Origin of the sequence: Bacillus sp. BS3(2021), assembly GCF_021043345.1 — a bacterium.
Taxonomy (GTDB): domain Bacteria; phylum Bacillota; class Bacilli; order Bacillales; family Bacillaceae; genus Bacillus; species Bacillus paralicheniformis.
Genome location: NZ_JAJNDM010000008.1, coordinates 113211 through 169866 on the forward strand (window position 1 = coordinate 113211; position 56656 = coordinate 169866).

Sequence of the window (56656 nt, forward strand, 5' to 3'; positions counted from 1 at the left end):
CAAAGAGGAAGTCGAAGAGCATATTGTCCAGCTGCCGCATCGCATTGAACTCAGACAATCAACAAAATGATCATGATTAAATAAACGAGAAAGAAAGCAAGTGTTCACAGCTTTTTTCGTGAATTGCTTGCTTTCTTTTCCTTGAGCTGGAGAGATTATGAAAAAATGAAACGATTTGATTATCTGACACCGGTCGGTTTGATTTTGGGTATTTTCATTTTAGTAATCGGCGTTGTCTCTGGAGCGGGGCTTTCCGGTTTTTATTCGTTTATCGATTTGACGTCTTTCTTTATCGTGACGGGCGGATTGTGTGCAGCTGTTTTCATCAGCTTTTCCCCGAAAGATTTAAAAAGAGCGCCGGCTGTGCTGAAGCAGGTCTTTATTTCGGAAGAAGACGATGTACGCGACTTGGTCAAAACCTTTGTCAGCCTGTCTGAACAGGCGCGCAAACAAGGAATTTTATCATTGGACGCCAATATCAATGAAATGAAAGACCCGTTTTTGAAAAAAGGTCTGCTTCTTGCCATCGACGGATGGGACGAGGAGACGATCCGTAATGTGATGAACTCGGAAATCGCCGCGATGGAAGAAAGGCACAGAAAGGGAAGAAGAATCTTTGAAAAAGCGGGGGAATTTGCCCCTGCATGGGGAATGATCGGAACCCTTGTCGGACTCGTCATGATGCTCAAAAACCTGAACAAGCCGGAAACGCTCGGTCCGAATATGGCGATCGCCCTTTTGACGACGCTTTACGGATCCCTTTTAGCCAACATGCTGTTTATACCGATCGCCGCAAAGCTTGAAGAAAAGACTGAGAATGAAATCTTTAAGAAGCAGGTCATGATCGAAGGCATCATCGGCATCCAGTCGGGAAGAAATCCGCGAAATCTGGAAAGCCAGCTTGTCGTTTTCAGTTCAAAAGAAGAATGGGCAAAAAAGCGGGCGGATCATATAAAACAAAAGGACAGGGCTCATGAAGCTTAGACATGAACGAAGAAAGCGCGAGCAGGGTCGCAAATCGTCAAACTGGATCATCACGTTTTCGGATTTGATTACGCTCATCCTCGTGTTCTTTATTTTACTGTTTTCGATGTCGCAAATCGATTTAAACAAATTTAAAGCAGCAGTCGGTTCATTTCAAGACAGGGCCGACGGCAAATCCGCCGCAGAGCTGAAAAAAGAAAACGCGGACGATCAGAAGGCTGAAAAAACGGCTAAAAGCCAAGAAGATTTATTAAAGAAAATCAACGACTATATTGAAAAAAATGAACTGTCAAGTTTGATAGCGGCCAAGCGTGATGAACGGGGCATCATCCTCGTCCTTCAGGAAGCGGTTTTGTTTGATTCGGGAAAAGCGGATCTGAAAGACCAGGCTCACCCGCTTTTGCATAAAATCGCCGTCCTTCTCAAATCAGTGTCCAACCCGATCCGTGTGGAGGGGCATACGGACAGCCGCCCGATTTCGACTTACCGTTTTCCATCCAATTGGGAGCTTTCTGCGGCAAGGGCGAGCACTGTGATCGGCTACTTTACGTCGAAAGAAAAGCTCGACTCTTCACGTTTTCTTGCCATCGGTTATGCCGATACAAAACCGGTCAAGGACAACCGCACAGAGAGCCATATGAAGGAAAACAGGCGCGTCGAAATTGTCATCGCAAAAAAATAAATGAGAAGAAAGCAAGGTCTTGCATAAAAGCAAGGCCTTTTCTGTACGCCGGGATTTTTCGCATTAAGTGGCGCGCTTGGCAGAGCGAATCGGATAAAGAGCTTTGGCAACGGTTTGGGCGTTTTTTTCCGTTATTTCGGATTTTCTTGGAATCGGAGGATACAAATCTGCCGGGTCGGACCAGTTGGCAGGAAGTCGGACAGATGCCTGCTTCCCCCACTTTTTCAGCCATTTTTCAGGCATCTTATCCTCAGGTTTCATTCCTTTCATTTCAAGCCAGATTCTTGCCCATGCCCTCGGTACGACGCGCCAAATGTCGTACCCGCCTCCGCCGACAGCGATCCATCTTCCGTTGCAATAGGTGTGTGCAAGTTCGTGAGCGAGCTTTGGAATCTCTTCGTAAATCTTCATCGTCGTGCACAAGTGTGTCAGCGGATCGTAGTAATGCGCGTCAGCTCCGTTTTGCGACAAAATAACGTCCGGTTTGAAAAACTCGGCTATTTCAGAAACAGCCGTCCGGTAGGATTCAAGAAAAGACTCATCTTCTGTGAAGGCATCGAGCGGGATATTAAAAGCGTAGCCGTAGCCTTCGCCATGACCTCTTTCCTGTACTTGCCCCGTTCCCGGGAAAAGGTAGCGGCCGGTTTCATGAATCGAGACGGTACACACGGAAGGATCATCATAGAACGTAAACTGCACCCCGTCGCCGTGATGGGCGTCCGTATCAATATATAAAACCTTCGCATGATATTTTTTCTGCAAATATCGTATCACAACTGAACTGTCGTTATAGACGCAAAATCCTGAAGCTCTTCCTCTGAATCCGTGGTGAAGCCCGCCTCCGAGATTGAGGGCGTGTCTTGCTTTGCCCGTCATGACATAGTCTGCAGCTGTCAGTGTTCCGCCCACCAAAAGGGAGGCGGCTTCGTGCATCCCGGCAAAGACAGGGGTATCTTCTGTTCCAAGCCCGTAGTTTTCGCTTTCGGCTGCCGGGAGTTTTCCCGCCCCTGCAAGCTGGACAGCCTTGATATAATCGCCTGTGTGAACAAGGCCGAGCTCGGCTTCTGTCGCTATGCGCGGAGCAATCGTTTCTCCCGGTTCAAATGCGCCGACCGTATTCAAAAGATCGTATGTTACATAGACTCGCAGCTGATTAAACGGGTGATCTTGATGAAATTGATAGGTTTGGTAAGAGGGAGAAAAAATAAATACGCTGTCCTTCATGGCAAATCCCTTTGAACAGCCGGCCAAAGAACCTGATACCCTTTGGACTTCACGTCTTTGATGATAGAGGCGGGATTCATTGTTTGAACGCGAAACACGAGTATTTTCGAATCATCTTCATCACCGGGATATACGAGCACGCTCAATATGGCGATTTGGCGCCTGCTGAAAATGGCGCTGATATCAGCGAGGCTACGGGCGATATGATCGGTTTTGATTTCGATTTGGGAGCCTGGAAAATGGGCTCCTGTCAGCTGGACGAACGTATGCAGCAAATCGGATTTTGTCACAATGCCGACAAGCTTCCCGTTTTTTACGATCGGGAGGCAGCCGATTTCGTGTTCGAAAAAAATAGCTGATATTTCTTCGGCAAAATCAAGCGGGTGACCGGTGATCACTTCTTTTGACATAATCAGTTCCACCGGCTTTTTTAAATCTTCGTGAGATCTGTTTTGGGCAAAAATACTCGGACTTGCTGTTTTGACGTCCCTGTCCGTGACGATGCCTATGACCGTTCCCCGTTCATTGATGACGGGAAGGTGTTTAATATGAAATGTTCGCATGCGTTTGATCGCTTCTTCAATCGTATCCGTTCTGGAAAGTGTCACAACATCCCGTTTCATGATTTTTTCAACAATCATATTCAGGTCCCCTTTGCTCCCTTAATACATAAAACGATTGTGGAATCTGAGTCTGTCAAAACGCTCGATCGACTCCTGACTGACCTCTTTTCCGATGCGGGCCATTAAACAGTTGGCGGGATGGGAGCTGATTTCCGGATCGTCTGTCGCAAACCAGACAAGCCCTCCGGCATTCATCATTTTCTCCATCATCTTTCTGTATTCCCAAACATCTTTATTAGTCCCCTTTAGATCCCAATGCCAGTAATATTCAGTCGTGATGATGATATATTTTTCCATCTGTGGATCCATCATGCTGACCGCAAGCAGCGTCTTCCCGACAGAGTGACCCCTGAACGCCGGAATGACTTCGATGGCTCCAAGCTCAATTAAATTTTCCATGTTTCCTTCAGACCATCTTTCAAGCGGGTCTGGATAAACATATGTCACATAGCCGACAATGGTTTGCCGGAAACGGGCGATGATGATCCGTCCTTCGGGAAGCCCTGCGATTTCGATTAATGCTTCATGTTGTTTTTGAGATGGGCGAAAGGCTGTAAGCTCGTTGTGAAATTCATATTGTGCGAGTTTTTCGGGACTGATAGGGCCCTCTATCAGCACGGAGCCTTTCTCGGTCTGCAATTCTTTGGCATGATAAGTTTTGTGATGGTCCACGTATCCACCGCCTTACATCTTAGTTGAAGTCTTTTATACATAATATACCAAAATATTAAGCGTTTTCATAGGATGGAAGAGTATTTTTTAAAAATTGAGAAAATAAAAAATCTATACTATAATATATTTTGATGAGCGAACAAAGGGGGATGGGCATGGAATTGAAAGCGTTGCCAGCAGAAAAGGGAAACTACAACTTGAAAGACTATGATGAAGCATACCGGACATTTGACTGGAAGGATGCCGAAAAACATTTTTCATGGCACAAAACGGGAAAAATCAATGCAGCTTATGAAGCGATCGACCGCCACGCTGAGTCAAATTTGAAAAATAAAGTGGCATTTTACTACAAAGATCCGGTCCGCGAAGAAAAGTACACCTTCAGAGAGATGAAAAATGAAACGAATAAAGCCGGGAATGTCTTAAAGCAGCATGCCAATGTGGGAAAGGGAGACCGTGTGTTTGTTTTTATGCCGAGATCACCCGAGCTTTATTTTATTCTTCTCGGCGCTGTCAAATTGGGAGCGATCGTCGGGCCGTTGTTTGAAGCATTTATGGAAGGCGCTGTCAAAGACAGGCTTTTAAACAGCGGAGCGAAGGTTATCGTGACGACGCCGGAATTGCTTGAACGGGTGCCGGCCGGTGAACTTCCGGATCTTGAATCAATCATTGTCGTTGGAGAAGGCGTAAAGGAAGAAGGGTCTGTCATCGATTATTACGCGAAAGCGGCTGAAGCAGATACTGATCTTGAGATTGAATGGATGGATCAGGAAGACGGGATGCTGCTTCACTATACATCGGGTTCGACCGGCGCGCCAAAAGGGGTTCTCCACGTCCACAAAGCAATGATTCAGCATTATCAAACAGCCAAATGGGTTCTTGATCTGCACGACGATGACATTTATTGGTGCACGGCTGATCCAGGCTGGGTTACCGGAACGGTCTACGGGATCTTCGGTCCGTGGCTGAATGGAGCAACGAATGTTGTCGTAGGCGGCAGATTCAGTCCCGAAGCATGGTACGAAACGATTGAAAAAATGGAAGTGACGGTATGGTACAGCGCGCCAACGGCTTTTCGGATGCTGATGGGTGCTGGCGACGATCTCGTAAACAAATATAATCTGAGCTCATTACGGCATATTTTAAGCGTAGGGGAGCCGTTAAATCCTGAAGTCATCAGATGGGGGCATAAAGTCTTCAGCAACCGGATTCATGATACATGGTGGATGACCGAAACAGGAGCGCAGCTCATCTGCAATTACCCGTGCATGGAAATTAAACCGGGATCGATGGGCAAGCCGATTCCAGGCGTAGAGGCTGCAATCGTCGATCACCAGGGAAATGAACTGCCTCCTTACAGAATGGGGAATCTCGCCATTAAAAAAGGCTGGCCGTCGATGATGCATTCGATCTGGAACAATCCTGAAAAATACAGCTCCTATTTTATGCCGGGGGATTGGTATGTGTCAGGAGATTCCGCCTACATGGATGAAGACGGATACTTCTGGTTCCAGGGAAGGATCGACGATGTCATCATGACATCGGGCGAGCGCGTCGGCCCGTTTGAAGTCGAAAGCAAGCTTGTTGAGCATCAAGCTGTCGCTGAAGCAGGCGTCATCGGCAAACCGGATCCCGTCCGCGGTGAAATTATTAAAGCATTTATCGCCTTGAGGGACGGTTATGAACCGTCAGATTCGTTAAAAGAGGAAATCAGGCAGTTCGTGAAACAAGGTTTGGCCGCACACGCCGCGCCAAGGGAAATCGAATTCAAGGATAAACTGCCGAAAACAAGAAGCGGAAAGATCATGAGACGCGTCCTGAAAGCTTGGGAGCTGAACCTTCCGGCAGGCGATCTCTCATCGATGGAAGACTGATGTCTCATTGACAATGCAAAAATATTATGTTAAAAAAGATTTAGTCGAATATTCAAAAGGTGAAGACTGAGATCAGTAAAACGCATCCTTCCCTGTCTTAGAGAGCTGATGGCCGGTGAAAATCAGCACATATGGATGGTTTGAATTACACTCACGAACCGCTTTTGCGAAAAAAGCCTCCCGGGCTTTGTGTAGCAGAAGAACGGAAGCTTTTCCGTTATCATTGAGAGTGAAAAGAGCGCGGCCATGCGTTCTTTTAAGCAGGGTGGTACCGCGATTTTTATCGTCCCTTCGTTTTTGCGAAGGGGCGTTTTATTTTTGGAAAAAAGGAGCTAAATGATGATGACACACTTACTTGATGATTTGTCCTTCAGGGGACTGATTCAGCAGCAAACCGATGAAGCAGGCTTGAGAGAACTGCTGGATAAAGAAAAAATCAGCTTATACTCCGGATTTGATCCGACAGCTGATAGTCTGCATATCGGACACCTGTTGCCAATATTAATGCTTCGCCGCTTTCAGCTGGCCGGACATCGTCCGATTGCGCTCGTAGGCGGAGCGACGGGCCTGATCGGCGATCCGAGCGGAAAGAAAGCGGAGCGCACGCTGAACAATGAAGAAATCGTCCGCGAATGGTCGCAGAAAATCAAAAACCAGCTTTCGCGTTTCCTGGATTTTGAAGCTGAAAAAAATCCGGCGATTATGGCGAACAACTATGACTGGATCGGCAAAATGAACGTCATTGATTTCCTGCGCGATGTCGGCAAAAACTTTGGAATCAATTACATGCTTGCCAAAGATACGGTAAGTTCCAGAATCGAGACGGGCATATCTTATACTGAATTCAGCTACATGATCCTGCAGTCTCTCGATTTCTTGAATTTGTACAGAAACCAGGAATGCAAGCTGCAGATCGGCGGAAGCGACCAGTGGGGCAATATCACGTCAGGTCTCGAGCTTATCCGCAAATCTGAAGAGAATGCAAAAGCTTTCGGATTGACGATTCCGCTTGTGACAAAAGCAGACGGCACGAAGTTCGGAAAAACGGAAGGCGGCGCGATCTGGCTTGATAAAGAGAAGACATCGGCATATGAGTTTTATCAGTTCTGGATCAATACCGACGACAGGGATGTCGTGAAATACTTAAAATACTTCACTTTCTTGTCCAAAGAAGAAATTGAAGATCTCGCTGAAAAAGCAGAGACGGCGCCTGAAAAACGCGAAGCGCAAAAGCGCCTCGCCGAAGAAGTGACCGTTCTTGTACACGGCCGTGAAGCGTTTGAGCAGGCCGTCAACATCTCAAAAGCACTCTTCAGCGGAGATATTAAACAGCTGACTGCTGAAGAAGTGAAGGTCGGCTTTAAAGGGGTTCCTTCCATGGAACTTGAGAAAGCGGATGAACTGCCTCTTGTTGAGGTGCTCGTCCAATCCAAGCTGTCTCCGTCTAAACGCCAGGCGCGCGAAGATATCACAAACGGCGCGGTATACGTTAACGGCGAGCGCCGCACCGATGTTGCGGACGTCCTCACCGGCGACGACCGCATCGAAGGACAGTTTACCGTCATTCGCCGCGGTAAAAAGAAATACTTCCTGCTGACTTATAAATAATCAAAAAGCTCTTGCCAAACGGCAAGGGTTTTTTTGTGTCCGTATGTTTCATGTATGTTCATTCAGGAAATGTCAAAAATATAGATGTAATAGGTAGAGCATTTCCATCGTTGAAGAGGGAGGAATGTAGCATGAACCTGTTCATTGCAGCCAAAGAAAAGTTTATGGAAGATTACAACAAGCAGCTGGAAACGGAACAAAAACAAGAGGCGCAGCAGTCAGCTGACGGATACAATCAATTGAATCAGACGGAAAACGCAGCAAAGCGGCTGAAGTAGAGGGTCTTTAGGGCCCTCTTTTTTATGAAAAAAGCGGACGGCGGATTCTTCACACGCCCGTTTTATTAATAACGATCGACAGTTTATAATTTGCATGATGGTTTAAGTCTGTTAAAAATTGATCCAACAGTTGATTTGACGGAAACTTGCATTCGAGAAGATAACAGCCGTCCCCGCTGATTTTATAGTTTTGAATGATGTATTTCTGCTGTGCTTTGATAAATGAAAGATAAGGCTTATGATAAGTGCTTTTTGTATAGATATTGATAAAAGCGTGAATAAAACACCCGAGTTTGTCTTGATTCACTTTTATGGTATAACCTTCAATCACTCCTTGATCCTCTAATTTTGCAACCCTTGAGGAAGCCGCCTGCCCTGTCAAATGAACTTTCTCTCCTAATTCCTTCATGGTCATCCGGCTGTTTTTTGATAATTCCTCTATGATTTGCCTGTCTGTATGATCCAGCATTTCATCAAATCCTCTCAAAAGAACGTTTTTCAAAAATCAAGTCAAATGCTAAAAAGACTTGACTATATCTATTTAAATGATGATCGGTCATAGTATAAACTAATCGTAAATAAAAGGAAAGGCATGATAACCATGGATATTCAACAAATTCGAAATGCAACATTAACCGTTAAATATGCTGGCAAAACATTTTTAATAGATCCGATGCTGGCTGAGAAAGGCACTTATCCTCCTTTTCCGAACTCAGCAAGACAAGATCAAAACAACCCTTTAGTCACCTTGCCTGTGCCAACCGACGAGCTCGTCAAGAATACCGACGCAGTCATCGTCACTCATCTGCATTTAGATCACTTTGACGATGCTGCCAAAGATCTGTTGCCGAAAGAAATCAAACTGTTTGTCCAAAATGAAGCAGATGCTGAGGAAGTGAGAAAAGCAGGTTTTCAAAATACAGTGGTTTTAACAAAAGATACGGTGTTTGAGGGGATTCAATTAATCAAGACAAAAGGCGAGCATGGACGAGGAGAGATAAAAAAGCTTGCCGGAGAAGTGTGCGGCGTTGTCTTCAAGCACTCAAAGGAGAAAACGCTGTATGTAGCAGGGGATACGGTTTGGTATGAAGGTGTCCGGGAAGAAATCGCTGCGCATCAGCCGGACATCATAGTCGTTAACGGAGGAGACAATCAATTCTTTGAAGGAGGGTCTCTCGTCATGGGGAAAGAGGATATTGCTGAAGTCTATCAAGCCGCTCCTGACGCCACAATCATTTCCAGTCATATGGAAGCTGTCAACCATTGGACTTTATCACGGGAAGAATTGAAGAGTTTCATTCAGGAAAAAGGAATGTCTTCACGTGTTTTTGTGCCGGATGACGGCGAATCTTACACATTTTAATATATGACAGGTCAAAGCCGTAAAAAACAGACAGTGAAATTTCTGTCTGTTTTTTTGACTTCTTCTTAGAGAACAAAGATCAATGCCTCCGGCGGGATTCGAACCCGCACTCCTCTCGTAAGCATAGGCTAGGGGAGAACACGCTTCCCTACGGACTTTCACCGACAGGAATTCCACCTGTCTCAGCTATTTGCTTTTCGGTGCTTCTGAAACCCTTGCCTTGCGACCCGTTCCTACAATGTTTTACGGCGCTCTTCCCTTCTAGAGCTACAGAGGCGAAATGGATGATTCATATTATACAGAAGCAATGGTGAAATGAGAACTGAAATTTTGAAAAGGCACAAGCTCAAATTCCAATTAAAAAAATGTTCCTCTAAGATGACTTGGGAGCATCCTTCAAGTAAATGGTCGATAATGATATTTTATGGTATAATTCATATGTTTTTCGCAAATTTATAGATTTGACAATGGAGGAACTTGTATGAAGTGGTTTTGGAAAGGCTTGAGGAATTATGCGAATTTTGAAGGGAGAGCAAGACGAAAGGAATATTGGTTGTTTCATTTGTTTAACGGTATCATATGTTTTATTTTATTTATCTTAACAGTAATGATCGTAAGTTTATTTATTTCAGGAATCATGACAGCGGAAGGATATGATGGATATCAAGTAGGATATATCATCGGGTATGGCGGTGGATTCCTCGGGTACGTCCTGATCTTAATTTATCAGTTGGCTGTTTTGGTGCCCTCTTTGGCTGTCAATGTCCGCAGGCTGCATGATACCGGAAGAAGCGGCTGGTGGATTTTAATTGGCTTGTTGCCGATTATCGGTGCTGTCATTCTGCTGATTTTTTACTGTCAGGCTGGCGAAACAAAAGAAAATCAATATGGACCAGATCCAAAAGTAAATGTATCGTAAATTGCACCCCAATTGTTAGACAATCATCTGGCGATTGGGGTTTTTTATAGTCTGAAGAAGACCGAAGGGGAACGACTGTTAACTTGATTTTTAATGAGAGATGCCCGTATTTCCGAAGATTGTTTGGCATATCAATTTCAGTGACGATTCAAGATGGTTTTGAGATACCGGAGACAGTCAAATGGGCGAGGCTAAAACAAAAGCAGTCACTGAAGTTCATGCCCCTCGTATCGCGGGACGGATCTTAGCCCTCATCGAAGCCTTCCGGGAGTTTTTTATAAATAAATCGCACACCATCCCGCTAACACCCCCATCACAAAGCAGTCGTTGCTGTCCATTTTCTTACCGTGTTTAACAAAGACATTCAAAGCCCAATTCAGTTTAGTGCCATCTTCAGTCTTTGCAACCCATTTTTTGCTGATATTGTAGTACATGACTTTGAAAATGGCGAATGCAGCTAAACAGAACAAGTAGAACAAGAGAAACTTACCAAAAAACATAAGCATTTGTTGGTCACTCCTCCGTTTTCATTCTTTAACCAACGATTTGATTTTACCGAATATATGTATAAGAGAAAAGGAGACGTTTGTCATATCTTGCTTGTGAGGAGGTATCTTGCAAGAAAAATCATCTATTAAAAACTTGACGCTTATGAGCTGGGTCCGTTTTATTCCCGGCTTATCAACAGCCCGCAATCTCCCCGAATCAACGGTGGAAGAAGAATACAACAAAAAACCCTGGAATCGCTGATATATCAACAATTCCAGGGTTTTTGCCAATGCTCTTTAAAGAGCATTTTCTATTAACGAGAGTAGAATTCAACGATCAATGCTTCGTTGATCTCAGCAGGAAGCTCAGAACGCTCTGGAAGGCGAGTTAGTGAACCTTCAAGCTTTTCAGCGTCAAAAGTCAGGTATTCAGGAACGAAGTTGTTCACTTCAACCGCTTCTTTAACTGCAGAAAGGTTTTGAGATTTTTCACGAAGTGAAATCGTTTGGCCAGGTTTAACTTGGTAAGACGGAATGTCAACGCGGCTTCCGTCAACAAGAATGTGACCGTGGTTTACCAATTGGCGTGCTTGGCGGCGAGTGCGCGCTAGGCCAAGACGGTAAACGATGTTGTCAAGACGTGCTTCAAGAAGAATCATGAAGTTTTCACCGTGTTTACCAGCCATTTTCGCAGCTTTGTCAAAAAGGTTGCGGAATTGGCGTTCGTTCACACCGTACATATGGCGAAGCTTTTGCTTTTCTTGCAATTGCAAACCATATTCTGATAGTTTTTTACGCTGTCCCGGACCGTGAGGACCTGGTGCGTAAGGACGTTTTTCTAATTCTTTACCCGTACCGCTCAAAGAGATGCCTAAACGGCGGGATAATTTCCAGCTTGGACCTGTATAGCGAGCCATAATGTGACTCCTCCTTTGGTTTTATTTTTGTGAAAATAAAACCCATCTGTTCAATTCAGCCATGTCCATTTTGTTTTCATGTATCCTCGCTCCAGCAGCAAAGAGTTACACGATACACCTTAATAGATAAGGAACAAAATGAAACACAGAAGCAGAACAAAAAGGCTGCATTATTTCACACAAAGAAGATTATATAATGTCCGCTGTGCAAAGTCAACCATTCATGGACTGTCCCAAAGAGCCTGAATCGTTAATAAGTATAAAGTCCTGTTTTTTATGATATAATCAGGAAAATAAAATACATAAAACGGATTTTTTTAAGGTGATGACCATGAACAAACAAACTGAAGACCTATATCTGTCTTTTCATCAGAAGCTGTTCCAATTTCTTTTAAAAAAGCCGGCCGTCTCGTACGATGACTCTGTTGCCTGGCTAAAAGCGGCAGCAGAGTCATTTTTTTCGTTTATATCTCTTACATTGCGTCCTTCTTCAAGTCCGCAGGGAGCGAACGGCCAAAGCGGCCAGATCAGCCGAGTTAATGATTATTATATCATTATAACAATAGAAGAAAACAGCAAATATATAGAACTTTTGTGTCAAAAGAATCATAAAGTACCAGAACGTCTTGCTGAATCCATCCGCCTGTTTTTAATGCATTGTCTGAAACTTGATGCATTATTTCATGAGGAGCTCAATAAAACAAAGATTTATGAAAAGACGGCGCTGCTGCATGAGCTGATGGATCAGGAGCAGGTGCTCAAGACAATGGTTGAAAGTTTAAGGGATGTTTTTCCTTTTTTGGCATATTGTCTTTTCTTGTCATACGATGAGGACCAATACATCAGCCTTCCTGCGATAGAGTTAGATGTGCAAAGCGAATCGACCGATTCTTTCGCCTTGGAGGCATACTTATCAGGACAGGCGAAGAGCAAAAATGAATCGGAAGTTTACATTCCGATTAAAGGCCGGCAGGGAACGTATGGCGTTTTGAAGGCTTTTGGACCAGGGGCTGCCGATACGGCAGCGGATATATGCATTATTTCGAATGCGGCAGGGAAAGCATTTGAAAATTCCCGGCTTTACGAACAGTCGCAGAATATGATTTCAAATTTGGAGCTGATTAATGAAACATCGCATCAGCTGAACCGGACGAAACGCCTCCCTGATATGATGAAGAGTTTGTCCGAAAGGCTGATCAGTTCATTTGGCGCCGAAGAGGTGGGCTTTTTTTATAAAAATCATTTGGACGAGGAAACCCTGCTGCCGGGAAGCACCAGTTTTTTTCAGACGGATGCGGCCCTTCCATATATCCGCTATGTTAAAGAAAAGATTTCAGAGGAAAACGGGGTATTTGTCGGAAACGGTTCTTCGTTTTTTGGAAATGACGGTTATGCTTCATTAATGGGCGTTCCGATGCTGGAGAATAATGAAAACAAAGGATTTGTCATCGTATTGAAAAAAAACGTCTGCTCTTTTTCATTTGAAATGTTTAAGCTGTTTCAGACGCTGATCAGGCATTCCACGCTCGCCGTGTCGAATTTGATGCTGCGTGACCGGCTGAAGTATCTTGTTCAAACAGACCGTTTGACAGAGCTTTACTCGAGAAGCTATTTCGATGAAAAAATCGGGTACAGTATGAAAGCGGATGAGAGCGGCGTACTCGTATTGATTGATATCGATGATTTTAAACAGATTAACGATACGTACGGCCATCAGAAAGGCGATGATATTCTCATTCAAGTCGCCAGGGTGATCCAGCGAAACATCCGCGACCAGGACGTCGCAGCAAGGTGGGGAGGAGAAGAGCTTGCGGTATACTTGCCGAAAGCAGGGCTGAACACCGGTGAAATGCTTGCTGAGAGGCTGATTACGCTTGTCAGGGAATGCACTGATCCAAAGGTGACGATTTCGTGCGGGGTATCCAATTGGTCTCAGGATCGTCCGAAATCTTTAACCTGCCTTTTTAAAGAGGCGGATGTCGCGCTGTACAATGCAAAGCGAAACGGGAAAAACAGGTTTATGACACATTAAAAAAGAGCCGGATTTACCGGCTCTTTTCGCTTAAACGCTCTCCAAGCATCTCTGTGAACTTTTTCAAATAATACTCATCTGTTTCATCGAAGCGGTTTTTAATCGGGCTGTCGATATCGAGCACTCCGATGATGTTCCCGTCCACTTCAAGCGGAACTACGATTTCGGATTGGGACGCCGCATCACACGCAATGTGTCCGGGGAACGCGTTCACATCTTCAACGCGCTCGACCCGGCCGTTTGTATAAGCGGTGCCGCAGACGCCTTTCCCGAACGGGATTCTTACGCATGCAGGAAGTCCCTGGAACGGCCCGAGCACAAGCTCGCCGTCTTTGGCAAAATAAAAACCCGCCCAGTTGATGTCTTCCAATGATTGATATAAAAGAGCGGAGGCGTTTGCTGTATTGGCGATCATATCAGGTTCGCCTTCTGTCAGCGCATCGATCTGTTTGAGGAGAAGCTCGTATTTTTTTTCTTTGCTGCCTTCTGTTTTTTCGACATGAAACATGATAATTTCCCTCGCTTTTTCTTTGAAATGGCAAAAACACGCTTGCCGTGATGCTATTTGTCGAGCACTTTTTACAGGAACAATTCCGCTTGAAGTGGAATTGTTTTAAGTAAGAAGGGGTGAAACAAGATGGGATCAAACGCTATTTCAACCACGAAGGACAGGATCATCGAATCTGCCGTGGAGCTGTTCAACCAAAAAGGTTTTTCAGGAACATCCGTCCGCGAAATTGCCCGAGCAGCCAATGTCAATGTCGCCCACATCTCCTATTATTTTAATGGAAAAGGCGGTTTAATGGAGCATTTGATATCCCGTTTTTATGAAGGCTATTTAAGAGTCCTTGAAAAGGGTTATGAACGCCTTCCGGATGCAGGTGCAACGGATTGCCTTCTTCAATTGGTTTTTGATATTCTATCGTATCAGCATGAGCACCGTCAATTAACTCGGTTTGTTTATCGCGAAGTCACGATTGATTCCACACTGAATCGCGAAGTGATGTCGACATATTTAACAAAAGAAAAGTACATTCTCCACCTGATCATTGAAAAGGGAAATGAGGACAATGAATTTTCCCGTTTTCCCCTTTCCCATTTTATGATTCAGCTGAAGTCGCTTTTAATGATGCCTTATCTGCAGCCTCAATATATTTCAGAAGTGCTGTATGTACAGCCGCACGAGCCGTACTTTTATCAGGCGTATTACAAGGAAGTCAAAACATGGCTTCTCAGTCTGTTGTACAGAGAAGGTCGGCAAGCCGCCGTTATTTAGCCAAGCGGCTCTCAAAATGTTCGTAACCAAATCCGGCATCCTCTGCTTGGTGGGCATCAGACCCAAAGACAAGCGGGATGTTTTTTTGTTCCGCTTCTTTTATCATCCATTCTTCCATATAGACGTCGCCTGCATAAGGCTTGCGGAGGCCGGACGTATTAAAGTCAAGTTCGTATCCGCGCTTTGCGGCTTCATCCAAACAGGAAGAGACCGATTTTCTGACGCTTTCTGACATCGAATACGGAAACAGCTTCACAAATTTTTTCGCCAGCGTGATGTGGCCGATTCGTTTTGGCTTAAATGCTCCCAGCGGTGATACAATGGAAGAATAAATTTCGTCATAATAGGCGAGATAGACCTGTTCTGTGCTGCCGTAGCAGCCGATCAGCTGTTGAAACGCTTTTTCATCGTAGTCAAGGCAGATGTGCGATGATCCGGCCGGCAAAAAATGAACGGAAAGAATGCTGTCGTCAAGATGCGTGCCGTATTGATCGAGAAAAGCTTTCGTTTCGTGTTCAAAGGTGCGGATATAATCGACTTCAAGACCGATTAAAACGTCGAGCTGTCCTTTGTACTCTTCCTTCAGTTCGGTCAGCCGTTCAATATAGCGGTCCAGCTCGGAGATCGGCATGGCGCTGTCTTTCTCCGGGGTCGGATCCATGAATGAAGGCGGAAGCGGCGCATGCTCGGTGAAGGATACGGATCGGAAGCCTTTTTTGCATAATTCTTCTATATAATATCTGAATTCGTCTTTTGATCCGTGCGGACAAAAGGGAGAATGAACATGACCGTCTCGTTTCAGCATGATGTCACCCCGTAAAAAAATAGTCAGATGTTGTCACTTTGATGTAAAAAAATTAAAAATTCTGCTCAAAAAATGTTGGTTACATGGTATCATAAGAACAATGAAAACGATAGTTTAACTTCATTTTTACATAACAATTTCAAATACATACCCTGACAGAACAGATAAACAGCAAGGGGGCTCATTATGGAGTTTGTCATTGGCTTACTGGCGTTATTTTTAATCTTATTCGCTACGGGCTACTTATTCAGAAAAAATATATATAAAGAGATCGACCGTTTAGAAGCTTGGAAAATCGAAATCATGAACCGATCGATCGTGGAAGAGATGTCAAAAATCAAGCATCTGAAAATGACGGGGCAGACTGAGGAATTCTTTGAAAGGTGGCGCCGGGAATGGGATGAAATCGTCACCTCGCATATGCCCAAAGTCGAAGAGCTTCTGTTTGAAGCCGAGGATTGCGCCGACAAATACCGTTTTCAAAAATCGAAACAGGTGCTCGCGCATATTGAGAATCTTTTATCAGCGGCTGAATCCAACATTGAAGACATCTTAAAGGAAATCGCCGATCTTGTCTCGAGCGAAGAGCAGAACCGCAAAGAAATCGAAGAGGTAAAAGAACGGTATACAAAAGTGCGGAAAAACCTTTTGGCATACAGTCACCTGTACGGAGACCTCTATGAGAAAATTGAAACCGACCTCGATACCGTGTGGGAAGGCATTAAACAGTTTGAAGAGGAAACAGAAGGCGGAAATTATATAGAAGCCAGAAAGGTGCTGCTCGCCCAAGACCGTTTGCTTGAAGAGCTTCAATCATACATAGACGATGTGCCGAAACTGCTTGCAAGCTGCAAGCAGACCGTTCCGCAGGAACTCGCCAAATTGAAAGCCGGCTATCAGGAAATGATCGATAAAGGGTACAAGCTCGATCATATTCAAGTGGAGAAGGAGCTCGAAAACCTTTTGAAAGAATTGAAGCGTGCTGAAGGTGCGCTTTTGGACGAACTTGATTTAGAAGAAGCCGCCGCAATCGTGCAGATGATTGATGAAACGATCCAGACGCTGTATAACCAGCTGGAGCATGAAGTCGAAGCAGGGCAGGAAATTTTGGGGAAAGTGCCTGAGCTTGCCGCTGCATTGGAAAAGCTTGAAGCCTCCAAAAAGGATACCGAAGCTGAAACCGAACTCGTCAAGAAAGGCTACAGACTGACAACCGGAGAACTGGAGAAACAGCAGTCATACGAAAAGCGCCTTGAAATGATCGAAAAGCAGTTCGAACAAGTGAAAGAAAGGCTTGATCAGAAACATGTCGCCTACTCGCTGTTAAAGGAAGAGCTTGCGGATATCGAAAAGCAGATGGAAGCCGCTCAACGGGAGCATGACGAATACAGGGACATGCTGCAAATGCTGAGAAAAGAAGAGCTTCAGGCAAGAGAGCTTCTCAAGCAATTAAAGCAGACGATCAAGGATACGGCGCGGAGCCTGGAGAAAAGCAATGTTCCAGGGATTCCGGAAGCCATAACCGAAAAGATCCGGCAGTCGCAGACGACTGTGCAGAAAGTGACAGAACAGCTGAATGAGCTGCCGCTGAACATGGATGCGGTGAACGAACGCCTTCAAGAGGCGGAACAGCTTGTCACAGAAGTGAAAACAAAGACGGATGAACTGGTTGAAATGGTTTTGCTGATCGAACGCATCATCCAATATGGCAACCGCTTCAGAAGCCAGGACCGGATTCTTTCCGAACAGCTGAAAGAAGCAGAGAAAAGTTTTTATGCATATCAGTATGAAGAGGCTTACGACATTGCCGCCAGAGCGGTCGAAAAAGCGTCGCCGGGAGCAGTTGCCCGGCTTGCAGCGGACGCGAAGCAGCCTGAATAGAGCAAAAACCCGGCACGTGAAAAGGCGTGTCGGGTTTTTTTGTCTATAGCTGCAATGAAAAATAAAAAAACCGGCCCTGTTTAAAAACAGAGCCGGTTTTTAAAAGATCAGCTGACTTTCTTTAATTTGTCTTTCGGCGAAGCGATGAAAAATGTCACAATGTAACCGATCACCGCGCCGATAACAGCCGGAATGACCCAGCCGACACCCATGCTGAACAGCGGGATGTTCGCTTTTAAGATATCGTTTACCGGACCCAGCGGAATTTTCGCCGCGTTTAATCCGTCGATGATGCTTAAAATTCCAGTCGGGATAAGGGCACCGATATAGACTTCGCGTCGTTCAGCAAACAGCTTGTCAATGAAAGAGAGCAAAACGACGACGATCGCAAGCGGATAAATCGCCGACAGAATCGGAACTGAAAACGAGATGATTTCTGTCAGTCCGAAATTGGCAATCACAAGGCTGAAAAGCGTCACGATGATGACAACAGCTTTGTAAGAGAGCTTCGGAATCAGCTTTGAAAAATACTCTCCGCAAGAGGAAACGAGTCCGACGCTCGTCGTCAGGCAGGCGAACAAGATCGCGATACCGAGCACGGCATTTCCAAGCGAGCCGAATAAATACGCGGAAGCTTTGGACAATATTTCGCCGCCGTTGTTGAGCGAACCGACGGTTTCAACACTTGTCGCCCCTAAATAAGCGAGAGAAACATAAACGAGTCCGAGACCGACTGCAGCGACGATCCCCGCTTTGATGCATGAAGCGGCGATTGACTTTGGATTTGTAACGCCGCGGTCTTTAATCGCGGTAATAACGACAATTCCAAATACGATTGAAGCGATCGCATCCATCGTTTTATATCCTTCTAAAAATCCGACAAACAGAGGTGCGGATTGATAGGCCTCTGTCACAGAGCCGATGCTGCCCATCGGGGTGATAAACGCTTTGATGACTAATATTGCGATTACAGTCAATAATATCGGTGTTAAAATTTTACCGATGCGGTCAACAAGCTTGCTTGGGTTTAAAGCCAGGAAATAAGTGATTCCGAAAAATATCAGGGTAAAGATAAACAGATAAAGACTTGATGAATGTTTCCCTAAAAACGGCTCCACCGCTATCACGTATGAAACATTTCCTGTCCTCGGAATAGCAAACAAAGGTCCGATCGTCAAATAAATGCTGACGATTAATATCGTGCCGAAGACCGGATGGGCTTTGTCAGCTAGGCCTTTTGCACTCCCTTTTAGAGCAACCGCGATGACGCCGAGCAGCGGAAGACCGACGCCTGTCAGCAAGAATCCGATGATAGCCGGCCAAACATTCTCTCCGGCAGCTTGACCGAGCTGGGGAGGAAAAATCATATTTCCCGCTCCGAAAAAGAGGGCGAACAGCATAAGTCCAATCGCCGTCGTTTCCTTAGCGGATAGTGAAGTTTTCATTAAAAAGAACCTCCTGGTTTGTTGTTTAAATTTTCTGTCAATTTATTTTCGTGATATAATATGACAAAAGTCCAAAGACTATTATATTTTAAAAATCAGAGAAGTCAAACATTTATTTTTAATTTTCAATTACAAGTTGATATGATAACATATACAGTCATGAAAAAGAACGTTCATTTTTAAAGGAGTAGATCATGATTTATCTTGATAATAGTTCAACAACAAAACCATATCCTGAATTATTACAAATTTATGAACAATTAAATCAGCGCTTCTTCGGCAACCCGTCGTCGCTGCACCGCCACGGCATTGAAGCGGATCAATTGCTTTCAGAAGCAAGGAAACAGATCAAAACGGCGCTTTCGCTAAAAAGTCATGATATCGTGTTTACGTCCGGGGCTTCAGAAGCCAACAACATGGCGCTGAAAGGCATTGCTTTGGCACATATGCAAAAAGGAAAACATATTATTGCTTCCTCCATTGAACATCCGTCTGTGACGGAATCTTTGGAGCAGCTGAAGACAGCCTTCGGCTTTGAGGTTACATATCTTCCTGTCGACAGCCGCGGATTTGTTTCGCTTGAAGATCTGAAACAAGCGCTCCGCAAAGACACGATTCTGGTGAGCATCATGCACGTCAACAATGAAACAGGTGTCATCCAGCCTGTGGAAGACATCGGCAAAATCGTAAAAGAAAACACAAGGGCATACTTTCATGTTGATCACGTTCAAGGCATTAACAAGGTTCCGCTGGACATCTCCGCGGACATTGACCTTTGTACGATATCGGGCCATAAATTTCACGGCTTAAAAGGAACAGGAGCGCTCATTCTGAACGAACGGATTTCGCTTTTTCCTTTGATTTCCGGAGGAGAACAGCAGAACAACAGGCGTGCCGGAACTGAAAATACCGCCGGCGCTGTTACGCTTGCAAAAGCGATCAATATGTCAAAACAGGATTATAACCATTATATAGAAGAAATAAAGGCGGCAAAATTGGCTTTTATCAAGGAGCTAAAAGAGCTAAAAGGTGTTATATTAAATACGCCGGAAGAAAACAGCGCGCCGCATATCATTAATTTTTCCGTGCCGGGATTGAAGGCCGAGGTCCTTTTGCATATGCTAGAAGAGCGGGGTATTTTCGTATCGACGACATCAGCATGCTCTTCAAAACAGCATAAGCCGAGCAAGGTGCTTTTAGCAATGGGAAAAGGTGAAGATGCAGCGGCAAGCAGCATCAGAATCAGTATGACATACCGGGACAATCAGGAGATTGTCGGCCCGTTTATGACGGCCTTAAAAGAAAGTTTACACAAACTAAAAGGAATTATGAGGTAGAGACACAATGAATGAAGACTATATTTTAATCAGATTTGGCGAAATTTCAACAAAAGGAAAGAACAGAAAGCTTTTTGTCGATCGCCTGAAAAGAAATATCAAAATGGTCTTGCGCGATTTCCGCAACGTCCGTTATGAGTCAACACGTGACAGGATGACTCTCGTATTAAACGGAGAAGACGCGGAAGCCGTAATGGCCCGTCTGAAAAACGTTTTCGGCATCCAATCGTTCAGTCTTGCCGTGAAGTGCCGGACAGATCTGGAAAGCATTAAAGAGACGGCGCTCGCGTCTGTTCAAGAACAATACAAGCCCGGAGATACCTTTAAAGTATCGACGAAAAGGGCTTACAAGCAGTTTGAATTAAATACAAATGAGATGAATGCCGAAATCGGCGGACACATTTTGCGCAACACCGATGATCTTACCGTTGACGTTCATTCCCCGGACATCCATTTGCGGATCGAAATTCGGGAAGATGCTACGTATTTGACATTCCGGGATGAAAAAGGTGCGGGCGGACTGCCGGTCGGAAGCGGAGGAAAAGCGATGCTTATGATATCCGGCGGAATTGACAGCCCTGTTGCCGGGTTCTATGCCATGAAGCGCGGGCTTGAGATCGAAGCTGTTCACTTTTTCAGCCCGCCATATACAAGCGAACGGGCCAAGCAAAAAGTGATTGATCTCACTAAACGCCTTACGGCTTTCGGCGGAGACATCAAGCTTCATATCGTTCCGTTTACGAAAACCCAAGAGCTCATTCAAAAGCAGATTCCCGAAAACTATTCCATGACGGCGACCAGAAGGCTGATGCTGCAGATCGCCGACAAACTGCGCGAACGACATAACGCGCTTGCCGTTTTTACAGGAGAAAGCCTCGGCCAGGTGGCAAGCCAGACGCTCGAAAGCATGTATGCCATCAACGCGGTCACGAGCACGCCGGTTTTGCGCCCTTTAATCGGCATGGATAAGACGGAAATCATCGAAAAAGCGAAGGAAATCGATACGTACGATATCAGCATACGTCCGTACGAAGACTGCTGCACGATCTTCACGCCTTCTGCGCCGAAAACGCGTCCGAAAAAAGAAAAAATCGAACACTTTGAAAGCTACACAGATTTCGAACCGCTCATCAACGAAGCTGTGGAGAACACAGAAACGATTGTTTTGAGCAGCAAAGCGGAAACGAAAGATCAATTTGCGGACTTTTTCTAAAGGAATATTCGATCAAACGCCTTTGTCTGTTTTTGCATACAATTACCAAACATTCTTTGTATGAAGTCATGTGTTTTTACACAATCTATACTCACAAGGAGGTGAGAACACATGGCTCAAAACAACAGACAAAGCAGTTCTAACCAACTATTGGTTCCTGGTGCTGCTCAAGCTATCGACCAAATGAAATTCGAAATTGCTTCTGAATTTGGCGTTAACCTTGGAGCAGAAACTACTTCTCGTGCAAACGGTTCAGTTGGAGGAGAAATCACTAAGCGTTTAGTTTCTTTCGCTCAACAGCAAATGGGTGGAACACAACAATAATTAAAATTAAAAAGCAATGGATAATGGGTGGGGTTTAATCCCCACTCTTTTTTATGTTCTGCAAAATAGGCATTTCGGAATACAATTGTATGAAAGGATTATGTATAATAAAAAGATGGCACAAGACAAGGAGATGGATGGGTTGAGAAGAGAAGATTTGATTGCGCCGGAGAAGTATAACGCGGTTGATGAAATTGAAAAATTTAAATCTTCCCGTGATAAAACCGCTTTGATCTGGGAAGATGAATCAGGACGTCAAGTGTCTTGGACTTATGAAAAATTAATTGAAAGGGCTTACAAAATCGGCAGCATATTGACCCGTTCTGGACTGAAAAAAGGTGACAAGCTTATCGTGATGATGCCGCGGATCCCGGAGACGTATGCCGTCTACATGGCCATTTTAAAAGCCGGAATGGTGGTCATCCCATGTTCCGAAATGCTCCGGGCGAAAGACTTGGATTACAGGATCAAGCATGCCGGCGTCAAAGGAGCCGTCGTATATTCAGCATTTCTTGATGCTTTTCTAGATGTTCAAGCAAAAGATGAGCTGTCGTTATTTGCCGTCGGTGAAAGCAGAGAAGGGTGGATCAACCTGCTTGAAGAAATGAATCAGGCCGTTGCCGCGGATTTTCAAGCGGCTGATACCTCTCGCGATGACATCGCATTTTTATCTTACACATCAGGCACGACCGGTCAGCCAAAAGGAGTTGTACATACACACGGCTGGGCTTATGCTCACTTAAGAACGACAGCTTCCGCATGGCTTGATATTTCAGAAGGGGATCTCGTCTGGGCAACAGCGGGGCCGGGCTGGCAAAAATGGGTATGGAGCCCGTTTTTAGCAGTGCTCGGCAGCGGTGCAGCCGGCTTTATCTATCACGGGAAATTTACGCCGGAAACGTATTTGCAGCTGATTGAGCGCCATCAAATCAATGTGCTGTGCTGTACGCCGACAGAGTATCGATTCATGGCGAAAGTCAATGATTTGTCCCGCTTTGACCTGTCTTCTCTGCACAGCGCTGTTTCGGCCGGGGAGCCGTTGAACAGGGAAGTCATTGATACATTTAAAAAGCATTTTCATATTGATGTGCGGGACGGATACGGACAAACGGAAAGCACGCTGTTGGTGGGGATTTTAAAAGGAATGAAAATCAAGCCTGGAAGCATGGGAAAACCGACGCCTGGAAACCTGGTTGATATTATAGACGGGAATGGAAAGAGCTGTCCGCCGGGCGTAACGGGCGATATCGCCGTCCACTTAAGCACGCCGGCACTCTTTAAAGAATATTACAAAGATCAAGAACGAACGCTCCGCCAAAGAAGAGGAGATTACTTTATAACAGGGGATAAGGCGCGAAAGGATGAAGACGGCTATTTCTGGTTTGAAAGCCGCAATGACGATGTGATCATCAGTTCAGGATATACAATCGGCCCGTTTGAAGTTGAAGATGCACTGATCAAGCATCCTGAGGTCAAAGAATGTGCTGTTGTGGCAAGCCCTGACGAAATCAGGGGATCGATCGTGAAAGCATATGTTGTCTTAAAGGATCGATCCCGCGGAAATGAACAACTGACAAAGGAATTGCAAAACCATGTAAAAGCCATGACGGCCCCTTATAAATACCCCCGGGAGATAGAATTCATCGAAGAACTGCCGAAAACGCCATCGGCGAAAATTAAGCGCTTTGAACTAAGACAACGGGAAATCGTTCTTAAAACAAAAGCTGAATAACCACACAAGAGGGGGGGAATATCCTTTGGGGCATGACTCACTCCGAAACATCGAGAAGGAAATCGCGCTTTTAGTCCGTCTGACGACGGCCTACAGTCCGCGGTTCGGAAGTCTGGACCGCTCGGAATATCTGCTGTTAAGCGAGCTTGATAAGCAAAGTCCTCTTGCCATCAACTCGCTGGCTGAAACCTTAATGCTGAATCTTTCGACAGCGAGCAGACAGGTTGCAGCATTGGAACGGAAAAAGCTCATCAGGCGTTTTCCCGATCCCAACAACGGCCGGATCAGCCTTGTAGAAATGACTTCAGAGGGCATTGATACTCTGAAAAAAGTGCAAAAGGCTCGCTATCATGTATACACGGAGGTTCTTCAAGACTGGACAAAAGAAGAACTGAGCACATTGGAAACTCATTTGATCAGACTGAATCAGGATTTTAAAAAGTGGAGCAAATAATCGGCTAAAGGCTGTTGGTCAGACGATCACCAGCCTTTTTCTTTTTAATCTGTTGATTTATAGAAAAAAGGATGCGTAATACAACTTGTAATACGATATATAAAAACCGGAAGGAGGAGCACTTTTGAGGCAATCCGATGTGTCGATATTAAATTCGTCCGCCAAAGTGCTTGCTACCCGGCATGAATGCGGAAATGAAAATTTCGTGATAAACAACCGCAAAAAAGAGCAGGAAGAACATCCCGCTCTTTATTAATGAAAAGGTTTTCAAAATTATAGAAATGTGCGCCTTACTTTTTCCCAAAACGAATTGTCTTTTAATTTAATGGTTTTGATCATCTTGCCTGAGAGGCTGACTTCGACTTCTTTTACATGCATCGTACTGAAGGCTTCGTTATCAAGGCCGATGATCGGATAGTCGTTCCCGTCTTGGACGATTTTTAATGTCAGCTTTCGATCCGCACTTAAAATAAACGGAGATCCGAGCGTTCTGTATGTGTTGTTGTTCAATGAAGCGAGCTCTGTCACCTGTATGCATGGAAGCAGCGGATCAACGACGGCCCCTTCAACCGATTTGTTATACGCGGTGCTTCCGGTCGGAGTGGACACGATCATTCCGTCCCCGCGGAATGTTTCAAAGTGAAGATCATCAATATAAACGTCCATCACAAATGTTTTAATAATGCTTGAACGGATGGATACCTCATTCAGACATTGAAAGCTTGTCCCGTCAACGGTTACATCGATCAGCGGATATTTTCTGACCTCGATTTGTTCAGAGTTTGTCGCTTCAATCATTTTATCGGTATCATGTATATTAAAATCCGCATACAAATGAGCTTTCCCCTTTTTGGCCACGCCTACGTACAGGCAGTCATCCCTGAAATTCGTCTTTCGAACCGCCTGCAAAAATGTCCCGTCGCCGCCGATGCTTGCGATAATATTGGCTTCATTGTGGTGGTGAACGACGCGAAATCCGTGTTCTTCTGCAAGGTGTTTCAGTTTTTTGCACTGCTCGTCGGTTTCTTCGCTTTTTTTGTAAAAGAAATAAATGTTCCGGCGGTCTGTCACAATCATTCTCCCCTTTGTCTGTTAAGTTTAGATTTTTCTGCCATCTAACATGTATGTTAAAATGACCTGTGACCCTTAGTTTACCATGTCCAAAAACTTCTTGTATATGAAGCGGCATCATACTGAACTTTTTCTCTTCATATACGTACTAAGACATGCAGCTTTTTTTATTCAAAGGAGGAGAACAGACAAAATGAATGCGAAAAGATGGATCGCACTTGTCATCGCGCTGGGCGTTTTTGCGTTATCTGCGGTGGTGAGCCTTTTGCTAGCAGTATTTGACACGATGGGGAATGACGGAAAGATGCAGTTTGGCCTTAATGACACCCAGGAAGAAACGGTGCTTGAAGAAGGAAACAGCTCAAGAAAAATCGCCGTGCTTGAAGTGAACGGAACGATTTCCGACAATGGCGGCGCTTCTGGCTTGTTCAGCTCTGAAGGCTATAACCACAGATCGTTTTTGCAAATGCTTGAAAAAGCAAAAGACGACTCTGCTGTAAAGGGCATTATTCTGCGCGTCAATTCTCCGGGTGGCGGAGTATACGAAAGCGCCGAAATACATAAGAAGCTTGAAGAGATCAAAAAAGATACGAAAAAACCGATTTACGTATCAATGGGCTCGATGGCTGCATCTGGAGGCTATTACATTTCAACGCCTGCCGACAAAATCTTTGCAGCGCCGGACACGCTGACGGGTTCACTAGGGGTCATCATGGAAAGCCTTAACTACAGCAAGCTTGCAGAAAAGCTTGGATTGAAAACGGAAACGATCAAAAGCGGTGAGTTTAAAGACATCATGTCACCGACGCGCGATATGACGAAAAAAGAAAGAGAAATCATGCAGTCAATGGTCGATGACGCGTACGAAGGATTTGTCGATGTTATAGCCGACGGACGCAGCATGTCCGAAAATGACGTGAAAAAAATTGCCGACGGACGCGTTTATGACGGCCGCCAGGCGAAACAGAACCATCTCATTGATGAGCTCGGCTACTATGAGGATGCGGTCAAAGCGATGAAAAAAGACCACAAAAACCTTGCCGGAGCGTCTGTTGTCAGCTATGAAGAATCGGCCGGCCTTGCGTCGCTCTTTTCGATGACTGCAAATAAGATGTTTAAAAGCGAAGCCGATTTCTTAAACATTAAAGAAGCAATTTCTCAATCCGGCGCACCGAGACTCATGTATTTATACGCTAAATAGGAGGGGACCGAAAAAATGGATGTGACTTATGATGGAAAGGATCATAATGAATTATCACCGGACGCCGGTGTTTCCAGGGAAGAATCGGCCCCGCATGTAGAGCATGCATATGCCGGTTTTTGGATCAGGCTGTTTGCCTTTCTGCTTGACGGGATTGTTGTCGGCAGCATCAACAAATTAGCGGTTTCACCTGTTTTCAGCCTGCTGAATCTCCCTAAAGAATCAGGGTTTTTCACCTTTTCGCTTTATTCTTTTGTAACGGCGGCAGTATTTTTCGCTTATTTCGTCCTGATGACGAAGTATTTCGGACAGACGTTGGGCAAGATGGTATTCGGGCTGAAGGTCGTGTCGCTTGCCCCGGAAAAAGGGCTGACATGGGATGTGATCTTGTTTAGGGAGCTTATCGGCCGCTATATCAACAGTTTGTATATTACGTATCTCGTTGCTGCATTTTCGCCAAAGAAACAGGGGATTCACGATTTCTTTGCGGACACGGCGGTTATTCATGAAAAGCTGTATCGAAAAAAAGACTGAGCGTATCAAACCCGGCTGCTGAAAGACAGCCGGGTTTTTTTGCTGCCTGGAATAAGCTCCGTCTATGTTTATTTTTTCAAATTTCTTCCTATAATGATTAGTATAAGAGGAAGTGAAATCATGATTTACATATGGATTGCGGGAGTATTCCTTCTTTTGGCAGCGTTAATGATGATGAAAATCCGCATCGCGATTGAATATCTTCATACAGACGATGACGACCGGCTGACCTTTAAAGTTCGAACAGGTTTTGGGCTTCTGCGCTTCAAAAAGGAAATTCCGGTGATTAAAATCAATCAGCAGGATATGACCGTTGATGTAAAAGAACAGACGAATACGGCTCTAAAAAACGATAAAAAGAGGAGAAAAGTCGGCTATCGGGAAGTGTTCGATAATACGAAGCAAATCAAAAAATTGGCGGAACAGGTCATCAATCTGCAGCCGCTTATCCGCCGATTTATGAAGCGGATTCACATCACGAAGCTCGAATGGACCTCAGTCCTCGGCTTTCCTGATGCCGCTTTAACCGGAATCGTCACGGGAGGCGCCTGGTCTCTGAAAGCCGGCACGATGGCTCTCTTGCATCAGATTTTTTGCATTGACAGCCAGCCGGAATACGAAGTGATTCCAGTCTTTAACAGCCGCTCCTCTAAAACGCATCTGACATGTATATTCCATTTTCGCGTTGGCCATGCTATAACCGCAGCTTTTAGAATCGTGATGAACTGGAATGGGAAAATGCGCGGCTTATTTAAGCTGCCAAAAAATCTGTCAGGTTCAACAAAGAATGATTCATCAGTATAGGAGGAATGGAATATGGCTGAACATCCAATTCAAGGTTTGATGAAAACCGCAATGGAAAATTTAAAGGAAATGATCGATGTCAATACCATTATCGGAGATCCTGTAGAAACACCTGACGGCAGCGTCATCCTAACCGTCTCCAGAGTGGGGTTCGGTTTTGCGGCTGGCGGAAGCGAGTTCGGCGGAAATAAACCGGCCGAATCCAAAGCGAGCGATGGAGATCGTGAACGAAAAGAATCGAAGCTCCCGTTTGGCGGGGGAAGCGGGGGAGGCGTATCGATTACGCCGATTGCTTTTTTGATTGTCGGATCATCAGGCGTTAAAATCCTGCATTTGGATGAAAACACGCACGTCATCGATAAGATTTTAGACGCAGCCCCGCAAACGATCGAACGGATTCAGCATATGTTTAAGAAAAACGATAAGCAAAAGCAAAATATGAACCGCCAAAACCAGACGCCTCCATTTTAAAAGCTTCGGCTTTCCGGCCACAGAAGTTAACTGTTCCTGCAGCAGTTAACTTTTTTTGTCTCGGCCGGACTTAAGCTTTGCAGTTTGTCCTAAACTCTTTTATAGTAGAGTCATACATAAATGAAGGAGGAATGATGATGGCTTCAATTACATTTAAAGGAAACCCGGTGACACTGGTAGGTTCAGAAGTGAAAGTCGGAGACCAGGCGCCTGATTTCACTGTTTTGTCCAATTCGCTTGAGGAAGTCACGCTTCAAGACATTAAAGGCAAACCAGCCGTTATTTCGGTGATTCCGTCTATCGATACAGGTGTTTGTGACGCGCAGACCCGCCGCTTTAACGAAGAAGCCGCAGGCCTCGGTTCAGTGAAAGTGTATACGATCAGCGCGGATCTGCCGTTTGCACAGGCTCGCTGGTGCGGAGCAAACGGAATTGAAAATGTGGAAACATTGTCAGATCATAGGGAAATGTCTTTTGGGGAAGCATTCGGGCTTTACATTAAAGAATTGAGATTGCTTGCCCGCGCTGTATTTGTGTTAGATGAAAACGGAAAAGTCGTCTACACTGAATACGTCAGCGAAGCGACAAACCACCCGGACTATGACAAAGCCATCGAAGCTGCCAAATCACTCGTTAAGTAAATTCAACTCATAAAAGGGCTCCAGGTGATCATCTTGCCGGAGCTCTTTTCATGGCTTTGATTTTTTGATAAGGAGAGACATCATCATGCAAAACTATCCAGTCGAAACGATTTATGAATGGCTTGACAAAGGAGCGGAAATCATCGCACGTGACCTGCAGATCCCTTACATAGAAGGATTGGCGGAAGCAGGAGAGGCATTCTTTACAGGGTCCGCGGACCGCGGGCTTTCCGAAAAAGCCGAACAAAAGGTGAAGGATCTGCTCGGCCGTGCGCGTTTTTCAGAATGCAGCCATGAGGCGATCCGAAAAGCCTTCCAGCTTGCCATCCTGAAAGGCCAGAAAGATATTCCCCATCCGAACCGGCAGATGACGCCCGATACAATCGGTTTATTTATCGGATATCTGGTGAACAAATTCATCGGACCCAAAAAAGAATTGACGCTGTTTGATCCGGCGGTCGGCACTGGAAACCTGCTGCTTGCCGTCTTGAACCAGCTTGCCGGTGAAGCCGGAAAAGCGTTCGGCTCAGAGATTGATGACGTTCTGATCAAGCTCGCCTATGTCCAGGCAAACCTGCAGGAAAAGGAAATCGAGCTTTTTAACCAGGACAGCCTGCAGCCGATTTTTATGGAGCCTGCCGATGCGGTCATTTGCGATCTTCCCGTCGGATATTATCCTGATGACGAAAGCGCGCGCGCTTTCGAATTAAAGGCAGATGAAGGCCATTCTTTTTCACACCATTTGTTTATTGAACAAAGCTTGACCTATACGAAACCGGGCGGCTATTTATTTTTTATGATTCCGAACCAATTGTTCGAAAGCAGCCAAAGCGAAAAGCTGCGTACCTTTTTAAAGGACAATGCGTATATTAATGCAGTGCTTCAGCTTCCGCTGTCGATTTTCAAAGATGAGGCACACGCGAAGAGCATTTTGGTTTTACAAAAGCATGGCGAACAGGCGAAAGCGCCTAAACAAGTTCTGCTTGCACAAGTTCCGTCATTCGCCAATCAGGATGCGATGCTGAAAATGACAGCCAAACTCGACAACTGGTTTCAAGCTGAAAAAAGATAAGCAGATCAGAGAAGATATATTCTCTGATCTGTTTTTATATTCAGAAAATAATAATTTCTTTGTGAAAGCGTTAACATGTCGGATCGTGACTTGAAATGCACTCTTTTGAGTGTTTAAATGAGAAAGGCAGATATTTTTTGAATTTACTAAGAACGATTTTATACATATTTTTTATGATCCGGGTTGAACATAATGTCACCGGACTATAGGTAAAAAGGAGCGTCATTTTATGTCCAAAATTATTGCAATCAATGCTGGAAGCTCATCATTGAAATTTCAACTGTTCGAAATGCCCAGCGAAAAAGTACTAACAAAAGGCCTTGTTGAGCGAATCGGGCTGGATAACGGCATCTTCACGATTTCCGTCAACGACGAAAAAAAGACCGAAACAACAGATATCCCGGACCACTCCGTAGCCGTAAAAATGCTGCTGGATAAACTTACAAAATTCGGCATTATCAAAGATTTAAATGAAATCGACGGAATCGGACACCGCGTCGTACACGGCGGCGAAAAGTTCAGCGACTCCGTTTTATTGACGGATGAAATGATCCATGAGATCGAGGAGATTTCAGAACTCGCACCGCTTCATAACCCGGCTAATATTGTCGGAATTAAAGCGTTTAAAGAAGTACTTCCAAATGTTCCTGCCGTGGCCGTTTTTGATACGGCATTCCACCAAACAATGCCGGAACAATCTTATCTGTACAGTCTGCCATACGAATACTATGAGAAATTCGGCATCCGTAAATACGGTTTCCATGGCACATCTCATAAATATGTGACTGAACGCGCGGCAGAGCTGCTCGGCCGTCCGATTGAAGAACTTCGCCTGATTTCCTGCCACCTTGGAAACGGCGCGAGCATCGCAGCTGTTGAAGGCGGCAAATCAATCGATACATCAATGGGCTTCACACCGCTTGCAGGTGTGGCGATGGGTACGCGTTCAGGAAACATCGATCCTGCGCTTATCCCGTTCATTATGGAAAAAACGGGTCAAACAGCCGACGAAGTCCTGAACACACTCAATAAAAAGAGCGGTCTTTTAGGTATTTCCGGATTCTCAAGCGATTTGCGCGATATTGTCGAAGCAACTAAAGAAGGCAATGAACGTGCGGAAACAGCCCTTGAAGTATTCGCAAGCAGAATTCATAAATACATCGGTTCTTATGCAGCGAGAATGAGCGGAGTAGACGCGATCATTTTCACTGCCGGCATCGGGGAAAACAGCGTTGAAGTCAGAGAGCGCGTTCTTCATGGTTTGGAATTCATGGGTGTCTATTGGGATCCTGCGTTGAATAACGTCCGTGGAAAAGAAGCGTTTATCAGCTATCCGCATTCACCTGTAAAAGTCCTCGTCATCCCGACGAATGAAGAAGTGATGATTGCAAGAGACGTCGTTAGACTGGCTCACTAAAAATAAAAAAACAGCCTTCTCTTTACAAGGAAGGCTGTTTTTTTATGCATCTTCCCCTTTATAATGAAAAAAGACTGTATAAAGGAGGCTATTTAGCCATGAGTGTTGAGGAACATAAAAAAGAAGCGCCGGACCGCGTCAACTGCAAAGTTATTACTGTCAGCGATACAAGAACGGAAGACACAGATAAAAGCGGCCGGCTTATGAAAGAGTTTTTAGCGGAAGACGGTCATGAGATCGTTTCCTATGAGATTGTAAAGGATGAAAAGGAAATGATTCAAAAAGCTGTGCTGGAAGGCTGTCTTGATGACCGTATCGATGCCATCCTATTAAACGGAGGGACGGGCATTGCCTCTAGAGATGTAACAATCGAGTCGATCGTTCCTCTTTTTTCGAAAGAAATTCCGGGATTTGGGGAGATATTCCGCATGCTGAGTTATACAGAGGATATCGGAGCGGCTGCGATCCTTTCAAGAGCTGCAGCGGGTGTTATTCAAAATAAAGCCGTGTTTGCAACACCGGGTTCAAGCGGGGCGGTTAAGCTTGCAATGTCAAAGCTGATTGTGCCTGAGCTTGCCCATGTCATCAGAGAACTGAGAAAAGATATGAAAAAATAAAGCCGGAAAGCCCTCCGGCTGAACGCTGAATATGCACTGAACTTCATTCATAAAAAATGAATGAAGTTTTTTTTATAAAAAGGTTGAAAAAACCAGACTTCCTTGTTAAAGTGTATACATATTAAATGTATTTTTATTAAATAAAACTTATTTTTATACAAAAAGAGCACCGAGATGAGAGGAGTTTTTCAAAATGACGCAAAAGAAAAAAGTGGTTTTAGCATATTCAGGAGGACTTGATACTTCTGTCGCGATAAAATGGCTGCAGGAACAGGGATATGATGTAGTGGCCTGCTGCCTTGACGTCGGGGAGGGAAAAGATCTCGCATTTGTTCAGCAAAAAGCGCTTCAAGTCGGGGCTTCTAATTCATATGTTATCGATGCAAAAGAAGAATTTGCGAAAGAGTTTGCACTGACCGCCCTCCAGGCCCATACGCTTTATGAAGGAAAGTACCCGCTTGTATCAGCTCTGTCCAGACCGCTGATCGCCAAAAAGCTGGTCGAAGTGGCTGAAAAAGAGAACGCCCAAGCCGTGGCTCACGGCTGCACAGGCAAAGGAAATGACCAAGTGCGCTTCGAGGTGTCCATTAAATCGCTCAATCCGGATTTAGAGGTGCTGGCACCTGTGCGCGAATGGAAATGGTCGCGCGACGAAGAGATCGCGTATGCAGAAAAGCACGGCATTCCGATTCCGATCAATCTTGACAGCCCGTATTCAATCGACCAGAACCTGTGGGGCAGAAGCAATGAATGCGGAGTTCTGGAAGATCCATGGGCGGCGCCTCCTGAAGGGGCTTATGATTTGACGAAGCCGCTTGAAAAAACACCGGATACCCCCGATGTGATCGAAATCGCTTTTGAAGAGGGCGTTCCGGTTTCCATTGACGGCGCTCATTACTCGCTGTCAGACTTGATTTTAAAGCTTAATGAACTGGCGGGCGCGCATGGAGTGGGGCGCATCGACCATGTTGAAAACCGCCTTGTCGGCATCAAATCACGCGAAGTGTACGAATGCCCGGGCGCGATGACTTTGATGAAGGCGCACAAAGAGCTTGAAGATTTGACATTAGTAAAAGAAGTGGCGCATTTCAAACCTCTGATCGAACAAAAAATGGCTGAAGTGATCTATAACGGCCTGTGGTTTTCTCCGCTTAAAGACGCGCTTTCTGGTTTCCTGAAAGAAACGCAGAAGCATGTCACGGGCGTCGTCCGCGTCAAGCTGTTCAAAGGCCATGCGATCGTTGAAGGGCGTAAATCCGAATACTCCCTGTATGATGAAAAACTGGCGACGTATACAAAAGACGATGCGTTCGATCATCACGCTGCCGTCGGCTTTATCGAGCTGTGGGGACTGCCGACGAAAGTAAACAGCATCGTCCAAAAAAAGGAGCAGATTAAAGCATGAAAAAGCTGTGGGGAGGCCGGTTCCAAAAAACACCGGAAAAATGGGTCGATGAGTTCGGCGCATCGATCCACTTTGACAAAACGCTCGTGAAAGAAGATATCGCAGGGTCTCTCGCTCATGCTTCCATGCTTGAAAAATGCGGCATTTTAACCGAAGCAGAAGCGGTCAAAATAAAAGAAGGCCTGACATCCCTTTTGCACAAAGCGGAAAAAAACGAACTCGATTTTTCAGTCGATTACGAAGACATTCACCTCAACCTTGAAAAAATGCTCATTGACGAAATCGGGCCGCTCGGCGGAAAGCTTCATACGGCCAGAAGCCGAAACGACCAGGTGGCGACGGATATGCACCTGTATTTAAAAGGGCACACAGAGCATATCATCGAGCTGATTACGGCTTTTCAACACGTGCTTATCGAAAAAGCGGAAGAACATGTGGAGACGATACTGCCGGGATACACCCATCTGCAGCGGGCGCAGCCGATCTCGTTCGCGCATCATTTGCTCGCTTACTTCTGGATGCTTGAGCGCGATAAAGAACGCTATCATGATTCATTCAAGCGGATTAACAAGTCCCCCCTTGGATGCGGGGCGCTCGCCGGAACGACATTTCCGATCGACCGTGAATATTCAGCAGGTCTGCTCGGGTTTGACTCGATATATGAAAACAGCTTGGACGGCGTCAGCGACAGGGATTTCATCCTTGAATTTTTAAGCGCGAGCAGCATTTTGATGATGCATCTGTCAAGATTCTCCGAAGAAATCATTCTTTGGTGTTCGCAGGAATTTAAATTCATTGAGCTTGATGACACTTATGCTACGGGGAGCAGCATGATGCCGCAAAAGAAAAACCCGGACATGGCAGAGCTTATCCGCGGGAAAACCGGACGCGTATACGGTGATCTGATCGGCCTCCTGACGATTATGAAAGGGCTCCCGTTAGCGTACAATAAAGATTTGCAGGAAGACAAAGAAGGTATGTTTGATACTGTGAAAACGGTCGAAGGAAGCCTTGAGATTTTTGCCGGCATGACGAAAACGATGACAGTGAACAAAAATATGATGAAAAAAGCAACGGAGCAGGATTTTTCAAATGCCACCGAACTTGCCGACTATCTGGCGAAAAAGGGCATGCCGTTCAGAGAGGCGCACGAAGTCGTCGGGAAGCTTGTCTACACTTGTATCGAAAAAGGCATTTATCTCAGCGGCCTGCCGTTTGAAGAGTTCGAAAAGGCAAGCGAACTGTTTGAAGAAGACGTCTACATCGTGCTCGACCCGCACCATGCCGTCGAAAAAAGGATGAGTGAAGGCGGGACGGGATTCAAAAAGGTGGAAGAAGCCATTCAAAAGGCGAAGCATTGTTTGAACAATTTTTAACACTTCCCGATTCGATTCATAACTGTGCGGCTTCATACGCAAAATAGATTTGTGAATCGAAAAGGGGTGTGGCAATGAAACAAGATCAGTCAAAACACGCATACATGTATGATGCCGACGGCGATAAAGAAACCGTTCAGCAAATCTCTGATGCCTATTTCAGCGGATTTGTCGCGCACGATGACGCACAGCCGTTAGCTGATGCAGATAAACAATAGAAAGCTGGAGCCCGTAACAGCGGGCTTCAGCTTTCTTCTGTCCAGCGGCGATTGCAAATTTCCCGATGCTCCACATGTGATATACTCTGGCTTTTGTAGTAAAGTATAGGTAGATACATGCAATCATTTACGAATACCGAGAACCAATGCCTGGGAGGGAAAGATGTGCGCCATGCGTTAATTACTGCCGGTTCAAAAGGTTTGGGGCGTAAAGTGACGGAAGCCCTGCTTGAAAAAGGCTACTCAGTGACGGTGAATTACAGGCAGGACGAAGAAGCTGTCAGCCGCCTAAAAGAAAAATGGCGGTCATCCCTTGACCGTTTACAGTTTGTAAAGGGAGATGTCACCAAGAAAGAAGACCTGCTCCGGATGGTGAATGCCGCACTTGAGCGATTTGGAAAAATTGATCTTCTGATCAATAATGCCGGCCCATACATATTTGAACGAAAAAAGCTTGCAGATTATACTGATGATGAATGGTATGACATGCTTGAAGGCAACTTAAGCTCTGTCTTCCATCTGTTTAAAGCGGTTGTTCCGGTGATGAGGCGCCAGCGGTTCGGCCGCATCATCACATACGGATTTCAGGGGGCCGACCATGCGCCGGGCTGGCTGCATCGTTCCGCTTTTGGAGCGGCGAAAGTGGGGCTGGCTTCTTTAACAAAAACGATCGCCATTGAAGAAGCGGGCTCCGGCATCACAGCCAACATGGTTTGTCCAGGCAACATCGTTGGGGATATGAAAGAGGCCTCGATTTCAGAAGCGAGGGCGTCACTTGATGAGGAAACGCCGATCGGCAGGTCGGGAACCGGTGAAGATATCGCAAGGATCATCACTTTTCTATGCGATGAACATTCCGACTACATTACGGGAACAGTCATTGAAGCGACAGGCGGCTTGAATGTGATTAACCGTCATTCTCTTTAGACGTGCGAAATTAAAAAACAGGGGTGGATATGATGAAAGTGACATATCATGGTCATTCAGTGGTAACAGTTGAAACGGGAAATCATCAGTTGATCTTCGATCCGTTTATTACAGGAAATTCTTTAACCGATTTAAAGCCGGAAGAGGTTAAAGCGGATGTTATTTTGCTGACCCACGGTCATAACGATCATGTCGGCGATACCGTCGAAATCGCCAAGCGAAATCATTCGCTCGTTGTAGCTCCGAATGAACTCGCGGTCTATCTGGGATGGAAAGGCCTGAATGTCCATCCGATGCATATCGGCGGCTCCCATCAGTTCGATTTTGGCCAAGTCAAGCTGACGCAGGCTTTCCACGGATCGGCTTATACGGAAGAAGACAGCCAAAAGATCGTCTATACCGGCATGCCGGCGGGGATCCTCTTGACTGTGGAAGGAAGGACGATTTTTCATGCAGGAGACACCGGGCTTTTCTCAGATATGAAGCTGATCGGTGAATTAAATCATATCGACCTCGCTTTCCTGCCGATCGGCGATAATTTTACGATGGGCCCGGAGGACGCCAAACTGGCCGCAGAATGGCTCAGGGCGAAACAGGTTGTACCGGTTCACTACTCGACGTTCCCCGTCATCGAACAGGACCCGCATGCATTTGCGGACAGCCTTCCCGGCGGCGTCGGAAAAGTGCTTGAGGTCGGTGAGTCAATCGAATTTAAATAAACTTGTTTTTAGAGGACCCGAATCCGGGTCCTTTTTTCGGTTGAACCGGTTATATGTCTATCAAAACATGTTAATGATGATATAATATAGGAATCGGATTGTTCTTGGGAGGATATTATGAGGGTATTGAAATACGCGATTTTGGGGCTCCTTGATCACGGGAGTTTGAGCGGCTACGATATGACAAGCCGCTTTAAAGCCGAATTGGGCCAATTTTGGAGCGCCAAGCACAGTCAGATTTATCCCGAGCTGAAAAAGCTGACGGATGAAGGATTTATCGAATATGAAACGGTGATCCAAGGCTCAAAATTAGAAAAGAAAATGTATTCCATCACAGAGGCCGGAAAGCGTGAACTTCACGGATGGCTTACGGAATTCAAACCGGTCCCCGATACGGTAAAAGATGAATTTATGCTGAAAGCTTATTTTATCTCTTCGATGGAACGTGATGAAGCGAAAAGGCTTTTTGCCGATCAGCTTCAAAAGCGGGAGGAGAAAGCCGTTTTTTTAAAAAATAAGCTCGAAGAATTGAAGCGCGAAGCGGGTGAATCGATAACTTTCCGCTCGCCTCATTTCGGCCATTACCTTGTATTGACCCGGGCGCTGGAGCGGGAAAACGGTTATTGCTCATGGCTTGAAAAAGCGCTTCTTCTGATGGAGAATGATCGCTCTTAGACGGACATGATGTTGCGAAGGCGGATTGCGGTTCAATTGCACAACCATTTATAATAAATATATCTAGCAGTCAGAGGATGAAGGTGAAACGATTGGCGACAAAACACGAACAGATTTTAAAATATATTGATTCTTTGTCCGTCGGCGAAAAAATCTCCGTCAGGCGGATTGCGAAGGAAATGAAAGTCAGTGAAGGAACTGCTTACAGAGCGATAAAAGAAGCCGAGAATAAAGGGTTTGTCAGCACGATCGAAAGGGTCGGAACGATCAGGATCGAGCAAAAGAAAAAAGAGAATATTGAAAAACTGACATACGCTGAAGTGGTCAATGTCATTGACGGCCATGTGCTTGGCGGAAAAGCAGGGCTTCATAAAACGCTTAACAAATTCGTCATCGGAGCGATGAAGCTTGATGCGATGATGAGATATACCGGGGCGGGCAACCTGCTGATTGTCGGCAACCGAATCGATGCGCACCGCCAGGCTTTGGAAGCGGGTGCTGCCGTGCTGGTGACCGGCGGTTTTGATACGGAGCCGGAGATTATTGAGCTTGCCGACAGGCTCGAGCTCCCGGTCATTTCTACAAGCTATGACACGTTTACTGTAGCCGCGATGATCAACAGGGCGATTTATGACCAGCTCATCAAAAAAGAGGTCGTGCTTGTCGAGGATATTTTGACCCCTTTGGAAAAAACGGTCTGCTTATCCCCTCATGAAAAGCTCGAAAGATGGTATGAGAAAAACTTTGAAACGGGGCACGGACGTTTTCCCATCGTTGACGAGCAGATGAAAATCCACGGCATTTTAACTTCAAAAGATGTTGCCGGATATGACCGCTCTGTATTGATTGAAAAAGTCATGACGAAAAACCCGATTACAGTAATCGGCAAAACGTCAGTCGCTTCAGCGGCGCAGATGATGGTCTGGGAAGGAATCGAAGTGCTTCCCGTCGTTGACGAGCGGCAAAAGCTGATCGGCATGATCAGCAGGCAGGACGTATTAAAGGCGCTTCAAATGATTCAGAAGCAGCCTCAGGTCGGCGAAAAACTCGATGACATTGTGACCGGCGGTTTCAAAGAATCGGACAATGACAAAAACAAGCCGGATCCGGTTTATCAATACGAAGTAACGCCGCAAATGACAAACCACTTGGGGACGATTTCCTACGGCGTATTTACGACGATTTTGACCGAAGCTGCAAACCGTTTTTTGCGGTCGCGCAAAAAAGGCGAACTCGTGATAGAGAGCATGACGATTTATTTTTTAAAGCCTGTGCAAATGGAGTCTGTCATTGAAATAAAACCGAACATTCTCGAAGCCGGGAGAAAGTTCGGAAAAATGGATATAGAAGTTTTTCACCAGGGTGCTCTCGTCGGCAAAGCGATGATGATGGTTCAGCTGATGGAAAGAAGCTAAGGGACGCGGCCAGTGTCCCTCTTTTCGCTTATGCGTTTTCCCGTTCGTTTTCTTTCGCAAGCAAAGGGACATAGTGCTTATAGGCTCTGTAGCCGGCCCACATGCTCCCGAGCCCGGTCAGCATAAAAATAACGCCGATGACGACAGCCAGCGTGCCGCGGTTTAAAAGCAGCTGATTGGCGCCGAAGAACATGATAAACAGGCCCAGACTCATGCTTGACTTGGCCGAATAGTATTCCCGTTCAATCGCTTTTTTGGTGCGCACATACCTTACTTTGAAGTACCCATAAGCTATCGCTGAAAACACAATGAAAAAAACAAAAAACGGCATAATCGACATCCTCCATTGTAAGTTTTACAAACCCATTGTATACATAATCGGGTTCGCTTTCTACAATAAAAAGTCATAACTTTCACTTTCCACCAACAACAGATTATGATTTAATGGTTAAAAACAAAGTAAAGAAGGGGCGCGTCATGAAAAAAGAAATCATCAGAACCATATCATTATATGACACGATCATTATACATAGACATGTGAGACCGGATCCCGATGCCTACGGATCCCAATGCGGCCTTGCGGAAATCCTGAGGGCAACCTATCCTGAAAAAAATATTTTCGCGGTCGGAACACCCGAGCCTTCCCTCGCTTTTTTGTACACCCCGGATGTGATTGAAGACCCGGTGTATGAAAATGCACTTGTCATCGTCTGTGACACGGCCAATCAAGCGAGAATTTCCGATTCGCGCTACAACATGGGCGACAAGCTGATCAAAATCGACCATCATCCGAATGAAGACCAATACGGCGACCTTTTATGGGTGGATACGAATGCGAGCTCGACGAGCGAGATGATTTACGAACTGTATTTAGCGGGTAAAGAACAAGCGGGATGGACGCTTCCGACAAAGGGTGCCGAACTGATCTATGCCGGCATTGTGGGGGATACAGGGCGCTTCTTATTTCCGAACACGACAAAAAAGACATTGAAATATGCCGGAGAGCTGATTGAGTATCCTTTTAATTCTCAGGCGCTTTTTAATCAATTGTATGAGACGAAATTAAATGTTGTGAGGCTGAACGGTTACATTTACCAGAATGTTTCTCTGTCCGCAAACGGTGTGGCGTCGGTATTCATCACCCGTGACATTTTGCATCAATACAATATTACGCCGTCTGAAGCTTCACAGCTTGTCAGCACGCTCGGCAATATTTCAGGAATCAAAGCATGGGTGTTTTTTGTGGAGGAAGCCGACCAGATCAGGGTAAGGCTTCGTTCAAAGGGGCCGATTGTCAATGAAGTCGCTAAAAAATACAACGGCGGAGGCCATCCGCTCGCAGCCGGTGCTTCCATCTATGACTGGAAAGACACCGATCTTGTCATCGCTGACTTGGAGCGCATATGCAAAGAAAACAAATAAGAGGGGAAGTCCCTCTTTTTTTGTGCAGTTCAACTGCAAGCGTTTGCATTATATTTTGCGAAAAAGTAAGCAGCAAAGTGTAAGCAGATCATTTTACGCATTACAGCTGCTGCTTATTCAGGTATAAACCATGATCCGATATCTGTTACATCCTCATAAACATGGATGTTTTGGGCTCTTAACTCTCTTTTGATAAGGGACGCGAGACTTTCGGTTTCCGCATAAGCCGAGTAGCCCAGCTTGATCCGGTTGACTTTATCTCTTGCTAGCTGATGGTAACTGTAAATGTACATTCTGCTTTCCTCCCTTTTTAAAAAAACTTACATATCGCTTACTGTCAGTTTAAATTAAAATATGGAAAAAAGCGACGAATGCATGTAAATCGTAAAAAAAAATCCATAATTTTATTCGGAAAAAGAGATTTTGATTTCAACGGAAAGCCGTGTATAAATCGTCAGTTCGGTGACTTTCGCTTTGTACGTTTTATCGTTTATCGTATACTCTTTATTTTCAATCGTCCGCTTTAAAAGCTCCTTCGTCCGGTAGACGCTTTCGATATCCTTTGTGATGACATCCGAAATATTATCCCGGATATGCTCTTCAAAGTTCATCATGTCGGGCTGTGACAATTTGTATTGCTTGCCGTTGATCAGCTTGACGTCGACGCTTTGAATCAGCAGTTTTCTTTTATTGTCTTCATTCAGCTTATGAAGGTCCTCCCGGTAAATGGTGATCTGGTCATTTAAATCATTGATGCGCTCTTTCTGTTCTCTTATCAAGACGACCTGCTTCTCCTGAAAGGTGCCGTATGTAAACAGGAACACGACCCAGCTGATGATGGCTCCGCACATCATTCCCGCAAAAAAACGCTGCCAACCCGGTTTTTTATAATAAGGAGGGATTCTCATGAGGAAATATGCTCCTGTGTGAGCCAATTGATGATCAGATAACCGGTCTGCGCTCCTCCCATCGCCGAAAGAATCAGGAGAAGCTGTTTTACGATGTCTCTCGTATTGCCTTCGATAATGCCCCTTTCAAAGCTGTAGACCGCGTCAAACGTGCCGCCGATTGCCGCAACCAGCGCCCAGATTTTTAGACGGTTTGCGAGGCTTGTAATAATCGTTAAAGGCGGCTGTCCCGACAGATAGGCGCCGATCCCTCCGATTAAGCAACCGCCGAGAAGCACTCCTAGCGCAATAAAATAACAGCTGATAAAGTTTGGAAAAAAGGGCTGTTCAGGATCCATTCCGATCACCTCACCTTATCACACTATATGGATAAAGAAAGACAAGTATGATTGTTGATCAAAGAAAGAACATTTGTTTCTCATTCGATCCCATCATATAATGAAAAGAGACGGCTCGAAAAAGGAAGGGGTGACAGAAATGCCTTTTGTTCACCTGCAAGTACACAGCGGTTACAGCTTATTAAACAGCGCCGCTTCCGTAGAGGACCTCACGGCCAAAGCCAAAGAGCTGGGCTACAGCGCAATGGCGCTGACGGATGATGAGGTCATGTACGGGGCGGTGGAATTTTATAAATCATGCAAAAAACGCGGCATCAAGCCGATTATCGGGCTTACAGCCTCAGTTTTAACAGATGAAAAAGAACAGCTTTCATATCCGCTCGTTCTTTTGGCGAAAACAAACAAAGGCTACCAAAACCTGCTGAAAATCAGCAGCGTGTTGCAGTCGAAATCAAAAACCGGCATCAAAGAAAAATGGCTCAAAAGTTATCATGAAGGGCTCATTGCGCTGACAACGGGCGGGACAAGCCATGTTGAAGCGCTGTTGAAAGAAGGGCTGATCGAAGAGGCGAAGAACGCCGCCCTCCGCTGTCTTTCGATCTTCGGAGAGGGCAGCTTTTATTTGTCGTATCAGCCGTACAAGGGCGACCCGCTTCTTTCTGAACGCATTCTGGAGCTCAGCGAACATACGGGAATTCCGATTGCCGCAACCGGCGATGTACGCTACATCGAAAAAGAGGATGCGGCAGCTTATACGTGTTTAAAAGCGATTAAAACGGGCGAGAAGCTGAACGAAGACATGAAGGCCGAAGGAGATCTGCATCTTGAGCTCAAGCCGCCCGCTGAAATGCTTGACATTTACAGGGATCGTCCGGACGCGTTGGAGAATACAGTCAAAATCGCGGATCTGTGCCAGGTGGACCTGAGCCTTGGCCAGACGCGCCTGCCGAAATATCCGGCGCCTTCCGGCAAGAATGCTGACGATTATTTGGCTGAGCTTTGCTTTCTCGGACTGGAAAAACGGTTCGATGCCGCTCCGAGGGAGTATGTCGAACGGCTTGAGTATGAGCTGAAAGTGATTCGCGACATGGCGTTCAGCGACTATTTTTTGATCGTCTGGGATTTCATGAAGTTCGCCCACGACAACGGCATTATCACAGGGCCGGGGCGGGGGTCGGCGGCCGGCTCTCTCGTCGCTTATACGCTGTTTATCACAGATGTCGATCCGATCAAGCACAAATTGCTGTTTGAACGGTTTTTAAATCCGGAGCGCATCAGCATGCCCGATATCGATATCGATTTTCCCGATACGAGAAGGGATGAAGTCATCCAATACGTGAAAAATAAATACGGGGCACTGCACGTAGCGCAAATTATCACGTTTGGTACATTGGCCGCAAAAGCGGCGCTCCGGGACGTCGGCAGGGTGATGGGCATCAGTCCGAAAGAAGCCGACCAGCTGGCGAAATTGATTCCGTCCAAACCTGGAGTGACGCTGAAAGAGGCGAGAGCTCTTTCTGTTGAACTGGACAAGCGCCTGAACGGGTCCAAGAAGCTTCAGGACATATTTAAAACGGCTCAGAAAATCGAAGGGCTTCCGCGGCATACGTCCATTCATGCGGCGGGCGTCGTGTTGAGCGAGGAGCCGCTGACGAATATCATACCGATACAGGAAGGACATGACGGTGTATATTTAACGCAATATTCGATGGGCTATCTAGAAGACTTGGGACTATTGAAAATGGATTTTCTCGGCTTGCGCAATTTAACGCTCATTGAATCGATCAAAACGCTGATCGAAAAAAGCGAGCGGGTCACCATCGATTTTTCGGCGATTCCCTATGAAGATGAACAGACGTTTAAGCTGCTGTCAGAAGGAGATACGACAGGTATTTTCCAGCTCGAATCAGCCGGCATGAGAAACGTTTTAAAAAGGCTCAAGCCATCAAGCCTTGAAGACATTGTCGCTGTCAATGCCTTGTACCGCCCGGGCCCGATGGAAAATATCCCGCTGTATATCGAACGAAAGCACGGACGGGTTGCCGTGTCTTATCCGCACGAGGATTTGGCCGAGATTTTGAAAGATACATACGGCGTGATCGTTTATCAGGAACAGATCATGATGATCGCATCGCGGATGGCGGGTTTCAGGCTTGGAGAAGCCGATCTTTTGCGAAGGGCGGTCGGCAAAAAAAACAAGGAAATTCTCGATACAGAGAGAAATCATTTTATTAGTGGATGCTTGAAAAAAGGGTATTCCGTACAAGCGGCTAATGAAGTATACGATCTGATTGTAAAATTCGCCAATTACGGTTTTAACCGGAGTCATGCGGTTGCATACAGCATGATCGGCTACCAGCTCGCTTATTTAAAAGCGCATTACCCCCTCTACTTTATGTGCGGCCTCTTGACGAGTGCGATCGGAAATGAGGAAAAGCTTGCTCAGTACATCTATGAAGCGAAAGGGAAAGGGCTGCATGTTTTAGGTCCTTCCATTAATAAGAGCGGCTATCCGTTCGTCGTGGAAAACGGGGCGCTGCGCTACAGTTTAAGGGCTGTTAAAGGCGTCGGGATTTCGGCTGTGAAAGAAATCTACAGGGCGAGAAAAGAAAAGCCGTTCGCAGATTTGTTTGACTTTTGTGTCAGGACTTCTGTGAAAAGCGTGAACCGGAAAACGATTGAAGCTTTAATTTTTGCCGGAGCAATGGATGAATTCGGTGAAAACCGGGCCACTTTGCTCGCTTCTGTCGATGTCGCGCTGGAGCATGCCGAATTGTTTGCAGGAGACAATGATCAGCTCGGCTTCTTTCTCGATGAAGGCTTGACAATTAAGCCGAAGTACGCCGAGACGGAAGAAATGCCGCTCGTCGACCTGCTGGCACACGAGAAGGAGACGCTCGGCATTTACTTTTCTGACCATCCGCTGAGCGTTCACCGCAAGAAGCTGGACCGTGCAGGTGCGCTGCCGATTATTCAGCTGCTCGCCTCCAGCCGTAAAAAGGCGGCTTTGGGCGGACTTTTGACGAAGATGAAGACGATCCGTACAAAAACGGGACAGACGATGGCTTTTCTGGAGCTGAGCGATGAAAGCGGGGAAATCGAAGCGGTTGTTTTTCCTGAACAGTTCAGACAGCTTTCCCCGATCCTGGAAGAAGGCGTATCGCTTTTTGCAGAAGGACGTCTTGAGACAAGGAATGAAAAGCGCCAGCTGATCATCGCCGGGGCATCGCTTGTCGAATCGCTTCATGCTAAAAAGCAGCCGTCCGTCTATATTAAAGTGGAGGAAAGTCAGCACACCCACGATATCTTTAAGAAAATCAGCAGCATCCTGCTTGAACACAAAGGGGAAACGCCGGTCTGCGTCTATTATGAAAAACGGAAACAAACGATGCAGCTGCCGGAAAGCTACAACATCAAGGCTGACCACGCTGCCCTCTACAGGCTGAAAAGCGTTGTAGGTGAGAAAAATGTTGTGCTCAGATAGCAGGTATTTTGAGCATTATTGATCAAAAAAGCGGTCAATTGTGTTATCATTTTTAAGATTCTAGGGTTCGTCTTACAAGAATCTTAAGCAGAAAACGAAGCAAAGTTTTTGGCAAAATTCCCTTGAAGGAGTGTTTGTTAACATGTCATTGAAAGAAAAAGCGCTGCATATGCACAAAGTAAACCAGGGCAAATTGGAATCAAAATCAAAAGTGCAGGTTCGCAATGCGGATGATTTAAGCCTTGCATATTCTCCGGGTGTGGCTGAGCCCTGCAAAGCGATTTACGATGATAACAGCAAAGTATACGATTATACAATGAAGGGAAACATGGTAGCAGTCGTCTCGGACGGAACGGCAGTACTCGGTCTCGGCAATATCGGCCCTGAAGCCGCCCTTCCGGTTATGGAAGGAAAAGCGGTTCTTTTCAAAAGCTTTGCCGGTGTGGACGCATTCCCAATCTGTTTAAATACATCTGATGTCGACAAAATTGTTGAGACGGTCAAGCTGCTTGAGCCGACATTCGGCGGCGTCAATCTTGAAGACATTGCAGCGCCGAACTGTTTTGTCATTGAAGAACGCCTCAAAAAAGAAACAAAAATCCCGGTGTTTCACGATGACCAGCACGGTACTGCAATCGTTACGGTAGCCGGTCTCGTCAATGCGCTTAAGCTGTCCGGCAAATCGATGTCTTCCGTCAAAGTCGTGGCAAACGGCGCCGGGGCAGCGGGAATTGCCATTATCAAGCTTCTTTATCATTTCGGCGTGCGCGATATCATCATGTGCGACACGAAAGGTGCGATTTACGAAGGCCGTCCGAACGGCATGAATGCTGTTAAAGATGAAGTCGCAAAATATACGAACAAAAACCGCATAGACGGATCGCTCAAAGATGTGATCAAAGACGCCGATGTCTTTATCGGAGTTTCCGTCGAAGGCGCTTTGACAAAAGAAATGGTTGAAAGCATGGCTGACAAACCGATCATCTTCGCCATGGCGAATCCAAATCCTGAAATCATGCCTGCTGAAGCGCATGAAGCCGGAGCAAGCGTCGTTGGAACGGGACGCTCTGACTTCCCTAACCAAGTGAACAACGTTCTCGCATTCCCCGGCATCTTCCGCGGGGCGCTCGACGTCCGCGCGACACATATTAACGAAGAAATGAAAATCGCCGCGGTTGAGGCGATCGCATCACTCGTTTCCGACGAAGAGCTGAGCCCCGAATATGTCATTCCGGCTCCGTTCGATCCAAGGGTCGCACCGGCCGTTGCCAAAGCGGTAGCGAAAGCCGCGATGGAAACAGGTGTTGCACGAATCGATGTCGATCCTGAAGAAGTCGCTGAAAAGACAAGAAAGCTTGCAGTAATTGAAGGAAAATAAAACTCCATTTTTGTGATCAGCGCGTGATTGCTCTGGCCTAAAGAGCCGTCACGCGCTGTTTCTCGAATATGATGTACAGTTTTTCCTCTTATTGGGGACACTTGTAAAGGAATATGCGAGCTGTAAAAAATTTTTTCAAATCGCTTTTCCAGACTTTTGTATCCGCTCTCAAGGCTGATATATCAATTTGTCAGTCTCTAACCGCATCAAGTGCGATTCGGCTGTTTGCCGGTCAAAAATGTCGAATTGAGGATGACACCGTTTGACAAAAAAAGTACAATAGTTTCGGTATAGTGATGTTCTAGTCTATAAACAGGACAGGCATACATGAAGAAAACCCTTCAGAAAAGGGAGGTAATCTTTTGTTAAAAGATATATTCAGCAAAAAGAAAAAAAAATACGCTTCCGTTCCCGCGGAATCAGCAAAGCAAGATGTACCGGAAGGGATCATGACAAAATGCCCGGATTGCAAAAAAATCATGCTCACAAAAGAGCTGGATAAAAACTTAAGGGTCTGCATGAACTGCGGTTACCATCTTCAAATGAACGCGAAGCAGCGTATAAAAAGCCTGCTGGACGATGGCTCCTTTGAAGAATTCAATCAGGATATGATGTCTGAAAACCCGCTGGAATTCCCAGGATACCTTGAGAAACTGCAAAAAGACCGGGAAAAAACATCGCTGAATGAAGCGGTTGTCACCGGAAAAGGGACGGTTGACGGATCTCCGGCAGTCGTTGCCGTGATGGATTCATCTTTCAGAATGGGAAGCATGGGGTCTGTCGTAGGCGAAAAAATTACGCTGGCGATCGAAAAGGCAAGAGAAGAAAAAGTGCCTTTCATTATTTTTACCGCATCAGGCGGTGCGAGAATGCAGGAAGGCCTTCTCAGCTTGATGCAAATGGCTAAAACAAGCTCCGCTTTAAAGCTGTTCAGTGAAGAGCAGGGCTTGATCATTTCGGTGATGACACATCCGACAACAGGCGGTGTATCCGCAAGCTTCGCATCCCTCGGCGATTACAACCTTGCCGAGCCGGGCGCGCTGATCGGCTTTGCCGGAAGAAGAATTATCGAACAAACCATCCGTGAAGAACTGCCTGAGGATTTTCAGACTGCGGAATTTCTGTTAAAGCACGGACAGCTTGATTCCGTCGTTCACAGAGCAGACATGAAAAAAACGCTCGGCAGCATTTTGAAAATGCACCAAACTGGAGGTGATCTCGAGTGGCTGGAGAATTAGAATTTGAAAAACCGGTGGTCGAACTGCGTGAAAAGATCGCCGAATTGAAAAGGTTCACACAGGATTCCGATATGGATTTAAGCTCTGAAATTACGAAGCTTGAAGCTCGTCTTGAAAGGCTTGAAGAAGACATTTATACAAATCTGAAAGCCTGGGACAGAGTCCAGATTGCAAGGCATCCGAACCGTCCGACAACGCTCGATTATATCGAACATCTTTTTACCGATTTTTTTGAATGCCACGGAGATCGATATTTCGGTGATGATGAAGCGATTGTCGGCGGAATTGCCAAGTTCCGGGGCCTTCCTGTGACAGTGATCGGCCAACAGCGCGGCAAGGATACAAAAGAAAACATCCGCCGCAACTTCGGAATGCCGCATCCGGAAGGCTACCGCAAAGCGCTCAGGCTGATGAAGCAGGCCGATAAATTTAACAGGCCGATCATCTGCTTTATTGATACAAAAGGAGCATACCCTGGAAAAGCAGCTGAAGAGCGGGGGCAAAGCGAAGCAATTGCCAAGAATCTTTTTGAAATGGCGGGACTTTCTGTGCCGGTCATCTCGATCGTCATCGGGGAAGGCGGCAGCGGGGGAGCGCTTGCGCTCGGCGTCGCAAACCGCTTATTGATGCTGGAAAACTCAACTTATTCGGTGATCTCTCCCGAGGGAGCGGCTGCTATCCTCTGGAAGGATTCAGGACTCGCGAAAAAAGCGGCAGAAACAATGAAAATCACCGCTCCGGACCTTAAAGAATTGGATATTATAGATCATGTTATAAAAGAAGTAAGAGGCGGAGCACACCGCGATGTAGAGCAGCAGGCCGCCTACATCGATGAAGCGCTGAAAAGCGAGCTTAAATCCTTGCTGAAACTGGATAAGAACGAGCTGATTCAACAAAGATATAACAAGTATAAATCAATTGGAAAAATTTCGACTGAAAACCAATTTGTTGGGATAAAATAAATAAACGTGAGGCCTTTGGCTCACGTTTATTTTTTATGGATAAAGGTGAAAAGTGAAAGGATTGTGTCTTTCACCCGCGATTTTTCAAAGAGTTTGCTTAAAATTTATTTAAAAACTTTTTGTTTAATTGTATAATGAGTAAGGTTTTATAGGGATTTTCGGAAAATTTTCATCCCTTTTTCATTGTTTTAGCGGCAATGAACGTGTTAAGGTAAATTATATATGTTTTCGAGGTGAAAAAGATGAAACGTATCGGAGTATTGACGAGCGGCGGAGATTCCCCGGGAATGAACGCGGCGGTCCGCGCGGTTGTCAGGAAAGCGATCTACCATGACGTAGAAGTATACGGAATTTACAACGGGTATTCAGGTTTAATCAGCGGAAAAATAGAAAAGCTTGAAATCGGTTCTGTCGGAGATATCATTCACCGCGGAGGAACGAAGCTATATACAGCAAGGTGTCCTGAGTTTAAAACGGTAGAAGGACGGGAAAAAGGAATAGCGAATTTAAAAAAATATGGTATAGAAGGATTAGTCGTCATTGGCGGAGACGGTTCTTATATGGGAGCGAAAAAGCTGACAGAACACGGTTTTCCTTGTGTCGGAGTGCCGGGAACAATCGACAATGACATCCCTGGAACAGATTTGACGATCGGATTTGATACGGCGTTAAATACCGTTATCGATGCCATCGATAAAATTAGGGATACAGCTACATCCCACGAACGTACATACGTGATTGAAGTAATGGGCCGCCATGCCGGGGACATTGCTTTATGGTCAGGTTTGGCAGGAGGCGCGGAATCCATTTTGATCCCTGAAGCTGACTACGATATGGAAGAAATTATTGCGAGGCTGAAAAGAGGGCATGAGCGCGGCAAAAAACACAGCATCATCATTGTGGCGGAAGGCGTCGGAAGCGGCGTTGAATTCGGCAAAAGAATTGAAGAAGCCACAAATCTCGAAACTAGAGTATCGGTGCTTGGACATATCCAGCGCGGCGGTTCTCCGACTGCAGCAGACCGTGTATTGGCAAGCCGTCTAGGGGCATTTGCGGTTGAACTGCTTCTTGAAGGAAAAGGCGGACGCTGTGTCGGAATTCAAAATAACCAGCTTGTGCATCATGATATCATTGAAATACTCGATCATAAACATACAATTGATCAAAGCATGTACCGCTTGTCTCAAGAACTGTCAATCTAGTGTAAAACCCGAGGAGGAAGCAATATGAGAAAGACTAAAATAGTTTGTACAATTGGGCCGGCCAGCGAAACTGTTGAAAAGCTCACCCAGCTGATGGAAGCCGGAATGAACGTGGCGCGCTTGAACTTTTCCCATGGAGATTTCGAAGAGCACGGCGCAAGAATTAAAAACATTCGCGAAGCAGCCGGCAAGCTGGGAAAAGATATCGGTATCCTTCTTGATACGAAAGGTCCGGAAATCCGCACGCACACAATGGAAGGCGGTTCAATCGAACTGGAAGCGGGTTCTCAGCTGATCGTGTCAATGGAAGAAGTCATCGGTACGCCTGAAAAAATCTCAGTTACATATGATGGGTTGATTCACGATGTATCAATTGGTTCAACGATTTTGCTTGACGATGGACTGATCGGACTTGAAGTCACAGATGTCAACAAGGACAAGCGTGAAATCGTCACGAAAGTAATGAACAGCGGAACGCTGAAAAACAAAAAAGGCGTGAATGTGCCGGGCGTCAGCGTCAATCTTCCGGGAATTACGGAAAAAGACGCTAACGACATTGTGTTCGGTATCGAGCAGGGTGTTGATTTTATCGCGGCATCTTTTGTGCGCCGTCCGTCGGATGTTCTTGAAATCCGCGAACTTCTTGAAGAGCACAATGCGGCAGATATTCAAATCATTCCAAAAATCGAAAACCAGGAAGGCGTTGACAACATCGATGCCATTCTTGAAGTATCAGACGGTCTGATGGTCGCACGTGGAGACCTTGGTGTTGAAATCCCTGCTGAAGAAGTGCCGCTCGTTCAAAAAGAACTGATCAAAAAATGCAATGCGCTTGGCAAGCCTGTTATCACGGCTACCCAAATGCTCGACAGCATGCAGCGCAATCCGCGTCCGACACGCGCGGAAGCGAGCGACGTTGCCAATGCGATCTTTGACGGAACTGACGCGATTATGCTTTCAGGTGAAACTGCTGCGGGAAATTACCCTGTTGAAGCCGTTCAGACGATGCACAATATCGCTTCCCGTTCAGAAGAAGCGCTCAACCATAAAAAGATCCTTTCTGCACGAAGCAAGCAAGTCAGCATGTCAATTACAGATGCCATCGGCCAGTCTGTGGCGCATACGGCAATCAACCTTGACGTGAATGCCATCGTCACACCGACAGAAAGCGGTCATACGGCGAGAATGATTTCCAAATATCGCCCGCAGGCGCCGATTGTCGCAGTTACGGTAAATGATGCGGTTTCAAGAAAGCTGTCTCTTGTCTTCGGTGTTTTCGCAACAAGCGGACAAAACCACAGCTCGACTGACGAAATGCTTGAAAAAGCAGTGCAAAAATCTCTCGACACAGGCATCGTACGCCACGGCGACTTGATCGTTATCACGGCCGGAGCTGTCGGTGAAGCCGGCACAACAAACTTGATGAAAGTGTATGTTGTCGGAGACGTGGTCGCAAAAGGCCAGGGAATCGGACGCAAATCCGCGTTTGGTGAAGTGGTCATCGCTCAAAATGCACAAGAAGCGGATAAAAAAATGAAAGATGGCGCCGTTTTGGTTACAAAAAGCACGGATCGTGACATGATGGCGTCCCTTGAAAAAGCGGCTGCGCTGATTACTGAAGAAGGCGGTTTAACCAGCCACGCGGCAGTCGTAGGCTTGAGCCTCGGCATCCCTGTCATCGTCGGAATGGAAAATGCGACTTCCATTCTCAAAGAGGGAGAAGACATTACGGTCGACTCCGCCCGCGGAGCTGTTTACAAAGGACGTGCAAGCGTACTTTAATCGCTTATTGAAGAAGAAGGGAAGCTTTCCCTTCTTTTTTTGCAGGCGACAGGGCGGCCGTTCGCTTCCATATTAGAATTATGAGGTGAAGACAATGAAGTTTTTCTTATTATTTCTCGTCATTTTTCCAGCGAGTGAAATCGGTCTGTTCCTCTTGTCCGCTAATTGGATCGGTGTCTTGCCGACCGTTTTGCTGATCATCTTGACGGGATTTCTCGGGGCCGCTCTCGCCAAAAAACAAGGAATCGAAGTTTACTACAAAGTTCAGCGCGATCTTCAGTATGGAAAAATGCCTGGGGATGCGATTTTGGACGGGCTTTGTATTTTCATAGGCGGCATGCTGCTTTTGCTGCCCGGCTTTTTATCGGATATCATCGGTTTACTGCTGCTGCTGCCGGCAACGCGCAGCCGTTTCAAACCGTTCATATCCCGCAAGCTGAAGAGGATGTCTGAAGGCAGGCGGATTAACATCATCAAATAACCCGATAAGCGGCGGCCCGCATTGGAAAAAGCAGGCTGCCGCTTATTTTTCATTTCCTTTAATAAACTGCCATACGTCTTTAAAAATACCTGTTGTAAAGAGAGCCTGAATGAGAACGAGAAGGGCGGGACCCATGATCAATCCGAGAAAGCCAAACAATTTGAAACCGGCAAACAGCGCGATCAATGTTCCCAAAGGGTGAAGTCCGATTGACCGGCTCAAAATCTTCGGTTCGGCCAGCTGCCTGAAGACGAGCACGACGATGTACAGGACTCCGAGGCCGATCGCGAGCGGCAGCTGCTTGGATGCTGCTAAATAGACGATCCACGGCACAAATACAGACCCCGCTCCCAAATACGGCAGCAGGTCGACCAGCCCGATGAGAAAAGCGATGGCGACAGCATGATTAACCTTCAACACAGAAAGCCCGATCAACACCAGCACCATCGTCATCGCCACAAGGGTAAGCTGGGCCTTCACAAAGCCTGCCAGCGCTCTTTTCAATTCCGCATAGACAGCCGCTGCACCCGAGATCAGCCGATCAGGAAGAACAGACCGCGCCTTGTTTTGTATTTTATGCAAATCTTTGCTGATAAAAAAAGTGGCTAGGAGCGAAAAGATCAGCACGGCCGCCATATTCGGCAGAAAGGCGAAAAAGAGGGGCACCATCTCAAGAATTTTTGAAAGAAACAAAGCGGTGCCTGATGCGAGTTCACTGCCCAAATTTTGGACCTGTGTAATGATCGATTCCTGCTGGGCGGCTTCGAGCCCGTCAAAAAAAGCGGCAAGCTGATTATACAGCGGCATGATTTGATTCGTAAAAAAAGATTCGATATAAAGAGCGGCTTTATTAAACTGGACGGGGAGTATTTTAGCCAAATGAGCCGTTCCAGAGACAATCTCGGCAACGACCAGGGTCAAAAAGCCGGCTCCGGCGATCAAAAAGCCGCATAGCACGATGCCGACATTAACGCCTCTCGGGAGCCCGGTCCGCTTATCGAGCCATTCCACAAAAGGGTTGATCATGATGGCGAGAATAAGCGCAATCACAAAAGGATAGGTTAACGGAAAAGAGTAGTAGCCGACCGCTCCGCAAGCAGCGGTCAAAAACAGCACATACACTGCCCGAAGCGCAGCTGTGAGATAGGATTGATTCAATTCTGCATCCTCCTGATATTAGAAAGCATGTCCTTATTTCATTTTATTCTTGAGTCCTGTTATTATGAGAAAGGTCATAAAAAAATGGAGTTGAATACAGCATGTTTACTCAAGCTAATTTATTTTTGATCCTGCTTTTGGCCATCGCATTAATCGCGAAAAATCAGTCGTTGATCATCGCGGTATCCGTCCTGCTTTTGATCAAGCTGACCGGCCTCGATCAAAAGCTGTTTCCGGCCATCCAATCCAAAGGGATTAACTGGGGAGTTACCGTTATTACAATAGCGGTCCTTGTGCCGATTGCCACTGGAGAGATCGGCTTTAAACAGCTTGGCGAAGCGATGAAATCATATTACGCATGGATCGCACTCGGGGCGGGCATTCTCGTAGCATTGATCGCCAAAAACGGGATCACATTGCTCGCGGAAGACCCGCATATCACCACCGCTCTTGTATTTGGAACGATTTTAGCGGTCGCTTTATTCAAAGGCGTTGCCGTCGGCCCGCTCATCGGTGCCGGGATCGCCTATCTTGTCATGCAGGCCGTCCAGCATTTTACATCTTAGAAATGCGGGCCAGCTCCCCCTGTTTCAGGGGGTTTTTTAGTTTGAAAAAAACGTTCGCAACTAAAAATAAACATACATAACGCAGTTAAAACTCCTAAAAATCTGTAAATAGAAGTCAGCTGGTGCAAAAAAATAAGGCCCTCTATAAAAAGAGGGCTCAGTTTGTCAAAAACCTGTGTGGGGAAATATGACCGTTTATTTCGAATTTGTGGGTTTTTATTTGTGGAGTCTTCAGCAGGTAAGCTTGGATAAAAAGAAAAAATGATCTATCGTCTCTTTCGGGCTGAAACGCTTGCATCAGTTATCGCATCCTTTATTATGATGGCTGTCGAATTGCGAGTGCTGTTCAGTGCCGGAGAGTTTATTTTTTCTGCTAACTGAGACGTCGGATATGATTGCGGCGCGGACGGCAGCAAGTGATTTTAGTGAACGAAAAAGAAAAATTGATAGAAAACAGAAAGAAATTGAGGAAACCATCAAAAAATTGAAGGATATGAGATGTCATTTTCACAAAAGAAAGAGAACTAAAGAAGCAAAAAAAGCAAACCCAGAAAGAGGGCTGTCATCATCTCGATAAGATTGTATAAAAGACTAATCATGCCAACAACTTCTCATTACAATCATAAGAGCCTGGTTAGGTTGAGGCTGCAGGCTCTTATCATTTTTGACATTATTTTTTTGTATAACGCACCCAGTCGTAATGAGCGTATAGAGGTGTTACACCGTTGTAGGAACCGAGCCAGTCATCGACACCAATACCATTCCACAAGTTCATCATGATCTTTCCTGGCGTAGTCGGAATTTGGCTCGTCGCGGTATGTTTTAATTGCCCATCGACATACCATTTAATCGAGTTTGGCTGCCAATCGAACGCATACGTATGATAGGCATTGGATGCATCAAATCCGAGATCCACAAGCTTCTCATGGTTTCCTACACCATTCGTATAGTAGTTAAACTGAACCTTTGTTGTGTCTTTTCCTAAAAATTCGATATCAATCTCATCCCAAGGAGTTCCATCTGTTGGACCTGTGTAAGTGAAGAACGATGAAACGATCCCTACGTTTTTAGCTGGTTTCATTCTGACTTCATAAAGTCCATATCCATATGTTTGAACAGAGCGATTTTCCCCGCAGTCAAACTTGTTATAAGATGGACTTGTTAGCCCCAAACGCATTTCACCTAATGATGTCATTGATACGTTATTTGCACGCCAAGTGCAGTTGAACACACCTCCATTCGAATAACCATTTGCTTTCTGCCATAAACCGGAGTTATAGCTGTTAAAAGGGTCAAAAAACGATCCGCCTGCTTGAGCCGAGGCAGTAGAAGTGACTGCAGACAAACTCAAAAACAATCCGGTGACAAGAAGCAGCAACACTCGTTTCATACGATAAGGCATGTGGCATTCCCCTTTCTTTGAAAACGTTTTCTTTATCGATCATACCTGATTCTTTTAAAAGGGAACATCAGTCAAAATAATGATAATAACTTTTCATTCATAAAAACTCCCCCCGTTTGTTTTAAAACGGATGAAGGGGATTTGCTGTAAAGTAACAAGTAAAAGATTTTATCTCTTTTTCTTTTGTTTATAAATTTATTATAGGTGAAAATCATAAACCGATTAGTATGAAAGAACTGGAGGAATACGTCTGTCCACTTTTAATAAAAATCCCTTCCCAAAACCTCCCTCAAATAGATACAGAAGAATACATGATTCTACAAAGCTGTCGATTGATAATAAATAACTACGAACCCTTGATTTATAAGGCTTTGAAAGCATTTTTGATCAAAAACCTACAAATTTATCAGATTATTGTTTATAATATAAATATGCTTAATCTTTATTAAGCATATCGGAGTATCGAACGGTATATAGAAACGCACGATTGTTTTATTTGAAAAACGATTTAATGTAAGCATTTTCTTTTTGGGTTGAAGAAGATGTATACAACATGCGTTGTTTTTGCTCCTAGGTTTTGGTTTAATTTTAAAAGGGGAAATTTTTAAAAAAAGGGAGAGATGAGTATGACAGCAACACGCGGCCTTGAAGGGGTAGTCGCCACTACATCATCAGTAAGTTCAATTATTGATGATACTCTTACATATGTAGGGTATAACATCGATGATTTGACAGAAAAAGCTAGCTTTGAAGAAGTTGTTTATCTGCTTTGGCATTTAAAGCTGCCGAACAAAGAGGAGCTCGCAGAGCTTAAAAAACAGCTTTCTGAAAATGCCGGTATCCCCAAAGAAGTGATTGACCATTTCAAATCCTACTCGAATGGAAAAGTCCACCCGATGGCAGCTCTTCGGACAGCCGTTTCTTTACTCGGACTGTTTGACGAAGAAGCAGATCAAATGGATGCGGAAGCAAACTACAGAAAAGCGGTGCGTCTCCAAGCGAAGATGCCTGCGCTTGTCGCTGCTTTTTCAAGAATCCGCAAAGGGCTCGAGCCGATTGAGCCGAATCCGGAACTCGGTTTTGCCGCCAACTTTCTCTACATGCTGAATGGAAAAGAACCTTCACCTGTTGAAGTGGAAGCGTTTGACAAAGCCTTGATTCTGCATGCGGATCATGAGCTGAACGCATCTACGTTCACAGCAAGAGTATGCGTCGCGACGCTTTCAGACGTCTACTCAGGGATCACGGCCGCAATCGGGGCCTTGAAAGGTCCGCTTCACGGCGGAGCAAACGAAGCAGTTATGAAAATGCTTTCAGAGATTGGCGAGGTTGAAAACGTAGATTCATATATTCACGCCAAGCTTGAAAAGAAAGAAAAGATCATGGGGTTCGGCCACCGCGTATACCGCCAGGGCGATCCCCGCGCAAAACATTTGAAGGAAATGAGCAGACGTTTGACGAATTTAACGGGTGAAAGCAAATGGTATGAGATTTCAGAGCGGACTGAGGAAATCGTCACGTCTCAGAAAAAGCTGCCGCCAAACGTAGACTTTTATTCTGCGTCGGTTTATCATAGCTTAGGAATCGACCATGATCTGTTCACGCCGATTTTTGCGATCAGCAGGGTATCAGGCTGGCTCG

59 protein-coding genes, 1 pseudogene and 1 other annotated feature (2 of these 61 only partly in view) are annotated in these 56656 nt (G+C 45.6%); of the genes and pseudogenes, 44 read left to right on the forward strand and 16 right to left on the reverse strand.

What is annotated here, in order from left to right; all coding sequences use genetic code 11:
• From ccpA to motS, 3 genes are all read left to right on the forward strand, one after another.
• Positions 1–70: the final stretch of a catabolite control protein A gene (gene ccpA, locus LQ247_RS17495; RefSeq protein ID WP_020452605.1), read on the forward strand. It extends 932 nt beyond the left edge of the window; 70 of the gene's 1002 nt are visible here — the last part of the coding sequence; its start codon lies off the left edge, out of view; the stop codon is at positions 68–70.
• Positions 71–165: 95 nt separating this feature from the next.
• On the forward strand, positions 166–984 hold the full coding sequence (motP, locus tag LQ247_RS17500) for a flagellar motor protein MotP (protein WP_020452604.1): 819 nt from the start codon (positions 166–168) through the stop codon (positions 982–984).
• Positions 974–1666 (forward strand): flagellar motor protein MotS, encoded by a 693-nt coding sequence (gene motS / locus LQ247_RS17505; protein WP_020452603.1) that lies wholly within the window; start codon positions 974–976, stop codon positions 1664–1666. The genes motP and motS overlap by 11 nt, the downstream gene beginning before the upstream one ends.
• A gap of 63 nt (positions 1667–1729) precedes the next feature.
• Here the strand turns inward: motS and LQ247_RS17510 are convergent, their stop codons facing one another.
• The 3 genes from LQ247_RS17510 to LQ247_RS17520 are packed head-to-tail and all read right to left on the reverse strand — an operon-like array spanning position 1730 to position 4185.
• A complete protein-coding gene (locus LQ247_RS17510) occupies positions 1730–2890 on the reverse strand; it encodes an acetoin utilization protein AcuC (protein ID WP_095323542.1) in 1161 nt (386 codons plus the stop codon).
• On the reverse strand, positions 2887–3531 hold the full coding sequence (locus tag LQ247_RS17515) for an acetoin utilization AcuB family protein (RefSeq protein ID WP_144499105.1): 645 nt from the start codon (positions 3529–3531) through the stop codon (positions 2887–2889). The genes LQ247_RS17510 and LQ247_RS17515 overlap by 4 nt, the downstream gene beginning before the upstream one ends.
• Before the next feature lie 21 nt (positions 3532–3552).
• Positions 3553–4185, reverse strand: coding sequence for a GNAT family N-acetyltransferase (locus LQ247_RS17520; RefSeq protein ID WP_020452600.1), 633 nt, complete (start codon positions 4183–4185; stop codon positions 3553–3555).
• Between the two features lie 155 nt (positions 4186–4340).
• Here LQ247_RS17520 and acsA point away from each other — a divergent pair, with 155 nt between their 5' ends.
• The 3 genes from acsA to LQ247_RS17535 all read left to right on the forward strand — a co-directional run bounded on the left by acsA (position 4341) and on the right by LQ247_RS17535 (position 7945).
• Entirely contained in the window at positions 4341–6059 is a 1719-nt protein-coding gene (gene acsA, locus LQ247_RS17525) for an acetate--CoA ligase (protein WP_020452599.1), read from the forward strand.
• A 53-nt stretch (positions 6060–6112) separates the two neighbouring features.
• Positions 6113–6353: a binding site (T-box leader), on the forward strand.
• 48 nt (positions 6354–6401) lie between these two features.
• A complete protein-coding gene (gene tyrS / locus LQ247_RS17530) occupies positions 6402–7667 on the forward strand; it encodes a tyrosine--tRNA ligase (RefSeq protein WP_023855507.1) in 1266 nt (421 codons plus the stop codon).
• A gap of 131 nt (positions 7668–7798) precedes the next feature.
• Positions 7799–7945 (forward strand): hypothetical protein, encoded by a 147-nt coding sequence (locus LQ247_RS17535; protein WP_186826137.1) that lies wholly within the window; start codon positions 7799–7801, stop codon positions 7943–7945.
• 49 nt (positions 7946–7994) lie between these two features.
• Here LQ247_RS17535 and LQ247_RS17540 read toward each other — a convergent pair whose 3' ends face one another.
• The gene (locus LQ247_RS17540) at positions 7995–8414 is read right to left on the reverse strand and encodes an Lrp/AsnC family transcriptional regulator (protein WP_144499104.1); all 420 of its coding nucleotides are present in this window, start codon (positions 8412–8414) and stop codon (positions 7995–7997) included.
• Positions 8415–8546: 132 nt separating this feature from the next.
• Here LQ247_RS17540 and LQ247_RS17545 point away from each other — a divergent pair, with 132 nt between their 5' ends.
• Together LQ247_RS17545 and LQ247_RS17550 are read left to right on the forward strand one after the other, a co-directional pair.
• Positions 8547–9308: an MBL fold metallo-hydrolase gene (locus LQ247_RS17545; RefSeq protein WP_186439855.1), complete on the forward strand. Its 762-nt coding sequence runs from the start codon at positions 8547–8549 to the stop codon at positions 9306–9308.
• A gap of 481 nt (positions 9309–9789) precedes the next feature.
• Positions 9790–10227: a DUF805 domain-containing protein gene (locus LQ247_RS17550; protein ID WP_026579070.1), complete on the forward strand. Its 438-nt coding sequence runs from the start codon at positions 9790–9792 to the stop codon at positions 10225–10227.
• A gap of 275 nt (positions 10228–10502) precedes the next feature.
• Here LQ247_RS17550 and LQ247_RS17555 read toward each other — a convergent pair whose 3' ends face one another.
• Entirely contained in the window at positions 10503–10733 is a 231-nt protein-coding gene (locus tag LQ247_RS17555; protein ID WP_065643623.1) for a hypothetical protein, read from the reverse strand.
• A gap of 109 nt (positions 10734–10842) precedes the next feature.
• Here LQ247_RS17555 and LQ247_RS22090 point away from each other — a divergent pair, with 109 nt between their 5' ends.
• Positions 10843–10977 carry a hypothetical protein gene (locus LQ247_RS22090; RefSeq protein ID WP_263432302.1) on the forward strand — a complete coding sequence of 45 codons (135 nt, stop codon included), beginning with the start codon at positions 10843–10845 and terminating at the stop codon, positions 10975–10977.
• A 52-nt stretch (positions 10978–11029) separates the two neighbouring features.
• On the opposite strand, the gene rpsD is transcribed toward LQ247_RS22090, so the two are convergent.
• Positions 11030–11632 (reverse strand): 30S ribosomal protein S4, encoded by a 603-nt coding sequence (gene rpsD / locus LQ247_RS17560; protein WP_020452596.1) that lies wholly within the window; start codon positions 11630–11632, stop codon positions 11030–11032.
• Between the two features lie 331 nt (positions 11633–11963).
• On the opposite strand from rpsD, the gene LQ247_RS17565 reads away from it, so the two are divergent.
• Positions 11964–13664 (forward strand): sensor domain-containing diguanylate cyclase, encoded by a 1701-nt coding sequence (locus tag LQ247_RS17565; RefSeq protein ID WP_095323539.1) that lies wholly within the window; start codon positions 11964–11966, stop codon positions 13662–13664.
• Between the two features lie 13 nt (positions 13665–13677).
• Here LQ247_RS17565 and LQ247_RS17570 read toward each other — a convergent pair whose 3' ends face one another.
• Complete coding sequence (locus LQ247_RS17570; protein WP_020452594.1) at positions 13678–14172, reverse strand: GAF domain-containing protein; 495 nt, start codon at positions 14170–14172, stop codon at positions 13678–13680.
• 129 nt (positions 14173–14301) lie between these two features.
• On the opposite strand from LQ247_RS17570, the gene refZ reads away from it, so the two are divergent.
• Complete coding sequence (gene refZ / locus LQ247_RS17575) at positions 14302–14940, forward strand: forespore capture DNA-binding protein RefZ (protein ID WP_020452593.1); 639 nt, start codon at positions 14302–14304, stop codon at positions 14938–14940.
• Here the strand turns inward: refZ and hisJ are convergent.
• The gene (gene hisJ / locus LQ247_RS17580; protein ID WP_020452592.1) at positions 14933–15745 is read right to left on the reverse strand and encodes a histidinol-phosphatase HisJ; all 813 of its coding nucleotides are present in this window, start codon (positions 15743–15745) and stop codon (positions 14933–14935) included. The two genes, refZ and hisJ, sit on opposite strands and share 8 nt — an antisense overlap.
• A 186-nt stretch (positions 15746–15931) precedes the next feature.
• Between hisJ and ezrA the strand changes: the two genes are divergently transcribed.
• Entirely contained in the window at positions 15932–17626 is a 1695-nt protein-coding gene (gene ezrA / locus LQ247_RS17585; protein WP_216919786.1) for a septation ring formation regulator EzrA, read from the forward strand.
• Positions 17627–17733: 107 nt separating this feature from the next.
• Here the strand turns inward: ezrA and brnQ are convergent, their stop codons facing one another.
• Positions 17734–19071, reverse strand: coding sequence for a branched-chain amino acid transport system II carrier protein (gene brnQ / locus LQ247_RS17590; RefSeq protein ID WP_020452590.1), 1338 nt, complete (start codon positions 19069–19071; stop codon positions 17734–17736).
• Positions 19072–19265: 194 nt separating this feature from the next.
• Between brnQ and LQ247_RS17595 the strand changes: the two genes are divergently transcribed.
• From LQ247_RS17595 to LQ247_RS22095, 6 genes are all read left to right on the forward strand, one after another.
• Entirely contained in the window at positions 19266–20408 is a 1143-nt protein-coding gene (locus LQ247_RS17595) for a cysteine desulfurase family protein (RefSeq protein WP_231006352.1), read from the forward strand.
• Positions 20409–20415: 7 nt separating this feature from the next.
• A complete protein-coding gene (gene thiI, locus LQ247_RS17600; protein ID WP_023855502.1) occupies positions 20416–21621 on the forward strand; it encodes a tRNA uracil 4-sulfurtransferase ThiI in 1206 nt (401 codons plus the stop codon).
• A 111-nt stretch (positions 21622–21732) separates the two neighbouring features.
• The gene (locus LQ247_RS17605; RefSeq protein WP_003184396.1) at positions 21733–21945 is read left to right on the forward strand and encodes an alpha/beta-type small acid-soluble spore protein; all 213 of its coding nucleotides are present in this window, start codon (positions 21733–21735) and stop codon (positions 21943–21945) included.
• Between the two features lie 133 nt (positions 21946–22078).
• On the forward strand, positions 22079–23677 hold the full coding sequence (gene mbcS, locus LQ247_RS17610) for an acyl-CoA synthetase MbcS (protein WP_035339327.1): 1599 nt from the start codon (positions 22079–22081) through the stop codon (positions 23675–23677).
• A gap of 25 nt (positions 23678–23702) precedes the next feature.
• Positions 23703–24131 carry a MarR family winged helix-turn-helix transcriptional regulator gene (locus tag LQ247_RS17615; RefSeq protein ID WP_020452586.1) on the forward strand — a complete coding sequence of 143 codons (429 nt, stop codon included), beginning with the start codon at positions 23703–23705 and terminating at the stop codon, positions 24129–24131.
• 124 nt (positions 24132–24255) lie between these two features.
• Entirely contained in the window at positions 24256–24387 is a 132-nt protein-coding gene (locus LQ247_RS22095; RefSeq protein WP_023855500.1) for a hypothetical protein, read from the forward strand.
• Between the two features lie 17 nt (positions 24388–24404).
• Here LQ247_RS22095 and LQ247_RS17620 read toward each other — a convergent pair whose 3' ends face one another.
• Positions 24405–25202, reverse strand: coding sequence for an NAD kinase (locus tag LQ247_RS17620; protein ID WP_020452585.1), 798 nt, complete (start codon positions 25200–25202; stop codon positions 24405–24407).
• Positions 25203–25395: 193 nt separating this feature from the next.
• Here LQ247_RS17620 and sppA point away from each other — a divergent pair, with 193 nt between their 5' ends.
• From sppA to LQ247_RS17695, 15 genes are all read left to right on the forward strand, one after another.
• Positions 25396–26403, forward strand: coding sequence for a signal peptide peptidase SppA (sppA, locus tag LQ247_RS17625; protein WP_020452584.1), 1008 nt, complete (start codon positions 25396–25398; stop codon positions 26401–26403).
• 15 nt (positions 26404–26418) lie between these two features.
• Complete coding sequence (locus LQ247_RS17630) at positions 26419–26937, forward strand: RDD family protein (RefSeq protein WP_039072911.1); 519 nt, start codon at positions 26419–26421, stop codon at positions 26935–26937.
• Positions 26938–27057: 120 nt separating this feature from the next.
• Entirely contained in the window at positions 27058–27741 is a 684-nt protein-coding gene (locus LQ247_RS17635; protein ID WP_105980069.1) for a DUF2953 domain-containing protein, read from the forward strand.
• A gap of 12 nt (positions 27742–27753) precedes the next feature.
• Positions 27754–28212: a GerW family sporulation protein gene (gene ytfJ / locus LQ247_RS17640; protein ID WP_020452581.1), complete on the forward strand. Its 459-nt coding sequence runs from the start codon at positions 27754–27756 to the stop codon at positions 28210–28212.
• Between the two features lie 137 nt (positions 28213–28349).
• The gene (gene tpx, locus LQ247_RS17645; RefSeq protein ID WP_023855499.1) at positions 28350–28853 is read left to right on the forward strand and encodes a thiol peroxidase; all 504 of its coding nucleotides are present in this window, start codon (positions 28350–28352) and stop codon (positions 28851–28853) included.
• An 85-nt stretch (positions 28854–28938) separates the two neighbouring features.
• A complete protein-coding gene (locus LQ247_RS17650; protein ID WP_020452579.1) occupies positions 28939–29925 on the forward strand; it encodes a class I SAM-dependent methyltransferase in 987 nt (328 codons plus the stop codon).
• Positions 29926–30154: 229 nt separating this feature from the next.
• Positions 30155–31342, forward strand: a complete 1188-nt coding sequence (locus LQ247_RS17655) for an acetate kinase (protein WP_020452578.1) — start codon at positions 30155–30157, stop codon at positions 31340–31342.
• 98 nt (positions 31343–31440) lie between these two features.
• A complete protein-coding gene (locus LQ247_RS17660) occupies positions 31441–31959 on the forward strand; it encodes a MogA/MoaB family molybdenum cofactor biosynthesis protein (RefSeq protein WP_023855497.1) in 519 nt (172 codons plus the stop codon).
• Between the two features lie 193 nt (positions 31960–32152).
• The gene (locus LQ247_RS17665; RefSeq protein WP_231006353.1) at positions 32153–33364 is read left to right on the forward strand and encodes an argininosuccinate synthase; all 1212 of its coding nucleotides are present in this window, start codon (positions 32153–32155) and stop codon (positions 33362–33364) included.
• On the forward strand, positions 33361–34740 hold the full coding sequence (gene argH, locus LQ247_RS17670) for an argininosuccinate lyase (protein ID WP_020452575.1): 1380 nt from the start codon (positions 33361–33363) through the stop codon (positions 34738–34740). Before LQ247_RS17665 ends, argH begins: the two co-directional genes overlap by 4 nt.
• A gap of 74 nt (positions 34741–34814) precedes the next feature.
• Entirely contained in the window at positions 34815–34958 is a 144-nt protein-coding gene (locus LQ247_RS17675) for a hypothetical protein (RefSeq protein ID WP_020452574.1), read from the forward strand.
• 165 nt (positions 34959–35123) lie between these two features.
• Complete coding sequence (locus LQ247_RS17680; RefSeq protein ID WP_023855495.1) at positions 35124–35885, forward strand: SDR family oxidoreductase; 762 nt, start codon at positions 35124–35126, stop codon at positions 35883–35885.
• A gap of 32 nt (positions 35886–35917) precedes the next feature.
• A complete protein-coding gene (locus LQ247_RS17685) occupies positions 35918–36604 on the forward strand; it encodes a metal-dependent hydrolase (RefSeq protein WP_020452572.1) in 687 nt (228 codons plus the stop codon).
• 117 nt (positions 36605–36721) lie between these two features.
• A complete protein-coding gene (locus LQ247_RS17690) occupies positions 36722–37279 on the forward strand; it encodes a PadR family transcriptional regulator (protein ID WP_020452571.1) in 558 nt (185 codons plus the stop codon).
• A 92-nt stretch (positions 37280–37371) separates the two neighbouring features.
• The gene (locus tag LQ247_RS17695; RefSeq protein ID WP_026579082.1) at positions 37372–38694 is read left to right on the forward strand and encodes a CBS domain-containing protein; all 1323 of its coding nucleotides are present in this window, start codon (positions 37372–37374) and stop codon (positions 38692–38694) included.
• Positions 38695–38722: 28 nt separating this feature from the next.
• On the opposite strand, the gene LQ247_RS17700 is transcribed toward LQ247_RS17695, so the two are convergent.
• Positions 38723–39025 carry a YtpI family protein gene (locus LQ247_RS17700; protein ID WP_020452569.1) on the reverse strand — a complete coding sequence of 101 codons (303 nt, stop codon included), beginning with the start codon at positions 39023–39025 and terminating at the stop codon, positions 38723–38725.
• Positions 39026–39171: 146 nt separating this feature from the next.
• Here LQ247_RS17700 and LQ247_RS17705 point away from each other — a divergent pair, with 146 nt between their 5' ends.
• Entirely contained in the window at positions 39172–40116 is a 945-nt protein-coding gene (locus tag LQ247_RS17705) for a DHH family phosphoesterase (protein ID WP_105980073.1), read from the forward strand.
• 113 nt (positions 40117–40229) lie between these two features.
• Here LQ247_RS17705 and LQ247_RS17710 read toward each other — a convergent pair whose 3' ends face one another.
• The 3 genes from LQ247_RS17710 to LQ247_RS17720 all read right to left on the reverse strand — a co-directional run bounded on the left by LQ247_RS17710 (position 40230) and on the right by LQ247_RS17720 (position 41362).
• The gene (locus LQ247_RS17710; RefSeq protein WP_020452567.1) at positions 40230–40409 is read right to left on the reverse strand and encodes a hypothetical protein; all 180 of its coding nucleotides are present in this window, start codon (positions 40407–40409) and stop codon (positions 40230–40232) included.
• A 111-nt stretch (positions 40410–40520) separates the two neighbouring features.
• A complete protein-coding gene (ytrI, locus tag LQ247_RS17715; protein WP_026579084.1) occupies positions 40521–41024 on the reverse strand; it encodes a sporulation membrane protein YtrI in 504 nt (167 codons plus the stop codon).
• Positions 41021–41362 carry a YtrH family sporulation protein gene (locus LQ247_RS17720; protein WP_003184343.1) on the reverse strand — a complete coding sequence of 114 codons (342 nt, stop codon included), beginning with the start codon at positions 41360–41362 and terminating at the stop codon, positions 41021–41023. The genes ytrI and LQ247_RS17720 overlap by 4 nt, the downstream gene beginning before the upstream one ends.
• A 139-nt stretch (positions 41363–41501) precedes the next feature.
• Here LQ247_RS17720 and dnaE point away from each other — a divergent pair, with 139 nt between their 5' ends.
• From dnaE to LQ247_RS17755, 7 genes are all read left to right on the forward strand, one after another.
• Positions 41502–44846 carry a DNA polymerase III subunit alpha gene (gene dnaE, locus LQ247_RS17725; protein WP_231006354.1) on the forward strand — a complete coding sequence of 1115 codons (3345 nt, stop codon included), beginning with the start codon at positions 41502–41504 and terminating at the stop codon, positions 44844–44846.
• A 142-nt stretch (positions 44847–44988) separates the two neighbouring features.
• A complete protein-coding gene (locus LQ247_RS17730; RefSeq protein WP_020452564.1) occupies positions 44989–46224 on the forward strand; it encodes an NAD(P)-dependent malic enzyme in 1236 nt (411 codons plus the stop codon).
• 362 nt (positions 46225–46586) lie between these two features.
• Positions 46587–47462 (forward strand): acetyl-CoA carboxylase, carboxyltransferase subunit beta, encoded by an 876-nt coding sequence (gene accD, locus LQ247_RS17735; protein ID WP_020452563.1) that lies wholly within the window; start codon positions 46587–46589, stop codon positions 47460–47462.
• Complete coding sequence (accA, locus tag LQ247_RS17740; protein ID WP_023855491.1) at positions 47447–48424, forward strand: acetyl-CoA carboxylase carboxyl transferase subunit alpha; 978 nt, start codon at positions 47447–47449, stop codon at positions 48422–48424. Before accD ends, accA begins: the two co-directional genes overlap by 16 nt.
• A gap of 242 nt (positions 48425–48666) precedes the next feature.
• Positions 48667–49626, forward strand: coding sequence for a 6-phosphofructokinase (gene pfkA / locus LQ247_RS17745; protein WP_020452561.1), 960 nt, complete (start codon positions 48667–48669; stop codon positions 49624–49626).
• A gap of 24 nt (positions 49627–49650) precedes the next feature.
• A complete protein-coding gene (gene pyk / locus LQ247_RS17750; RefSeq protein ID WP_020452560.1) occupies positions 49651–51408 on the forward strand; it encodes a pyruvate kinase in 1758 nt (585 codons plus the stop codon).
• Positions 51409–51502: 94 nt separating this feature from the next.
• Positions 51503–51889, forward strand: coding sequence for an FxsA family protein (locus LQ247_RS17755; RefSeq protein ID WP_020452559.1), 387 nt, complete (start codon positions 51503–51505; stop codon positions 51887–51889).
• A 42-nt stretch (positions 51890–51931) separates the two neighbouring features.
• On the opposite strand, the gene ytvI is transcribed toward LQ247_RS17755, so the two are convergent.
• Positions 51932–53047 (reverse strand): sporulation integral membrane protein YtvI, encoded by a 1116-nt coding sequence (gene ytvI / locus LQ247_RS17760; RefSeq protein WP_020452558.1) that lies wholly within the window; start codon positions 53045–53047, stop codon positions 51932–51934.
• A gap of 101 nt (positions 53048–53148) precedes the next feature.
• Between ytvI and LQ247_RS17765 the strand changes: the two genes are divergently transcribed.
• Both LQ247_RS17765 and LQ247_RS17770 read left to right on the forward strand, forming a co-directional pair.
• Positions 53149–53613 (forward strand): DUF441 domain-containing protein, encoded by a 465-nt coding sequence (locus tag LQ247_RS17765; RefSeq protein WP_020452557.1) that lies wholly within the window; start codon positions 53149–53151, stop codon positions 53611–53613.
• A gap of 267 nt (positions 53614–53880) precedes the next feature.
• Positions 53881–54028 (forward strand): annotated as a pseudogene (locus LQ247_RS17770) (transporter); the annotation flags it as partial.
• Between the two features lie 255 nt (positions 54029–54283).
• Here the strand turns inward: LQ247_RS17770 and bglS are convergent.
• A complete protein-coding gene (gene bglS / locus LQ247_RS17775) occupies positions 54284–55015 on the reverse strand; it encodes a beta-glucanase (RefSeq protein ID WP_231006355.1) in 732 nt (243 codons plus the stop codon).
• Between the two features lie 626 nt (positions 55016–55641).
• Here bglS and citZ point away from each other — a divergent pair.
• Positions 55642–56656, forward strand: the 5' portion of a protein-coding gene (citZ, locus tag LQ247_RS17780) for a citrate synthase (RefSeq protein ID WP_020452555.1). Its footprint extends 104 nt past the window's final position; 1015 of the gene's 1119 nt are visible here — the first part of the coding sequence; the start codon lies at positions 55642–55644; the stop codon falls past the right edge of the window.

Excerpts from the sequence above, each read along its gene's own strand:
- motP (WP_020452604.1), top strand. The coding sequence starts at position 166 with ATGAAACGATTTGATTATCTGACACCGGTCGGTTTGATTTTGGGTATT.
- motS (WP_020452603.1), top strand. The coding sequence starts at position 974 with ATGAAGCTTAGACATGAACGAAGAAAGCGCGAGCAGGGTCGCAAATCG.
- LQ247_RS17510 (WP_095323542.1), bottom strand. The coding sequence starts at position 2,890 with ATGAAGGACAGCGTATTTATTTTTTCTCCCTCTTACCAAACCTATCAA.
- LQ247_RS17515 (WP_144499105.1), bottom strand. The coding sequence starts at position 3,531 with ATGATTGTTGAAAAAATCATGAAACGGGATGTTGTGACACTTTCCAGA.
- acsA (WP_020452599.1), top strand. The coding sequence starts at position 4,341 with ATGGAATTGAAAGCGTTGCCAGCAGAAAAGGGAAACTACAACTTGAAA.
- tyrS (WP_023855507.1), top strand. The coding sequence starts at position 6,402 with ATGACACACTTACTTGATGATTTGTCCTTCAGGGGACTGATTCAGCAG.
- LQ247_RS17535 (WP_186826137.1), top strand. The coding sequence starts at position 7,799 with ATGAACCTGTTCATTGCAGCCAAAGAAAAGTTTATGGAAGATTACAAC.
- LQ247_RS17540 (WP_144499104.1), bottom strand. The coding sequence starts at position 8,414 with ATGCTGGATCATACAGACAGGCAAATCATAGAGGAATTATCAAAAAAC.
- LQ247_RS17545 (WP_186439855.1), top strand. The coding sequence starts at position 8,547 with ATGGATATTCAACAAATTCGAAATGCAACATTAACCGTTAAATATGCT.
- LQ247_RS17550 (WP_026579070.1), top strand. The coding sequence starts at position 9,790 with ATGAAGTGGTTTTGGAAAGGCTTGAGGAATTATGCGAATTTTGAAGGG.
- LQ247_RS17555 (WP_065643623.1), bottom strand. The coding sequence starts at position 10,733 with ATGCTTATGTTTTTTGGTAAGTTTCTCTTGTTCTACTTGTTCTGTTTA.
- rpsD (WP_020452596.1), bottom strand. The coding sequence starts at position 11,632 with ATGGCTCGCTATACAGGTCCAAGCTGGAAATTATCCCGCCGTTTAGGC.
- LQ247_RS17565 (WP_095323539.1), top strand. The coding sequence starts at position 11,964 with ATGAACAAACAAACTGAAGACCTATATCTGTCTTTTCATCAGAAGCTG.
- LQ247_RS17570 (WP_020452594.1), bottom strand. The coding sequence starts at position 14,172 with ATGTTTCATGTCGAAAAAACAGAAGGCAGCAAAGAAAAAAAATACGAG.
- refZ (WP_020452593.1), top strand. The coding sequence starts at position 14,302 with ATGGGATCAAACGCTATTTCAACCACGAAGGACAGGATCATCGAATCT.
- hisJ (WP_020452592.1), bottom strand. The coding sequence starts at position 15,745 with ATGCTGAAACGAGACGGTCATGTTCATTCTCCCTTTTGTCCGCACGGA.
- ezrA (WP_216919786.1), top strand. The coding sequence starts at position 15,932 with ATGGAGTTTGTCATTGGCTTACTGGCGTTATTTTTAATCTTATTCGCT.
- brnQ (WP_020452590.1), bottom strand. The coding sequence starts at position 19,071 with ATGAAAACTTCACTATCCGCTAAGGAAACGACGGCGATTGGACTTATG.
- LQ247_RS17595 (WP_231006352.1), top strand. The coding sequence starts at position 19,266 with ATGATTTATCTTGATAATAGTTCAACAACAAAACCATATCCTGAATTA.
- thiI (WP_023855502.1), top strand. The coding sequence starts at position 20,416 with ATGAATGAAGACTATATTTTAATCAGATTTGGCGAAATTTCAACAAAA.
- LQ247_RS17605 (WP_003184396.1), top strand. The coding sequence starts at position 21,733 with ATGGCTCAAAACAACAGACAAAGCAGTTCTAACCAACTATTGGTTCCT.
- mbcS (WP_035339327.1), top strand. The coding sequence starts at position 22,079 with ATGGATGGGTTGAGAAGAGAAGATTTGATTGCGCCGGAGAAGTATAAC.
- sppA (WP_020452584.1), top strand. The coding sequence starts at position 25,396 with ATGAATGCGAAAAGATGGATCGCACTTGTCATCGCGCTGGGCGTTTTT.
- LQ247_RS17630 (WP_039072911.1), top strand. The coding sequence starts at position 26,419 with ATGGATGTGACTTATGATGGAAAGGATCATAATGAATTATCACCGGAC.
- LQ247_RS17635 (WP_105980069.1), top strand. The coding sequence starts at position 27,058 with ATGATTTACATATGGATTGCGGGAGTATTCCTTCTTTTGGCAGCGTTA.
- ytfJ (WP_020452581.1), top strand. The coding sequence starts at position 27,754 with ATGGCTGAACATCCAATTCAAGGTTTGATGAAAACCGCAATGGAAAAT.
- tpx (WP_023855499.1), top strand. The coding sequence starts at position 28,350 with ATGGCTTCAATTACATTTAAAGGAAACCCGGTGACACTGGTAGGTTCA.
- LQ247_RS17650 (WP_020452579.1), top strand. The coding sequence starts at position 28,939 with ATGCAAAACTATCCAGTCGAAACGATTTATGAATGGCTTGACAAAGGA.
- LQ247_RS17655 (WP_020452578.1), top strand. The coding sequence starts at position 30,155 with ATGTCCAAAATTATTGCAATCAATGCTGGAAGCTCATCATTGAAATTT.
- LQ247_RS17660 (WP_023855497.1), top strand. The coding sequence starts at position 31,441 with ATGAGTGTTGAGGAACATAAAAAAGAAGCGCCGGACCGCGTCAACTGC.
- LQ247_RS17665 (WP_231006353.1), top strand. The coding sequence starts at position 32,153 with ATGACGCAAAAGAAAAAAGTGGTTTTAGCATATTCAGGAGGACTTGAT.
- argH (WP_020452575.1), top strand. The coding sequence starts at position 33,361 with ATGAAAAAGCTGTGGGGAGGCCGGTTCCAAAAAACACCGGAAAAATGG.
- LQ247_RS17675 (WP_020452574.1), top strand. The coding sequence starts at position 34,815 with ATGAAACAAGATCAGTCAAAACACGCATACATGTATGATGCCGACGGC.
- LQ247_RS17685 (WP_020452572.1), top strand. The coding sequence starts at position 35,918 with ATGAAAGTGACATATCATGGTCATTCAGTGGTAACAGTTGAAACGGGA.
- LQ247_RS17690 (WP_020452571.1), top strand. The coding sequence starts at position 36,722 with ATGAGGGTATTGAAATACGCGATTTTGGGGCTCCTTGATCACGGGAGT.
- LQ247_RS17700 (WP_020452569.1), bottom strand. The coding sequence starts at position 39,025 with ATGCCGTTTTTTGTTTTTTTCATTGTGTTTTCAGCGATAGCTTATGGG.
- LQ247_RS17705 (WP_105980073.1), top strand. The coding sequence starts at position 39,172 with ATGAAAAAAGAAATCATCAGAACCATATCATTATATGACACGATCATT.
- LQ247_RS17710 (WP_020452567.1), bottom strand. The coding sequence starts at position 40,409 with ATGTACATTTACAGTTACCATCAGCTAGCAAGAGATAAAGTCAACCGG.
- ytrI (WP_026579084.1), bottom strand. The coding sequence starts at position 41,024 with ATGAGAATCCCTCCTTATTATAAAAAACCGGGTTGGCAGCGTTTTTTT.
- LQ247_RS17720 (WP_003184343.1), bottom strand. The coding sequence starts at position 41,362 with ATGGATCCTGAACAGCCCTTTTTTCCAAACTTTATCAGCTGTTATTTT.
- dnaE (WP_231006354.1), top strand. The coding sequence starts at position 41,502 with ATGCCTTTTGTTCACCTGCAAGTACACAGCGGTTACAGCTTATTAAAC.
- LQ247_RS17730 (WP_020452564.1), top strand. The coding sequence starts at position 44,989 with ATGTCATTGAAAGAAAAAGCGCTGCATATGCACAAAGTAAACCAGGGC.
- pfkA (WP_020452561.1), top strand. The coding sequence starts at position 48,667 with ATGAAACGTATCGGAGTATTGACGAGCGGCGGAGATTCCCCGGGAATG.
- pyk (WP_020452560.1), top strand. The coding sequence starts at position 49,651 with ATGAGAAAGACTAAAATAGTTTGTACAATTGGGCCGGCCAGCGAAACT.
- LQ247_RS17755 (WP_020452559.1), top strand. The coding sequence starts at position 51,503 with ATGAAGTTTTTCTTATTATTTCTCGTCATTTTTCCAGCGAGTGAAATC.
- LQ247_RS17765 (WP_020452557.1), top strand. The coding sequence starts at position 53,149 with ATGTTTACTCAAGCTAATTTATTTTTGATCCTGCTTTTGGCCATCGCA.
- bglS (WP_231006355.1), bottom strand. The coding sequence starts at position 55,015 with ATGCCTTATCGTATGAAACGAGTGTTGCTGCTTCTTGTCACCGGATTG.